General features: G+C 57.2%; 52 protein-coding genes and 3 tRNA genes (2 of these 55 running past the window's edge). 36 read left to right on the top strand and 19 right to left on the bottom strand.

Features of this window, described 5'->3' with window-relative positions:
- From panF to msrP, 7 genes are all read right to left on the bottom strand, one after another.
- Positions 1 to 132, bottom strand: the start of a protein-coding gene (gene panF, locus AC6I7A_RS17325; protein WP_058956525.1) for a sodium/pantothenate symporter. Its footprint begins 1,314 nt before the window's first position; only the first 132 of its 1,446 coding nucleotides appear in the window; it begins with the start codon at positions 130 to 132; its stop codon lies off the left edge, out of view.
- Positions 122 to 364 carry a YhdT family protein gene (locus AC6I7A_RS17320; RefSeq protein WP_009087527.1) on the bottom strand — a complete coding sequence of 81 codons (243 nt, stop codon included), beginning with the start codon at positions 362 to 364 and terminating at the stop codon, positions 122 to 124. The genes panF and AC6I7A_RS17320 overlap by 11 nt, the downstream gene beginning before the upstream one ends.
- Positions 365 to 437: 73 nt before the next feature.
- Entirely contained in the window at positions 438 to 1,787 is a 1,350-nt protein-coding gene (accC, locus tag AC6I7A_RS17315; RefSeq protein WP_009087525.1) for an acetyl-CoA carboxylase biotin carboxylase subunit, read from the bottom strand.
- A gap of 11 nt (positions 1,788 to 1,798) precedes the next feature.
- A complete protein-coding gene (gene accB, locus AC6I7A_RS17310; RefSeq protein ID WP_009087523.1) occupies positions 1,799 to 2,260 on the bottom strand; it encodes an acetyl-CoA carboxylase biotin carboxyl carrier protein in 462 nt (153 codons plus the stop codon).
- A gap of 25 nt (positions 2,261 to 2,285) precedes the next feature.
- Complete coding sequence (aroQ, locus tag AC6I7A_RS17305) at positions 2,286 to 2,738, bottom strand: type II 3-dehydroquinate dehydratase (RefSeq protein WP_009087521.1); 453 nt, start codon at positions 2,736 to 2,738, stop codon at positions 2,286 to 2,288.
- Positions 2,739 to 2,970: 232 nt separating this feature from the next.
- The gene (gene msrQ, locus AC6I7A_RS17300) at positions 2,971 to 3,573 is read right to left on the bottom strand and encodes a protein-methionine-sulfoxide reductase heme-binding subunit MsrQ (protein ID WP_046102638.1); all 603 of its coding nucleotides are present in this window, start codon (positions 3,571 to 3,573) and stop codon (positions 2,971 to 2,973) included.
- A gap of 3 nt (positions 3,574 to 3,576) precedes the next feature.
- On the bottom strand, positions 3,577 to 4,581 hold the full coding sequence (msrP, locus tag AC6I7A_RS17295) for a protein-methionine-sulfoxide reductase catalytic subunit MsrP (RefSeq protein WP_058956524.1): 1,005 nt from the start codon (positions 4,579 to 4,581) through the stop codon (positions 3,577 to 3,579).
- A gap of 284 nt (positions 4,582 to 4,865) precedes the next feature.
- Here msrP and csrD point away from each other — a divergent pair, with 284 nt between their 5' ends.
- The 8 genes from csrD (at position 4,866) to tldD (ending at position 17,375) form a co-directional block, all read left to right on the top strand.
- Positions 4,866 to 6,815 (top strand): RNase E specificity factor CsrD, encoded by a 1,950-nt coding sequence (gene csrD / locus AC6I7A_RS17290; RefSeq protein ID WP_058956523.1) that lies wholly within the window; start codon positions 4,866 to 4,868, stop codon positions 6,813 to 6,815.
- Between the two features lie 311 nt (positions 6,816 to 7,126).
- Complete coding sequence (mreB, locus tag AC6I7A_RS17285; protein WP_003855260.1) at positions 7,127 to 8,170, top strand: rod shape-determining protein MreB; 1,044 nt, start codon at positions 7,127 to 7,129, stop codon at positions 8,168 to 8,170.
- Between the two features lie 147 nt (positions 8,171 to 8,317).
- Entirely contained in the window at positions 8,318 to 9,340 is a 1,023-nt protein-coding gene (gene mreC, locus AC6I7A_RS17280; protein WP_009087515.1) for a rod shape-determining protein MreC, read from the top strand.
- Complete coding sequence (gene mreD / locus AC6I7A_RS17275; RefSeq protein WP_009087513.1) at positions 9,337 to 9,825, top strand: rod shape-determining protein MreD; 489 nt, start codon at positions 9,337 to 9,339, stop codon at positions 9,823 to 9,825. The genes mreC and mreD overlap by 4 nt, the downstream gene beginning before the upstream one ends.
- 8 nt (positions 9,826 to 9,833) lie before the next feature.
- On the top strand, positions 9,834 to 10,427 hold the full coding sequence (locus AC6I7A_RS17270) for a Maf family protein (protein WP_009087511.1): 594 nt from the start codon (positions 9,834 to 9,836) through the stop codon (positions 10,425 to 10,427).
- Complete coding sequence (rng, locus tag AC6I7A_RS17265; protein ID WP_009087509.1) at positions 10,417 to 11,886, top strand: ribonuclease G; 1,470 nt, start codon at positions 10,417 to 10,419, stop codon at positions 11,884 to 11,886. The genes AC6I7A_RS17270 and rng overlap by 11 nt, the downstream gene beginning before the upstream one ends.
- Positions 11,887 to 12,034: 148 nt before the next feature.
- The gene (gene yhdP / locus AC6I7A_RS17260; RefSeq protein WP_058956522.1) at positions 12,035 to 15,865 is read left to right on the top strand and encodes an AsmA2 domain-containing protein YhdP; all 3,831 of its coding nucleotides are present in this window, start codon (positions 12,035 to 12,037) and stop codon (positions 15,863 to 15,865) included.
- Between the two features lie 64 nt (positions 15,866 to 15,929).
- Positions 15,930 to 17,375: a metalloprotease TldD gene (gene tldD / locus AC6I7A_RS17255; protein ID WP_009087505.1), complete on the top strand. Its 1,446-nt coding sequence runs from the start codon at positions 15,930 to 15,932 to the stop codon at positions 17,373 to 17,375.
- Between the two features lie 33 nt (positions 17,376 to 17,408).
- On the opposite strand, the gene aaeR is transcribed toward tldD, so the two are convergent.
- Complete coding sequence (gene aaeR, locus AC6I7A_RS17250; RefSeq protein ID WP_009087503.1) at positions 17,409 to 18,326, bottom strand: HTH-type transcriptional activator AaeR; 918 nt, start codon at positions 18,324 to 18,326, stop codon at positions 17,409 to 17,411.
- Positions 18,327 to 18,558: 232 nt separating this feature from the next.
- Here aaeR and aaeX point away from each other — a divergent pair, with 232 nt between their 5' ends.
- The 5 genes from aaeX (at position 18,559) to AC6I7A_RS17225 (ending at position 23,554) form a co-directional block, all read left to right on the top strand.
- On the top strand, positions 18,559 to 18,762 hold the full coding sequence (aaeX, locus tag AC6I7A_RS17245; protein ID WP_003855277.1) for a p-hydroxybenzoic acid efflux pump operon protein AaeX: 204 nt from the start codon (positions 18,559 to 18,561) through the stop codon (positions 18,760 to 18,762).
- 7 nt (positions 18,763 to 18,769) lie between these two features.
- Positions 18,770 to 19,702 (top strand): p-hydroxybenzoic acid efflux pump subunit AaeA, encoded by a 933-nt coding sequence (gene aaeA / locus AC6I7A_RS17240; RefSeq protein WP_009087499.1) that lies wholly within the window; start codon positions 18,770 to 18,772, stop codon positions 19,700 to 19,702.
- Positions 19,703 to 19,711: 9 nt separating this feature from the next.
- Complete coding sequence (aaeB, locus tag AC6I7A_RS17235) at positions 19,712 to 21,664, top strand: p-hydroxybenzoic acid efflux pump subunit AaeB (protein ID WP_058956521.1); 1,953 nt, start codon at positions 19,712 to 19,714, stop codon at positions 21,662 to 21,664.
- A 113-nt stretch (positions 21,665 to 21,777) separates the two neighbouring features.
- Positions 21,778 to 23,229, top strand: a complete 1,452-nt coding sequence (locus AC6I7A_RS17230) for an NAD-dependent succinate-semialdehyde dehydrogenase (protein WP_058956520.1) — start codon at positions 21,778 to 21,780, stop codon at positions 23,227 to 23,229.
- Positions 23,230 to 23,284: 55 nt separating this feature from the next.
- Complete coding sequence (locus tag AC6I7A_RS17225) at positions 23,285 to 23,554, top strand: barstar family protein (protein ID WP_009087492.1); 270 nt, start codon at positions 23,285 to 23,287, stop codon at positions 23,552 to 23,554.
- Positions 23,555 to 23,607: 53 nt separating this feature from the next.
- On the opposite strand, the gene yhcN (AC6I7A_RS17220) is transcribed toward AC6I7A_RS17225, so the two are convergent.
- From yhcN (AC6I7A_RS17220) to argR, 4 genes are all read right to left on the bottom strand, one after another.
- Positions 23,608 to 23,871, bottom strand: coding sequence for a peroxide/acid stress response protein YhcN (yhcN, locus tag AC6I7A_RS17220; protein WP_009087490.1), 264 nt, complete (start codon positions 23,869 to 23,871; stop codon positions 23,608 to 23,610).
- Positions 23,872 to 23,962: 91 nt separating this feature from the next.
- Positions 23,963 to 24,226: a YdgH/BhsA/McbA-like domain containing protein gene (locus AC6I7A_RS17215; RefSeq protein WP_058956519.1), complete on the bottom strand. Its 264-nt coding sequence runs from the start codon at positions 24,224 to 24,226 to the stop codon at positions 23,963 to 23,965.
- 74 nt (positions 24,227 to 24,300) lie between these two features.
- Complete coding sequence (yhcN, locus tag AC6I7A_RS17210; protein ID WP_058956518.1) at positions 24,301 to 24,564, bottom strand: peroxide/acid stress response protein YhcN; 264 nt, start codon at positions 24,562 to 24,564, stop codon at positions 24,301 to 24,303.
- Between the two features lie 508 nt (positions 24,565 to 25,072).
- Positions 25,073 to 25,543: a transcriptional regulator ArgR gene (gene argR, locus AC6I7A_RS17205; protein ID WP_009087485.1), complete on the bottom strand. Its 471-nt coding sequence runs from the start codon at positions 25,541 to 25,543 to the stop codon at positions 25,073 to 25,075.
- Between the two features lie 428 nt (positions 25,544 to 25,971).
- Here argR and mdh point away from each other — a divergent pair, with 428 nt between their 5' ends.
- Positions 25,972 to 26,910, top strand: a complete 939-nt coding sequence (mdh, locus tag AC6I7A_RS17200; RefSeq protein WP_009087483.1) for a malate dehydrogenase — start codon at positions 25,972 to 25,974, stop codon at positions 26,908 to 26,910.
- A gap of 289 nt (positions 26,911 to 27,199) precedes the next feature.
- Here mdh and mscM read toward each other — a convergent pair whose 3' ends face one another.
- The 3 genes from mscM to rsgA all read right to left on the bottom strand — a co-directional run bounded on the left by mscM (position 27,200) and on the right by rsgA (position 32,666).
- The gene (gene mscM, locus AC6I7A_RS17195; RefSeq protein WP_046102617.1) at positions 27,200 to 30,532 is read right to left on the bottom strand and encodes a miniconductance mechanosensitive channel MscM; all 3,333 of its coding nucleotides are present in this window, start codon (positions 30,530 to 30,532) and stop codon (positions 27,200 to 27,202) included.
- 14 nt (positions 30,533 to 30,546) lie between these two features.
- Entirely contained in the window at positions 30,547 to 31,446 is a 900-nt protein-coding gene (gene asd / locus AC6I7A_RS17190) for an archaetidylserine decarboxylase (RefSeq protein ID WP_009087480.1), read from the bottom strand.
- Between the two features lie 170 nt (positions 31,447 to 31,616).
- Positions 31,617 to 32,666, bottom strand: a complete 1,050-nt coding sequence (rsgA, locus tag AC6I7A_RS17185; protein WP_009087478.1) for a small ribosomal subunit biogenesis GTPase RsgA — start codon at positions 32,664 to 32,666, stop codon at positions 31,617 to 31,619.
- A 101-nt stretch (positions 32,667 to 32,767) separates the two neighbouring features.
- Between rsgA and orn the strand changes: the two genes are divergently transcribed.
- The 4 genes from orn (at position 32,768) to AC6I7A_RS17165 (ending at position 33,747) form a co-directional block, all read left to right on the top strand.
- The gene (gene orn / locus AC6I7A_RS17180; RefSeq protein ID WP_009087476.1) at positions 32,768 to 33,316 is read left to right on the top strand and encodes an oligoribonuclease; all 549 of its coding nucleotides are present in this window, start codon (positions 32,768 to 32,770) and stop codon (positions 33,314 to 33,316) included.
- Between the two features lie 154 nt (positions 33,317 to 33,470).
- A tRNA-Gly gene (locus AC6I7A_RS17175) sits at positions 33,471 to 33,546 on the top strand.
- 24 nt (positions 33,547 to 33,570) lie between these two features.
- Positions 33,571 to 33,646, top strand: a tRNA-Gly gene (locus AC6I7A_RS17170).
- A 25-nt stretch (positions 33,647 to 33,671) separates the two neighbouring features.
- Positions 33,672 to 33,747 (top strand) — tRNA-Gly (locus AC6I7A_RS17165).
- 350 nt (positions 33,748 to 34,097) lie between these two features.
- On the opposite strand, the gene queG is transcribed toward AC6I7A_RS17165, so the two are convergent.
- A complete protein-coding gene (gene queG, locus AC6I7A_RS17160; RefSeq protein WP_046102615.1) occupies positions 34,098 to 35,237 on the bottom strand; it encodes a tRNA epoxyqueuosine(34) reductase QueG in 1,140 nt (379 codons plus the stop codon).
- Between queG and nnr the strand changes: the two genes are divergently transcribed.
- The 15 genes from nnr to AC6I7A_RS17085 all read left to right on the top strand — a co-directional run bounded on the left by nnr (position 35,236) and on the right by AC6I7A_RS17085 (position 53,267).
- Positions 35,236 to 36,756: a bifunctional ADP-dependent NAD(P)H-hydrate dehydratase/NAD(P)H-hydrate epimerase gene (gene nnr / locus AC6I7A_RS17155; protein ID WP_072215457.1), complete on the top strand. Its 1,521-nt coding sequence runs from the start codon at positions 35,236 to 35,238 to the stop codon at positions 36,754 to 36,756. The genes queG and nnr overlap by 2 nt on opposite strands.
- Complete coding sequence (tsaE, locus tag AC6I7A_RS17150) at positions 36,753 to 37,229, top strand: tRNA (adenosine(37)-N6)-threonylcarbamoyltransferase complex ATPase subunit type 1 TsaE (RefSeq protein ID WP_009087471.1); 477 nt, start codon at positions 36,753 to 36,755, stop codon at positions 37,227 to 37,229. The genes nnr and tsaE overlap by 4 nt, the downstream gene beginning before the upstream one ends.
- Positions 37,226 to 38,887 (top strand): N-acetylmuramoyl-L-alanine amidase AmiB, encoded by a 1,662-nt coding sequence (gene amiB, locus AC6I7A_RS17145; protein ID WP_058956517.1) that lies wholly within the window; start codon positions 37,226 to 37,228, stop codon positions 38,885 to 38,887. Before tsaE ends, amiB begins: the two co-directional genes overlap by 4 nt.
- Before the next feature lie 48 nt (positions 38,888 to 38,935).
- Positions 38,936 to 40,792: a DNA mismatch repair endonuclease MutL gene (mutL, locus tag AC6I7A_RS17140; RefSeq protein WP_058956516.1), complete on the top strand. Its 1,857-nt coding sequence runs from the start codon at positions 38,936 to 38,938 to the stop codon at positions 40,790 to 40,792.
- Positions 40,785 to 41,735, top strand: a complete 951-nt coding sequence (gene miaA / locus AC6I7A_RS17135; protein WP_046102612.1) for a tRNA (adenosine(37)-N6)-dimethylallyltransferase MiaA — start codon at positions 40,785 to 40,787, stop codon at positions 41,733 to 41,735. Before mutL ends, miaA begins: the two co-directional genes overlap by 8 nt.
- A 104-nt stretch (positions 41,736 to 41,839) precedes the next feature.
- Positions 41,840 to 42,151: an RNA chaperone Hfq gene (hfq, locus tag AC6I7A_RS17130; protein WP_009087468.1), complete on the top strand. Its 312-nt coding sequence runs from the start codon at positions 41,840 to 41,842 to the stop codon at positions 42,149 to 42,151.
- Positions 42,152 to 42,224: 73 nt separating this feature from the next.
- Positions 42,225 to 43,505, top strand: a complete 1,281-nt coding sequence (gene hflX / locus AC6I7A_RS17125; RefSeq protein ID WP_046102611.1) for a ribosome rescue GTPase HflX — start codon at positions 42,225 to 42,227, stop codon at positions 43,503 to 43,505.
- A gap of 92 nt (positions 43,506 to 43,597) precedes the next feature.
- Entirely contained in the window at positions 43,598 to 44,836 is a 1,239-nt protein-coding gene (gene hflK / locus AC6I7A_RS17120) for an FtsH protease activity modulator HflK (RefSeq protein WP_009087466.1), read from the top strand.
- Positions 44,837 to 44,839: 3 nt separating this feature from the next.
- Positions 44,840 to 45,844 (top strand): protease modulator HflC, encoded by a 1,005-nt coding sequence (hflC, locus tag AC6I7A_RS17115; protein WP_009087465.1) that lies wholly within the window; start codon positions 44,840 to 44,842, stop codon positions 45,842 to 45,844.
- Positions 45,845 to 45,900: 56 nt separating this feature from the next.
- Positions 45,901 to 46,101, top strand: a complete 201-nt coding sequence (locus AC6I7A_RS17110) for a DUF2065 domain-containing protein (RefSeq protein WP_009087464.1) — start codon at positions 45,901 to 45,903, stop codon at positions 46,099 to 46,101.
- Between the two features lie 166 nt (positions 46,102 to 46,267).
- Positions 46,268 to 47,566 (top strand): adenylosuccinate synthase, encoded by a 1,299-nt coding sequence (locus AC6I7A_RS17105; protein WP_009087463.1) that lies wholly within the window; start codon positions 46,268 to 46,270, stop codon positions 47,564 to 47,566.
- 218 nt (positions 47,567 to 47,784) lie between these two features.
- Positions 47,785 to 48,228: a nitric oxide-sensing transcriptional repressor NsrR gene (gene nsrR / locus AC6I7A_RS17100; protein WP_046102609.1), complete on the top strand. Its 444-nt coding sequence runs from the start codon at positions 47,785 to 47,787 to the stop codon at positions 48,226 to 48,228.
- Between the two features lie 16 nt (positions 48,229 to 48,244).
- Positions 48,245 to 50,737 (top strand): ribonuclease R, encoded by a 2,493-nt coding sequence (gene rnr / locus AC6I7A_RS17095; protein ID WP_046102608.1) that lies wholly within the window; start codon positions 48,245 to 48,247, stop codon positions 50,735 to 50,737.
- A 71-nt stretch (positions 50,738 to 50,808) separates the two neighbouring features.
- On the top strand, positions 50,809 to 51,543 hold the full coding sequence (gene rlmB, locus AC6I7A_RS17090; protein ID WP_009087460.1) for a 23S rRNA (guanosine(2251)-2'-O)-methyltransferase RlmB: 735 nt from the start codon (positions 50,809 to 50,811) through the stop codon (positions 51,541 to 51,543).
- A 95-nt stretch (positions 51,544 to 51,638) separates the two neighbouring features.
- Positions 51,639 to 53,267, top strand: coding sequence for an isovaleryl-CoA dehydrogenase (locus tag AC6I7A_RS17085; protein ID WP_058956515.1), 1,629 nt, complete (start codon positions 51,639 to 51,641; stop codon positions 53,265 to 53,267).
- On the opposite strand, the gene bsmA is transcribed toward AC6I7A_RS17085, so the two are convergent.
- Together bsmA and AC6I7A_RS17075 are read right to left on the bottom strand one after the other, a co-directional pair.
- Positions 53,241 to 53,567 (bottom strand): biofilm peroxide resistance protein BsmA, encoded by a 327-nt coding sequence (gene bsmA / locus AC6I7A_RS17080; protein ID WP_009087458.1) that lies wholly within the window; start codon positions 53,565 to 53,567, stop codon positions 53,241 to 53,243. The two genes, AC6I7A_RS17085 and bsmA, sit on opposite strands and share 27 nt — an antisense overlap.
- A 56-nt stretch (positions 53,568 to 53,623) precedes the next feature.
- Entirely contained in the window at positions 53,624 to 55,555 is a 1,932-nt protein-coding gene (locus AC6I7A_RS17075; RefSeq protein ID WP_058956514.1) for a methyl-accepting chemotaxis protein, read from the bottom strand.
- 158 nt (positions 55,556 to 55,713) lie between these two features.
- Between AC6I7A_RS17075 and yjfP the strand changes: the two genes are divergently transcribed.
- Complete coding sequence (gene yjfP, locus AC6I7A_RS17070) at positions 55,714 to 56,463, top strand: esterase (protein ID WP_058956513.1); 750 nt, start codon at positions 55,714 to 55,716, stop codon at positions 56,461 to 56,463.
- Positions 56,464 to 56,512: 49 nt separating this feature from the next.
- Here yjfP and AC6I7A_RS17065 read toward each other — a convergent pair whose 3' ends face one another.
- Positions 56,513 to 56,719 (bottom strand): hypothetical protein, encoded by a 207-nt coding sequence (locus AC6I7A_RS17065; protein ID WP_009087452.1) that lies wholly within the window; start codon positions 56,717 to 56,719, stop codon positions 56,513 to 56,515.
- A 404-nt stretch (positions 56,720 to 57,123) separates the two neighbouring features.
- On the opposite strand from AC6I7A_RS17065, the gene rpsF reads away from it, so the two are divergent.
- Both rpsF and priB read left to right on the top strand, forming a co-directional pair.
- Positions 57,124 to 57,519 carry a 30S ribosomal protein S6 gene (gene rpsF / locus AC6I7A_RS17060; RefSeq protein ID WP_009087450.1) on the top strand — a complete coding sequence of 132 codons (396 nt, stop codon included), beginning with the start codon at positions 57,124 to 57,126 and terminating at the stop codon, positions 57,517 to 57,519.
- Positions 57,520 to 57,525: 6 nt separating this feature from the next.
- A protein-coding gene (gene priB / locus AC6I7A_RS17055) for a primosomal replication protein N (protein ID WP_009087448.1) crosses the window boundary here: on the top strand, positions 57,526 to 57,671 show its 5' portion. 172 nt of this gene lie beyond the right edge of the window; 146 of the gene's 318 nt are visible here — the first part of the coding sequence; the start codon lies at positions 57,526 to 57,528; the stop codon falls past the right edge of the window.

Below are 57,671 nucleotides of genomic sequence, written 5' to 3'. Positions count from 1 at the left end.
GCCCATGGAGCGGCTGCCGAGGAAATATTCCGTCAGGAAACTGCCCTCACGCCGTTTGCGAACGGCAAATACCGACAGTGCGGCGATCAGCACCAGATAAATCAGCAGCGGCAGGATAATTTCACTGTTCATTTTTCTCCTCCAGCGGCATGTCGCGAAAAATCACCCGCACCATCAGCCAGCACAAAAAAATGAAGAACAGGGGGGCAAACAGGCAGGAGAGTTCAAACCAGCGCGGCAGACCGGTGATGCCGGTGTCATTACCACCCAGCCAGGCGGAAAGCCCCCAGACAGCGAGCCAGAGCAGGGTGAGATAGAGCGACCAGCGCGCCTCTTTATGTGCCTGTATAAAACGAGCATCCATGATTCAACCTTAACGCCCAGCGGCAAAAGAAAAAGGCCGGATTAACCGGCCTCTGACTGACTCAGCGTTGCAATTACTTCTCGTGCAAGCCGAGTTTTTTCTCCAGATAGTGGATGTTGGTTCCACCGTGCTGGAAATTCTCGTCGGACATGATTTTCATCTGCAGGTCGACGTTGGTCTTGATACCGTCGATGATCAGTTCCGCCAGGGCATTTTTCATGCGGGCAATCGCCACGTCACGCGTTTCGCCATAGGTGATCAGCTTGCCAATCATGGAGTCATAATAAGGCGGCACGGTGTAACCGGAGTAAATGTGCGACTCCCAGCGCACGCCAAAACCGCCTGGCGCGTGGAAGCGGGTGATTTTACCCGGACTTGGCAGGAAGGTTACCGGATCTTCGGCGTTGATACGGCACTCGACCGCGTGTCCGCGAATGATCACATCATCCTGTTTGATCGACAGTGGCTGACCAGCCGCAATGCGCAGCTGCTCTTTGATCAGATCGACACCGGTGATCATCTCGGTCACCGGATGTTCCACCTGAATACGGGTGTTCATCTCGATGAAGTAGAACTCACCGTTTTCATACAGGAACTCGAAGGTGCCTGCGCCGCGATAGCCAATTTCGATACAGGCTTTAGCACAGCGGTTGCCGATAAAGCTGCGCAGTTCCGGCGTAATGCCTGGCGCTGGCGCCTCTTCGACCACTTTCTGGTGACGACGCTGCATGGAGCAGTCACGTTCGCCCAGATAGATGGCGTTGCCCTGACCATCGGCCAGTACCTGAATCTCGATGTGGCGAGGATTCTCCAGATACTTCTCCATGTAAACCATGTCGTTGTTGAAAGCCGCTTTGGCTTCCGCTTTCGTCATGTTGATGGATTGTTCCAGATCTTTGTCGCTGCGCACAACGCGCATACCACGACCGCCGCCGCCGCCGGACGCTTTGATGATGACCGGATAACCGATGCGCTGAGCAAAGGCCCGGTTTTTTTCCATATCATCAGTCAGCGAACCGTCAGAGCCTGGGACGGTCGGGACGCCCGCTTTCTTCATCGCGTTGATCGCAGAAACCTTGTCACCCATCAGGCGAATGGTGTCCGCTTTCGGACCGATAAAGATAAAGCCAGAACGTTCAACCTGCTCGGCAAAATCGGCATTCTCAGAAAGGAAGCCGTAGCCTGGGTGAATCGCCACTGCGCCGGTGATCTCTGCAGCAGAGATCAGCGCCGGGATGTTGAGGTAACTTTTGACTGACTGCGCCGGGCCGATGCAGACGGTTTCGTCTGCCAGCAGCACGTGCTTCAGGTCACGGTCCGCGCTTGAGTGAACCGCAACAGTCTTGATGCCCAGTTCTTTACAGGCACGAAGAATGCGCAGCGCGATCTCACCGCGGTTAGCAATAACAATTTTATCCAGCATGATCTGCCCCGTTACTCGATGATAACCAGTGGCTCGTCAAATTCGACCGGCTGACCGCTTTCAACCAGAATGGCTTTCACCACGCCGGATTTGTCAGCTTCGATCTGGTTCATCATTTTCATGGCTTCGACGATGCACAGCGTATCGCCCGCGTTCACTTTCTGACCGACTTCCACAAAGGCTTTCGCGTCCGGGCTCGGCGTGCGGTAGAAGGTGCCTACCATCGGTGAACGCACGATGTGACCGCTGATCTCAGCCGGTGCGGCTTCGGCAACGGCTGCAACAGGGGCCACAGCGGTGGCCAGCGCAGGCTGTTGTACCGGTGCAGCGTAAGCCTGCTGCATAACCGGGTAACCTGCGTTTGCAGGTGCGCGGCTGATGCGAACGGACTCTTCACCTTCAGAGATTTCCAGCTCAGAAATGCCAGACTCTTCAACCAGTTCGATCAGTTTTTTAATTTTACGAATATCCATGAGTGGGGTTCCGTACTCAGTTTGATTAATTAGTTTGAGACAGGCGTTTTACTGCCGTTTGTAAAGCCCATGTGTAGCCGTCAGCGCCAAGCCCGCAAATCACGCCAGCAGAGACATCAGAAAGATAGGAGTGATGACGGAAGGGCTCGCGTGCATGCACATTGGAGAGATGAACCTCGATAAACGGTATTTCTACCGCTAACAGGGCATCACGCAGTGCGACACTGGTATGGGTAAACGCGGCAGGATTAATGATGATGTAATCCACATTGCCTTTGGCCTCATGAATGCGATCAATAAGCTGAAATTCAGCGTTGGTTTGCAGGTGGCTCAACTCCACATTCAGCTGGTCTGCCTGATGCGTTAAATCGTCAACGATCTGACGCAGCGTGGTATGACCATACTTCTCAGGTTCACGCGTTCCCAACAGGTTCAGGTTGGGTCCGTTTAAAAGCAGAATATGTAATTTATGCGCCATCTTGCTGCCATCTCCCGCAATCATTGAGGCATCGCGTAAAATACCTTGCGAATCTCCATTTGTCACCTTTCACGGTGAAAAAGAAGACCCGACGAGCAATAAAGCCGGGCATTATATCCGTTTCGTGTCATTTCGCAGCAAAATACTGGTCTTATCTGCGAAGATGATCGGATGTGGCCTGCGGGCCACATCTTTTATCAGAAAACAGCAGCGGAAAACAACGGGTGAGAGCCTAGCGGGGCCACCATTTGAGAAACTTTTTGTAACGCCAGGCTAACAGTATCGCAGCAAGCAGGGCGTAGATAAGTGGCTGGGGTGACAGGATTTTTACCGACCAGATATAGTGAACCGGCACCAGGATCGCGACAAGATAGACCGCGTTGTGCAGGGTTTGCCAGCGTTTTCCCAGCCTGCGCTGCGCGCGCTGAAACGAGGTCACCGCCAGGGCCAGCAGGATAAACCAGCTGATGATGCCCAGCGTGAGATAGGGACGGGAGATCAGCTCGCTGCCCAGCAGACGCAGATTGTCCGCACCCAGCTCCAGCAGGTAATAGCTCAGCAGATGAAGAGAGGCCCAGACAAATGTCCAGACGCCCAGCAGGCGGCGGGTGCGGATTAACAGCGGCTGTCTGCCGTAACGCGCCAGCGGTGAGACCAGCAGCGTTCCCAGCAGCAGTTTCAGCGCCATTCGTCCGGTAAAATGCTGAATATCTTTCGCCGGATCGGCACTCAGCCCGCCCTGCATCGCGGCAAAAATCAGATAAACCAGCGGCAGCAGGGCCGCCAGATGCAGGATCACCTTTAAACCGGTTATCTGTTTTAACGACAGGCGCACCACCTAGTAGTTCTCCCGTAAATCGAGACCGCGATAGAGCGAGGCGACCTGCTCGCCATAGCCATTAAACAGCAGGGTCGGCTGACGCTCGACCTTCAGGCTGCCGCCAGGGCCGATAAAACGCTCGGTGGCCTGCGACCAGCGCGGATGATTAACGTGAGGATTCACGTTGGCGTAAAAACCATACTCATCAGCGGCAATCTGGTTCCAGGTCGTCGGCGGCTGATTGCTGGTCAGCGTGATTTTTACGATCGATTTGATCCCTTTGAAGCCATATTTCCACGGCACCGTCAGGCGAATCGGTGCGCCATTCTGCGGGGGCAGCGCTTTGCCATAGACGCCAGTCGTCAGTATCGTCAGTGGATGCATCGCTTCATCCAGACGCAAACCTTCGACATAGGGATAGTTGAGACCACCGCCAATAAAGCGATCTTTCTGGCCTGGCATCTGCTCAGGATCGTAAAGCGTCTGAAAGGCGACGAAACGCGCTTTGCTGGTGGGTTCGGCCAGCGAAATCAGCTTGTTCAGTTCGAAGCCAATCCAGGGCACCACCATTGACCAGGCCTCCACGCAGCGCATGCGATAGATCCGCTGCTCCATGGCGAACCGTTTAAAGATGTCATCCATATCCAGGGTCACGGGCTTCGCCACTTCCCCATCGATGGTCAGCTTCCAGGGCTCGGTTTTCAGCGTGCCGGCATTGGCGGCCGGATCGGCCTTATCCAGACCAAACTCATAGAAGTTGTTATAGCCGGAGACCTTATCCGCCGGGGTCAGGGTCAGATCGGCCTGATACTGCGCCGGTTTAGTAAAGTCCAGCGGGCGGCCTGCCGGCGCTGGCGGGCGATCGTTTCCCTTGAACCAGTTGAGAATGTCGGCGTTTGCCACGCCAGGCACGCCGATGGCCGCGGCGCTCAGCCCCAGCGTTTTCAGCACCTGGCGGCGCTTCATATTAAAGATGCTTTCCGGCGTAACGTCGGCTTCAGTCAGGCAGGGTGTACGTTTCATGGGCCTTCTCCAGACAGATTCTTATCAACCAGCATGATGACTATCGCTGATGTCGGCCACTTTCGCTGCGAAAATGTGAAATTTCCTGGCTGGGCAGGGCGATGAGAATGCACTGAAAAGTGCCGGGGTTCACGTCAGCGAGACAATCCCGACGATATACTTCGGCTTCTGGCGTCCGGGCACTGCCGTCAGCGGTAAATTATGCTATTTTGCTCGCGTTTTCGTCAGGCTGACGGTACAAGGTTGGGTGATCCGGTTATCACCGCAGTAATACAGGCACAGGGATGCGATTAACCACAAAATTATCTGCGTTTATTACCTTTCTTAGCCTGCTGGCCATGTCACTGATGCTGGCTGGCTGCGCATTCAGTTTTTTCTGGTTCAGTCATCAGCGCGTGGAACATCGGGCACAGATTCTGGCGGTCCAGGTGGATCAGGCGATGCTCACCCAGACCCCGGATCAGCTGCATACCTGGCTCACGTCGATCATGCCAATCATGAATGCGGAGCAGATTTTACTGCACAACGGCAGACAGACGCTCCTGACGCTCTCCCGTCATGAAAACCCGATGCTGGAAGATGAACCCAACCGCTTTATCCAGTTCGAGGTGCCGCTGATGCATCAGACCGGCTTACAGCTGCGGGTTGTCACCCTCGATCCTGCCAAAACCTGGCTACGCTCCATCACCGGCACCTCGACGCTGGGCATTCTGTTTACCATTATACTGGTCATGAGTCTGATGCTGCTGATGATGCATCGCTGGCTCAGCCGTCAGTGGCGTGGCATGGAGCATCTCGAAGTGCGGGCCGAGGCGATTATCAACGGCGAACGCGGCGTCATGCCGAAGCGCGGCGTGGATGAGTGGCCGCCCAGGGCGAGCCGCGCGCTGGATCTGTTGCTGGTGGATGTGCAGGAAGCCGCCGAACAGCGTGTGCGTATCGACACGCTAATCCGCACCTTTGCCGCCCAGGATGGCCGGACCGGCCTCAACAACCGACTCTTTTTCGACAATCAGCTGGCGACGCTGCTGGAAGATCAGGAAGATGTGGGCACCCACGGCGTGGTGATGATGGTGCGGCTGCCCGATCTGGATACCCTGCAGGAGACGCTGGAGCCCGCGCTGGTCGACGAGTACCTCTTTAACTTCGTCAACATGCTCTCTACCTTTGTGCTGCGCTACCCAGGGGCGCTGCTGGCGCGCTATTTCCGCAGTGATTTTGCCGTGCTGCTGCCGCATCGCAGCCTTAAAGAGGCGAACAGCATTGCCGACCAGCTGATCAATGCGGTGGATTCACTGCCGCCGATGCGTCAGGTGAACCGTGATGATTTGATTCACATCGGCATCAGCGCGTGGCACAGCGGACAGACCGTGCCGCAGGTGATGGAGAATGCCGAAATGGCCACCCGCCGCGCGGCGTTACTGGGCGGCAACAACTGGACCAACGGTGCAGGCAATCCGCAGGACGCCGGGCGGGGGAGTGTACGCTGGCGTACCCTGCTGGAGAATACGCTCAGCCGGGGTGGCCCGCGACTCTATCACAAACCTGCCGTCAATATTGAAGGCAAGGTGCAGCACCGGGTGATGCTGACCCGCATCTTCGACGGCGACAAAGAGGTGCTGGCCGCCGAATATATGCCGCTGGTGCAGCAGCTGGGTATGGCGGATGCCTGGGATCGCCAGCTGATGACCCGCATTGCCGCCCTGTCTGAACTCTGGCCGGAAGAGACCCTGGTCATCCCGCTGACGATGTCCTCACTCCTGCAACGACCCTTTGTGCTCTGGCTGCAGAATATGCTGCTGCAGTGCCCGAAAGGACAAAGAAAACGATTTTTATTTGAACTTGCCGAGGCAGATGTCTGTCAACACATCAACCGCTTAACACCAGTATTCCGTGCGCTTAAGGCGTTTGGTTGTCGGGTGGCGGTGAATCAGGCCGGTTTAACCGTGGTGAGCAGCGCCTATATCCGGCAGCTGCCGCTGGAGCTGATCAAGCTCGATGCCGGCCTGGTGCGCAACATTGAGCGGCGCACTGAAAATCAGCTGTTTGTGCAGAGTCTGCTGGAAGTCTGTAAATCCACCGGCATTCAGGTGTTTGCCACCGGTGTTCGCACCCGATCGGAGTGGCAAACATTAGTGTCGCTGGGTATAGCAGGTGGGCAGGGTGACTTTTTTGCCCCTTCGCTTCCGGTTAACAGTAACGTGAAGAAGTATTCCCAACGTTACCGTATTTGATGAATTGCCGTCCTGATGACGGCAATTAGCGCTTTTTTGTCATGTTAAGTCTCGTCTGCACCCATAACCCGACTGCCGGAAATGTTAAATTTTATGTCGGGAATGGAAAGGCGAAAGGCGGAGAAAAGCAGGAGTGATGGCGTCTGGTCGCCATTCTGCCGATTTCTGTTACGGGTTCAGATGACTTAAACGCAATCAGGCCTCTTTTTTCACCGAAGCAGAACGTTTTTGCGCCTTGTGGCAGCTTCGTGTGGTTGGTAAAGTAAGCGGATTTTATTTTCCGCCCCCAGCTTGCAGGATTATCCCTTAGTATGTTTAAAAAATTTCGTGGCATGTTTTCCAATGACTTGTCCATTGACCTGGGTACCGCGAATACCCTGATTTACGTAAAAGGACAGGGCATCGTGCTGAACGAGCCTTCCGTGGTCGCTATTCGCCAGGATCGTGCCGGTTCGCCGAAAAGTGTCGCGGCCGTAGGTCATGACGCCAAACAGATGCTCGGCCGTACGCCAGGCAATATCGCCGCTATTCGCCCAATGAAAGATGGCGTTATCGCTGACTTTTTCGTTACCGAAAAGATGCTGCAGCACTTCATCAAGCAGGTTCACAGCAACAGCTTTATGCGTCCCAGCCCACGCGTGCTGGTCTGCGTTCCCGTCGGTGCCACCCAGGTAGAACGTCGTGCGATTCGTGAATCCGCTCAGGGCGCAGGCGCGCGTGAAGTCTTCCTGATTGAAGAGCCTATGGCTGCCGCAATCGGTGCAGGCCTGCCTGTTTCCGAAGCGACCGGTTCAATGGTAGTCGATATTGGTGGCGGTACCACCGAAGTGGCGGTGATCTCACTGAACGGCGTGGTTTACTCCTCCTCTGTCCGTATTGGTGGCGATCGCTTCGATGAAGCTATTATTAATTATGTGCGTCGTAACTACGGTTCACTGATTGGTGAAGCGACGGCAGAACGTATTAAGCATGAGATCGGTTCAGCTTATCCGGGCGATGAAGTCCGCGAAATTGAAGTGCGTGGCCGTAACCTGGCAGAAGGTGTACCGCGCGGCTTCACGCTGAACTCCAACGAAATTCTTGAAGCGCTGCAGGAGCCGTTAACCGGTATCGTTAGCGCGGTGATGGTTGCCCTTGAACAGTGTCCGCCTGAGCTGGCCTCGGATATCTCCGAGCGCGGCATGGTGCTGACCGGTGGTGGCGCGTTACTGCGCAACCTGGATCGCCTGCTGATGGAAGAGACGGGCATTCCGGTCGTGGTTGCTGAAGATCCACTGACCTGTGTGGCTCGCGGTGGCGGCAAGGCGCTGGAAATGATCGACATGCACGGCGGCGATTTGTTCAGCGAAGAATAATTGCCTCAACCGGTTAAGAACGCAACGATCATGCAGGGGAGTAGCATGTGAACCGGCGAAATCTGGCCGGTACAGTGCGTTCAGCCCAGGGAAGCGCGGTGGTCAGCCGCCGCTTCCTTACCCGTTGTCGAGGATCACGCAGATTATATGAAGCCGATTTTTAGCAGGGGGCCTTCCCTGCAGTTGCGTCTTTTCCTGGCGGTTGTCGTGGCGATTGCCATCATTATTGCCGACAGTCGTGTGGGGTCTTTTACCCAAATACGCAACTATCTGGATACGTCGGTCAGTCCGTTTTACTTCCTGGCGAATGGGCCACGTCAGCTGCTGGACGGCGTCTCAGAGTCGCTGGCATCCCGTCAGCAACTGGAGCAGGAAAACAAAGCGTTACGTCGTGAGCTCTTCCTGAAAAACAGTAACCTGCTAATGCTGGGGCAATATAAGCAGGAAAACGCACGCCTGCGTGAACTGCTGGGTTCACCGCTGCGTCAGGATGAGCAAAAGATGGTGACGCAGGTGATCTCTACCGGCACCGACCCTTACACCGACCAGGTGGTGATCGACAAAGGCAGCGTAAACGGTGTCTACGAAGGTCAGCCGGTCATCAGTGATAAGGGCGTGGTGGGGCAGGTCATCGCAGTCGGGCAGTTGACCAGCCGCGTTCTGCTGATCTGTGATGCGTCCCATGCGCTGCCGATTCAGGTGCTGCGGAATGATATCCGTGTGATCGCCGCCGGTAACGGCTGCACTGAAGATCTTCAGCTTGAGCATCTGCCGGGCAACACGGACATTCGCGTCGGTGATGTGCTGGTCACCTCCGGCATCGGGGGACGTTTCCCTGAAGGTTATCCGGTGGGTGTGGTCTCCTCTGTTAAAGTGGATACCCAGCGCGCTTACACGGTGATTCAGGCGCATCCGACTGCCGGTCTGCAGCGTCTGCGCTACCTGCTGTTGCTGTGGGGAGCGGATCGCAATGGCGATATGCCGTTACCGCAGGATGAAGTGCATCGCGTCGCGAACGAGCGTCTGATGCAGATGATGCCGCAGGTGTTACCGCCTGCCGGGGAGATGGGGCCGCCTGCGCCTTCTGCACAGATGGGCCCGCCGGCCCCTTCCGGTAGCAGCAGCGGACAGAGCAGCAGCACCACGCGTTCACGCGGGGGCCAGCCTTGAGTCGATATCGCAGCCAGGGACGTTGGGTCATCTGGCTCTCTTTCCTGGTTGCGCTGATCCTGCAGATCATGCCGTGGCCGGATGAGATCTACATGTTCCGCCCCTCATGGCTGCTGCTGATTCTGATCTACTGGGTGCTGGCACTGCCGCACCGGGTCAATGTCGGCACCGGATTCATGCTCGGTGCCATCATGGATCTGATCGCCGGGTCCACACTCGGCGTGCGTGCCCTGGCGCTCAGCATCATCGCCTACCTTATCGCCTTTAAGTTCCAGTTATTCCGCAACTTAGCGTTGTGGCAGCAAGCGTTAATGGTTATGGTGCTGTCACTGGCGATGGATGTCATCGTCTTCTGGGCTGAATTCCTGGTAATCAACGTTTCATTCCGACCTGAAATTTTCTGGAGCAGTGTTGTCGACGGTATTCTCTGGCCCTGGCTATTCTTGTTAATGAGAAAAATTCGTCGTCAGTTCGCTGTTCAATAAGGAAATTTATGGTAACCCTTTATCTTGCTTCCGGTTCACCGCGTCGGCGTGAGCTGTTAACTCAGCTTGGGCTGACCTTCGAGCGCCTTGTGACGGACGTTGAAGAGCAGCGTCAGCCGGACGAAGCGGCAGAGGCCTATGTGCGCCGTCTGGCCAATGACAAAGCACAGGCTGGCGTCAGACTGGCCGCGCAGGATCTGCCGGTGCTGGGCGCCGATACCATCGTGGTGCTGAATGGCAGCGTGCTGGAGAAGCCGCGCGATGCTGAGGATGCCCGCGAGATGCTGCGCAAACTTTCCGGACAGTCGCACCAGGTGATGACGGCGGTGGCGCTGGCCGATCGTCAGCAGGCGCTGGACTGCGTGGTGACGACGGATGTGACCTTCCGCACCTTAACCGCCACCGACATCGACGACTATATTGCGACCGGCGAACCGATGGATAAAGCGGGAGCCTACGGAATCCAGGGCAGGGGCGGAAATTTTGTCCGCAAAATTAATGGAAGCTACCACGCGGTGGTCGGATTACCTTTGGTTGAGACAGCGGAGTTACTCAGCCATTTCCAGTCACTGCGTGCCGTAAGGGGTCACCATGACGGCTGAATTACTGGTTAACGTCACGCCTTCTGAAACGCGGGTTGCCTATATCGACGGCGGCATCCTTCAGGAGATTCACATTGAACGTGAGGCGCGGCGCGGCATTGTGGGCAATATTTACAAGGGACGGGTAAGCCGTGTACTGCCCGGCATGCAGGCCGCCTTTGTCGATATCGGCCTGGAAAAAGCCGCCTTTCTGCACGCCTCAGACATCATGCCGCACACCGAGTGTGTCGCGGGTGACGAAAAGAAAAATTTTGTTGTTCGCGACATCGCCGAGCTGGTGCGCCAGGGTCAGGATCTGGTGGTGCAGGTGGTTAAAGATCCGCTGGGTACCAAAGGGGCCCGGCTGACCACCGACATCACGCTGCCGTCGCGTTATCTGGTCTTTATGCCGGGGGCATCGCATGTGGGTGTCTCTCAGCGCATTGAGAGTGAAAAAGAGCGCGAGCGGCTCAAAGCGGTGGTGGCAGACTACTGTGACGACCTGGGCGGCTTTATCATCCGTACCGCCGCAGAGGGGATCGGAGAAGAGGAGCTGGCGCAGGACGCCGCGTTTCTCAAGCGACTCTGGACCAAAGTCAGCGAACGTAAAAAGCGTAACCAGACCCGCTGCCTGCTCTACGGTGAGCTGGCGCTGGCGCAGCGTATTCTGCGTGATTTTGCCGGGGCCGCGCTGGATCGCATCCGGGTCGACTCCCGTCTGACCTGTGAAATGCTGGTGGAGTTTACTGCGGAATATATTCCGGAGATGGCGGGTAAGCTGGAGCTCTACAATGGCAAACAGCCTATCTTTGACCTGTTTGATGTCGAAAATGAAATTCAGCGCTCGCTGGATCGTAAGGTTGAACTGAAGTCGGGTGGCTATCTGATCATCGATCAGACCGAAGCGATGACCACCATCGACATCAACACCGGTGCCTTCGTCGGCCACCGCAATCTGGATGAGACGATTTTTAACACCAATGTGGAAGCGACGCAGGCGATTGCCCGCCAGCTGCGACTGCGTAATCTGGGTGGCATCATCATCATCGACTTCATTGATATGAATAATGAAGATCATCGGCGCCGGGTGCTGCATTCGCTGGAGAGCGCACTCAGCAAGGATCGGGTGAAAACCGGGATTAATGGTTTCTCGGCGCTGGGGCTGGTAGAGATGACGCGCAAGCGAACCCGCGAAAGCATCGAGCATATCCTCTGTCAGGATTGCCCGGTCTGTAAGGGACGCGGCACGCTGAAAACGGTTGAGACGGTCTGCTATGAGATTATGCGTGAGATTGTCCGCGTTCATCACGCCTACGATTCCGATCGCTTCCTGGTCTATGTTTCGCCGACGGTAGGGGAGGCGCTGAAAAGCGATGAGTCTCATGCCCTGGCGGAGGTCGAAATCTTTGTCGGCAAGCAGGTTAAAGTGCATGTCGAAGCGCTCTACACTCAGGAGCAGTTCGACGTTGTCATGATGTAACGCCGGCCCGCGCACTGGTTTCTCCGGCTGCCGGGCTGAAAAAACGCCCTTGTTTGGGATAAAATGCGTGTTTTACCGCTTTTGTCTGAAGACGGTCGGGTACGAGAGCCAACTATCCGTCGTTTGCGGAACACAAGGAGAGGCGTGAGTGAGGCAGTTGCCGAGGATTTTGTTACTGCTGGTCGCGGCAATCATCGTGATTGTCGCGCTGCTGGTCAGCGGATTGCGTCTGGTGATGCCGCATCTCGACAGCTATCGCAGCAACCTTCTGCAATTTATCTCCGATCGCAGCGGCGTTCCGGTCAGCGCCAGTCAGCTGCAGGGCAAATGGGAAAATTTCGGTCCCACCCTGCAGGTTCGCGATCTCAGCGTCGATCTCCACGAGAACGGCAAACTCACCATTTCACGCATCAATCTTGCCCTCGACGTCTGGCAATCCCTGCTGCACTGGCGCTGGCAGTTCCGCGACCTCACTTTCTGGCAGCTGCATCTCGACACCAATCGTCCCTTACTCGACAACGATAAAGAGAAAAACAGCTTCCGTCCGGCGCAAATCAACGAACTTTTCCTGCGGCAGTTTGACCACTTTGACCTGCGCGACAGCACCATCGGTTTCCGCACGCCGTCCGGTCAGCATGCCGAGCTGGCCATTCCGCGCCTGACCTGGCTGAATGAGAAAACCCGCCACCGGGCAGAAGGGGAAGTGAGCCTGTCGAGCTTTACCGGCCAGCACGGTGTGGTTCAGGTGCGGCTCGATCTCAACGACAGCAACGGTTTACTGAATGACGGGCGTATCTGGATGCAGGCCGACGATGTCGATGTGCGTCCGTGGCTGGGTCGCTGGATGCGCGACAATACCCGGCTCGACAGCGCCCGCTTCAGTCTGGCGGCGTGGGTGAACCTGCGCGATGGCGACATCTATGCCGGCGATCTGCTGTTGCGTCAGGGCGGTGCCAGCTGGCAGGGCGAAAGCGGACCACACCGGATTGAGGTTGACGGGCTGACCGCGCATCTGTCGCGCTTCCGGAATGGCTGGGTGGTCAATGTGCCGCAGACCCGCCTCAGCACCGACGGCCAGACCTGGCCCGCCGGTCACTTCTCCCTGCTCTGGCGTCCTGAGGATAAGCAGATGTCGGGCACTGACGGCCAGCCTGAGGTCCGGGTGCGCGCCACACAGCTGGTGCTGCGTCATCTTGCCCCTGTTATTCCCCTTTTCGCACCGCTCTCTCCGGCGCTGTTTGAAAACTGGCAGAAGTTACAGCCACAGGGCACCGTTGAGGGACTGGCGCTGGATATCCCGTTAGAACAGCCAGAAAAGACCCGCCTGCAGGTGAAATGGCACGATTTCAGCTGGCAGCAGTGGAAGCTGCTGCCGGGCATCAGTCGGTTGAGCGGGGAGGCTCGCGGCAGTCTGAGCAACGGTCAGGTCAGTGTGGCGATGGGAACCGCCACCGTCCCCTATGGTGACATGTTCCAGGCACCGCTGGAGATTAAACGGGTCACCGGGGCGCTGCGCTGGCTGCGCGATGAACATGGCCTGACGCTGGCGGGTGAGGATCTGGATCTGCAGGCGCGCTCACTCCGGGCGCGGGGCGACTTCAGTTATCAGCAGAACCGTGGCGCGGAGCCGCGTCTTGATATTCTGGCCGGTATCCGGGTCACTGATGCAGGCGATGCCTGGCGCTATTTCCCGGTGCCGCTGATGGGCAGGGGACTCACGCACTATCTGAGCGGGGCCGTGAAGGGGGGCAAAGTCGACAACGCCACGCTGCTGTTTGCCGGTAACCCGGCGCTGTTCCCGTTTAAACACAACGATGGCATGTTCCAGGTCTGGGTGCCGCTGCGCCAGGCGACCTACGCGTTTCAGCCCAAATGGCCGGCGATCAGCAATCTGGATATCGACCTCAACTTCCTGAATGACGGACTGTGGATGCATGCCCCGGTCGCCCGGCTGGGTGACGTCGAAGCGCGCAACGTCAGCGCGGTCATCCCTGACTATCTGAAAGAGAAGCTGATCATCGATGGGGATATCCATGGCGAAGGCCCGCAGGTCGCGGACTATTTTCAGCAGACTCCGCTGAAGTCGTCGCTGGGTGCCGCACTGGAGCAGCTGCAAATCACGGGCGGCGTAGGGGGTCATCTGAATCTCGATATTCCGCTGGACGGTAAGCAGGTGCACGCGCGCGGCAATGTCGATCTGCATAACAACTCGCTGTATATCAAACCGTTAAAAACGACTATCGCTAACCTCTCTGGCCGCTTCCGTTACGATAACGGCAATCTGGCCAGTGAAGATTTGCAGGCGAACTGGTTTGGTCAGCCCCTGGGCGTCCGGTTCAGCACCACCGAGAACCCGGATGATTTTGGCGTTAACGTCAAACTGCAGGGCGACTGGCAACCGGCCAGAATCAGCCCGATTCCGGCCGCCGTCAGTAAGCAGCTGGGCGGACATCTGCCCTGGCAGGGGAACGTCGATATCACGCTATCCCATCATGGCGGAGCGCGCTATGAAGTTGCCCTGAACGGCAATGCAAAAGAAGTGAGTAGTCGCTTACCTGCACCGCTCGACAAGAAAGCCGGTGAGACGATGCCGGTTACCATTGAGGCCAGCGGCGACCTGAACCACTTCGATCTCAGCGGCAGCGTCAGCGCAAACCACCGTTTTAACAGCCGCTGGCTGCTGGAGCCGACGCTGCGCGTGGATCGCGGCATCTGGCTGAATGATGCCCAGAAGAAACCCGAGCTGCCCGACCAGGCCGGAATGGTGCTGAATCTGCCTGCGCTGGATGGCGAAGCCTGGGTCGGGATGCTGGCAGCCGGAGGCGCGACGGGCGGCAGGTCGTCAGGTGGCGGCAGCGATTTCCAGACCGGCGGCGTGACGCTGCCCGGCAATATCACGCTGCGCAGTCCGGCGGTCACGCTGGCGGGGCAGCAGTGGCATGAGGTTGAGGCGACGCTGGCACAGCGTTCAGCCGGCAGTGGCAACGTCAGCGTCAGGGCGCAGGAGCTGCGTGGTGAGCTGTCAATGGCACCACAATCCCCGTGGCAGGTGAATCTGGATTACCTTTATTACAATCCGCAGTGGAACAGCGAGACGGCCAGAGGCAGCAAAGCGAGCACTCAGCAGGCCAGTAATATTAATTTCAGTCAGTGGCCGGCTCTGCAACTGCGCTGTAAGGAGTGCTGGGTACTGGGGCAGAAATATGGTCAGGTCTCTGCGATGCTGCAACCCAAAGGGGATACGTTAGCGCTTACTAACGGCAAGGTGGATACCGGCAGCTCACAGCTGAAAATCAGCGGGGAGTGGGTGAATCGCCCGAACGACCCGCGTACCTCGCTAAAGGGCACGCTGAAAGGTCCTAATATCAATAATGCGACCAACTGGTTTGGCGTAAATACGCCGCTGCGTGATGCGCCATTCGACATTGCCTACGACCTGCACTGGCGGTCGGCGCCGTGGCAGCCCTCCGCAGAGACGCTGAGTGGCACCCTCAAAACACACTTTGGCAAAGGCCAGATTGCGGATGTGGACACCGGCACGGCTGGTAAGATCCTGCGACTGGTAAGCTTTGATGCACTGCTGCGCAAGCTGCGCTTCGATTTCAGCGACACCTTTACCAACGCGTTCTATTTCGATTCGATTAATGGCACGGCCTGGATCGAGAACGGCGTGATGCGCACCGATAATCTGCTGGTGGATGGGCTGGAAGCTGACATCGCTATGCAGGGCAATCTCGACCTGGTGAAGCGTCAGATCGATATGGAAGCGGTGGTGGCGCCGGAGATCTCCGCCTCGGTGGGTGTCGCGACCGCCTTCGCGATTAACCCGGTGGTGGGCGCGGCGGTTTTCGCCGCCAGTAAGGTGCTGGCTCCCTTGTGGAACAGGATATCGTTGCTGCGTTATCACATCAGCGGGCCGCTGGATAAACCGGAAATCAATGAAGTGCTGCGTAAACCGCGTGAAACAGACAACAAGTGAATTTGACGCCGTACCGGAATTACCGCAGGCTATGATTATCTGAGCACATAATGAGTGAGAAACGATGACTCTGAACCTGGTAAGTGAGCAGTTACTGACTGCTAACGGCATTAATCAGCAGGACCTATTTTCCCTGTTAGGGCAGCTTTCAGAACGTCGTCTGGATTATGCCGATCTCTATTTTCAGTCCAGCTTCCACGAATCCTGGGTGCTGGAAGACAAAATCATTAAAGATGGCTCTTACCATATCGACCAGGGCGTGGGCGTTCGCGCGGTCAGCGGTGAAAAAACCGGCTTCGCCTATGCAGACCAGATTACACTGAATGCGCTGCGTCTCTCCTCTGACGCCGCTCGCAGCATTGTCCGTGAACAGGGCAACGGCAAGGCACATACGCTATCTGCCGTCATGAACCGTTCGCTTTACCCGGCGGTCGATCCGCTAAACAGCCTGACGCGTGAAGAGAAAATTGCGCTGCTGCATCGCGTTGACCAGGTGGCCCGTGCGGCGGACCCGCGCGTGCAGGAGGTCAATGCCAGTCTGACCGGCGTTTACGAGCAGGTGCTGGTGGCTGCGACGGATGGCACGCTGGCGGCGGATGTCCGTCCGCTGGTGCGTCTCTCTGTCAGCGTCCAGGTGGAAGATCAGGGTAAGCGTGAGCGCGGCGCCAGCGGCGGCGGTGCACGCACCGGTTATGCGTTTTTCCTGGCCGATGAGAATGGCGAAGTGCGTGCGGACGCCTGGGCGCGTGAAGCCGTTCGCATGGCGCTGGTTAATCTCTCTGCCGTGGCGGCCCCGGCGGGCGCATTGCCGGTGGTGCTGGGCGCGGGCTGGCCTGGCGTGCTGCTGCATGAAGCGGTGGGTCACGGTCTGGAAGGCGACTTCAATCGCCGTGGCACCTCCGTATTCAGCGGTAAAATCGGTCAGCAGGTCGCGTCAGAACTCTGCACCGTGGTGGATGACGGCACCCTTGAAGGGCTGCGGGGTTCACTGGCGGTCGATGACGAAGGCGTGCCGGGTCAGTACAACATGCTGATTGAGAATGGCGTGCTGAAAGGCTACATGCAGGACAAGCTGAATGCACGACTGATGGGCGTCAGCCCGACCGGTAACGGTCGCCGCGAATCCTATGCGCATCTGCCCATGCCGCGTATGACCAATACCTATATGCTGGCCGGCAAATCAACGCCGCAGGACATCATCGAAAGCGTTGAATATGGCATCTATGCGCCCAACTTTGGTGGCGGCCAGGTGGATATCACCTCCGGCAAGTTTGTCTTCTCCACCTCAGAGGCCTATCTGATTGAGAAGGGCAAGATCACCAAACCGGTTAAAGGTGCAACCCTGATCGGCTCCGGTATTGAAGCGATGCAGCAGATCTCGATGGTCGGTAATGACCTGGCGCTGGATAAAGGCGTGGGCGTCTGCGGTAAAGAGGGGCAGAGCCTGCCGGTCGGTGTCGGTCAGCCAACGCTGAAGCTGGACAAACTTACCATCGGCGGCACCGCCTGATGTGACCCCGACAACCCGCCCGCTGGCGGGTTGTCAGCTTTTGCGGTGCAGCTGATACTGTTCCGCAACCTGCTCAAAATAGCCAGTCAGATAGTCGATACAGACCTGTACCTTGAGCGGCAACTTATCCTTCTCGGTATAGAGCGCATAGACCGGTCGCGGATCGGACTGATATTGCGGAAAGAGAATATCGACCTCACCTGCGGTGATCTCATCAATCACCCACATCATCGGCACATAGGCGATGCCGTTACCGGACTTCAGCCAGCGTAGCAGCGTCAGCGAATCATTGGTGACAAACCGTCCCTGCGGGGCCAGCCGGGTGACGATGCCTTCTGGCGCAATCAGCTCGAAGTTGTTGTCGGGCCGAACGCTGTATTCCAGCCAGGAAAAGTTATCGATATCCCCCGGTTTCTCCGGCGTGCCATGCTGCGCCAGATAGCTCCTGGCGGCGCACACCACCATCGGCATTGCACCAAGGCGACGTGAAAACAGGCTGGAATCTTTTAAGGCCCCAACCCGAATCACCAGGTCCAGACCGTCCGCGATCAGGTCCGGAGCGGGGACGCCGGTCACCAGGTTTACGCTCAGCCCCGGATAGTCGCGCAGCATATCGCTGGTCATGCCCGCTAACACGTTCTGTGCCATGGTCGAGGAGCTGCCGATACGCAGCACCCCAATGGGCGTGTTGTTAAACGCATAAAGCTGTTCATGCACCTGCGTCGCTTCCGCCAGCATACGGCGGCAGCCCTGATAGTAGATTTTGCCCGCTTCGGTGAGCCCGATACTGCGGGTACTGCGATTCAGCAGCTTAACCTGTAACGTATCTTCCAGCTTCGCGACGATCTGGCTGATTGAGGAGACACTCAGATGAAGCTGACGCGCCGCAGCGGTAAACGAACCAAGTTCGACCACTTTGGCGAAGACAGACATGCCCTTCAGTCGTTCCATTATTTACTCTGGCTTAAAAGTGATTTAGATCACATTCTGTAGAAAACTTATAGTCAGGCGCGTTATTATAAGCGCGCCGGGGTATCTCCCGGTGACTCTTCATTGCCTGATGCCCTGTGATGATACGCTATTATTAAGCCAGCTGCGGTTTGTATCGCGCTGTCAGCTGGGTTTGCTGTGACAGCTGAAAAGGCAAAGGAGACTCCCGGCAAGGTTGAACTAAGGATTTCTGATGAGTGTGCTTCCGGTATTTGTCATGTTTGGGCTCTCGTTTCCGCCCGTATTCATCGAACTTATTATCTCACTGATGCTGTTCTGGTTAGTGAAACGTGTGCTGACGCCGAGCGGTATTTACGACCTTGTCTGGCATCCGGCACTTTTTAATACAGCGCTTTACTGCTGTGTGTTTTACCTTGTCTCCCGTTTATTAGTCTGAGGTTTAAGTGAAAGCACTCATAAGAAAAATCGCGCGTTACGCGATTACACTCCTGCTGGTTATCATTGCTGTGGTTATCATCTTCCGTGCCTGGGTGTTCTATACCGAATCCCCCTGGACGCGTGATGCGCGCTTCGCGGCAGACGTAGTGGCGATCTCACCTGACGTGACCGGCCTGATCACCGACGTTCCGGTGCACGACAACCAGCTGGTGAAGAAGGGCGACACGCTGTTTGTGGTTGACCGCCCACGCTATCAAAAGGCGCTCGAGCAGGCTCAGGCAGACGTGGAATATTACCAGGCGCTGGTGAGTGAGAAACGGCGCGAAGCCGGCCGCCGTAACCAGCTCGGCACTTCGGCGATGTCGCGCGAGGCGATTGAGCAGTCCAACAACGATCTGCAGACCAGCGAACATCAGCTGGCGAAATCGGTGGCGACACGCGATCTGGCGAAGATCGATCTGGAGCGCACCACCGTGAAAGCGCCCTCCGATGGCTGGGTCACCAACCTGAATGTCTATCAGGGTGAGTTCATTACCCGCGGCTCTGTGGCGGTCGCCCTGGTGCAGCAGCACTCCTACTATGTGCTGGCCTATCTGGAAGAGACCAAGCTGCATGGCGTAGAGAAGGGCTTCCGTGCGGAAGTGACGCCACTTGGCAGCAACATTGTGCTGCGGGGTACCGTAGACAGTGTGGCAGCCGGTGTCACCAACAGCAGCAGCTCGGTCGACAGTAAAGGCATGGCAACGGTCGATTCCAACCTGGAGTGGGTCCGTCTGGCGCAGCGTGTTCCGGTGCGCATCCGTCTGGATCAGCAGCCCGGCAACCGCTTCCCGGCCGGGACAACGGCGACCGTGGTCATTACCGGTCAGGCCGATCGTCAGCCTGAGCAGGTTTCACCGATGGTCCGCCTTTTTAATCGCCTGCGTGAGTTTGGTTAAGAGGGCGATATGATTGAGTTCCTGCGGTTCCCGGTAAAGCTGACCTTTGCGCTGGTGTTAGCGCTGATGGTCGGCTTTCACTTCAACCTCGAAACGCCGCGCTGGGCGGTGATGACTGCCGGTATTGTGGCGGGCGGCACCGCGTTTGCAGCGGGGGGCGATCCCTATTCGGGGGCGCTTCGCTATCGTGGCGTTTTGCGTATTATCGGGACCTTTATCGGCTGTATCGCCGCGCTGACCATCATGATTGCCACCGTTCGTGCGCCGGTTGTGATGCTGCTGCTGTGCTGCATCTGGGCAGGGCTCTGCGTCTGGCTCTCTTCGCTGATCAAAGTTGAAAACTCTTACGCACTGGGACTGGCGGGCTACACCGCGCTGATTATCGTGGTGACCGCTGATGCCAGCGGTGGTCTGACCCTGGTGCCGCAATATGCGGTCGAGCGCTGCAGTGAAATCGTGCTCGGCATTCTGTGTGCCATTCTGGCCGACATGATCTTCTCACCACGCTCGATCAAAAAAGTGATCGACGCGGAGGTCGACTCGCTGCTGGTGGCGCACTATCAGCTGCTGCAGCTCTGCGTTGCCCACGGTGACAAAGAGGAGGTCGATAAAGCCTGGAGCGCGCTGGTCCGGCGCACCACCGCCCTTAACAGCATGCGCAGCCAGCTGATGATGGAGTCTTCACGCTGGAAGAACAGTAACCGCCGGCTGCAGATGCTTAATACCCTGTCGCTGACCCTGATTACGCAGGCAGCCGAAACCTTTCTGATCCAGAATTCGCGTCCGGACTACATCCCCCCTCAGTATCGCCTGATGATTGAGAAGCCTGCCACAACGGTTGACGAGGTGCACAAGCGGATGAAGGTGATGCGACGGGTGATGGGGGCCAGAGATAAAACGGCCCCGGTGACGCTGAGCAGCTGGGTGGGTGCCGCGACGGAATATCTGCTGCTGATGAAAGGCATCCGAAGTAACAGCCGTATCACGTCGCTGGAGGAGGAGATCCTGCAGCGCGAGGTGGTGATTCAGGCGCGCTCCGCCGAAACACACCATGCGATGATCAACGGTATCCGCACCTTTGTGGCGACCGCGCTGGGCTCGCTGTTCTGGCTCTACACCGGCTGGACGTCGGGCAGCGGCTGTATGGTCATGCTGGCGGTTATCACTGCGCTGGCGATGCGTATGCCTAATCCACTGATGATGGCAAAAGATTTTCTCTACGGCATGACGGTTGCGGTGCCGCTGGGCGCGCTCTACTTTATGTATGTGCTCCCCTCGACCCAGCAGAGCGCACTGCTGCTCTGCATCGCCATCGGCCTGCTGGGCTTTATCGGTGGCATCTTCATTCAGCGGCGTCAGCTCGGCACGCTGGGGGCGCTGATCGGCACGCTTAACGTGCTGGTTCTCGATAATCCGATGCAGTTCCACATCAATGTCTTTCTCGACAATGTGCTCGGCCAGGTCATCGGCTGCTTTGTGGCGATGATGGTTATTCTGCTGATTCGAGATAAATCGAAGGCCCGTACCGGCCGTAAGCTGCTGAACCGCTTTATGTACGCGGCGGTTTCGGCCATGACGACTAATCAGGCGCGTCGGCGTGAAAACCATCTGCCGGCCCTCTATCAGCAACTGTTTCTGCTGCTGAACCTGTTTCCGGGTGATATCAATAAATATCGTATTGCCCTGACGCTGATTATCGGTCATCAGCGGCTGCGTGACGCAGACATTCCGATTAACGCGGATCTCTCTGCTTATCACCGGCAGCTGCGCTATACCGCTGACCGGGTCATCTCTGCCAGCAGCGATGACAAGCGACGCTACTATTTTGAACGCCTGTTGAAAGAGCTGGACCTCTATCAGGAGAAACTGGTCCATTACGAGGCGCCTGTCAGCGTTACGGAACCGGTAAAACGCCTGGCCTTGATGCTGGATAAGTACCAGAACACGCTCATCCAAATCTGAATCTGGCCGCTGCGATCGGCAGCGGCCTGCGCAATCCCCGCCCGTCACAAAACCTGTCGCTTTTGCCAACTATACTCTTCAGACGGAAGCGTAAAACTGACAGGAGCGAATCAATGACATCACTGCAACAGAGCGAGCTGTTTCAGACCGGCTATCTGGCAGACGGCCAGTGGCACCCGGCGGCATCCACCTTTGACGTAACCAATCCGGCAACCGGCGAGGTCATTGCGCAGGTCGCAAAAGCGGGCAAGGCTGAAACGGAACAGGCGATCGCCGCAGCAGAACGCGCCTTTCCCGCCTGGCGTGCGCAGACGGCAAAAGCCCGTGCTGAGATTCTCACTCGCTGGTACCAGCTCATCATTGAGAACAAACGCTGGCTGGCCGAACTGATGACGACGGAACAGGGCAAGCCGCTGAAAGAGGCGGAGGGCGAAGTGGAGTATGCCGCCAGTTTTATCCAGTGGTTTGCCGAACAGGCGAAGCGAGCCAATGGCGAGATCATTCCGCCCGCCAAAGCGGGTTCCCGCATCCTGGCCACCCGTGAACCGATTGGCGTTGTGGCCGCCATCACACCGTGGAACTTCCCTATGGCGATGCTGACCCGCAAGCTGGGGCCCGCACTGGCCGCGGGCTGTACCGGCATCATCAAACCCGCCAACAATACGCCACTCTCCGCCTTTGCCCTGCTGGCCCTGGCGAAACAGGCTGGCGTCCCGGATGGCGTGCTGAACGCCGTAGCGGGTGACACCCATGCCATCAGCGACGCCATTATGGCCAGCAAAGCGGTGCGGAAGATTTCGTTCACCGGTTCAACCCAGGTGGGCAAGCTGCTGATGCGCAATGCGGCCGAAACCATGAAGAAAGTTTCTATGGAGCTGGGCGGTAACGCGCCTTACATCGTCTTTGACGATGCCGACATCGATGCCGCCGTACAGGGTGCTATTGCGAACAAATTCCGCAATGCGGGTCAGGTGTGCGTCAGTGTGAACCGTTTCTACATCCACAACAGTGTTTACGATCGTTTCACCACGCAGCTGGCCGCAGAGGTGAACAGGCTTAAGGTGGGTAATGGTCTGGATGAGGGCGTGATTGTCGGGCCATTGATTGAAGCGTCGGCGGTGGAGAAAGTGGAGCAGCACGTCAATGACGCGCTGGCAAAAGGTGGCAAACTGCTGGCAGGCGGCGAGCGCCATGCGCTGGGCGGCAACTTCTGGCAGCCAACCGTGATCGCCGAAGCACACGAAGGGATGCAGCTCGCGCAGGAAGAGACCTTTGGCCCGGTTGCCGCCTGCTTCCGCTTCGATGATGAAGATGAGGTGATCCGCCGCGCCAATGATACGCCATTTGGCCTGGCCGCCTACTTCTACACGCAGAATCTGCAGCGGGTGTTCCGCGTTTCAGCGGCGCTGGAAAGTGGCATGATCGGCATTAACGAATGTGCCGTTTCAACCGAGCTGGCACCCTTTGGCGGCGTCAAAGAGTCGGGTCTGGGCCGTGAAGGTTCGGTACTCGGCATGGAAGAGTATCTGGAGGTCAAAGCGCTGCATCTGGGCGGTTTGGGCTAGCAGAAGGGCACGGGCGGCGAAGGTCGCCCGCAGACGGAGCATGGGAGCCGTCAGCATGAAAACCGAGCGTTTTGATTTTAATGAGATTGTCGACCAGGCCCATTTTTTCCGCCAGTTCAGCGAGCGATTTGCGCTGGATGAGCGTCGCATCTGCGATCTGGATGGGTTATGGGATGTGGTGACGGGGGATCTGCTCCCGATGCCGCTGGAGATTGAGTTCATCAATCTGGGCAGAGGACAGCGACGGCGTTATGGGGCCCTGATTTTACTCTTTGATGAAGCTGAAGAGGAGCTGGAAGGTCAGCTTCACTTTAACGTCAGATGAAAAAAGGCCCCGGCGAGCGGGGCCAAAGGGTTCGTCATGATAGTGACGAGGAATTACTTATAAAGCTGTGCGGTGATGTGGTAGTTGTCACCGGTGCGCGCCTCAATCACTTTATAGGCGCTGGCACCCTGTTCATCGGCTTTCTGAGACAGTTCAGCGCGATAATCCATCGGTGCACCCGCGGTACCACTGATGGTTACGGTGCCCGCAGGCTGCAGGTTCTGCGTCTGATCGCCGGTTACCAGCTGCGCGGCGGAAGCGCCGAAAGCCATAACGGAAAGCAGACTGACTGTAGCGATGGTTGTTTTGATGTTCATGTTCGTTTCCTCATTACATTCAACAACCTGCGGTTAATCATTGGTGCGGGTCGTCGATATTTTCAACGCCATAAGGCGTCATCACGGTGAATTATTTATACAACTCAGCGGTCACATGCCAGGTGTTGTCCTGGTTGTTTTCGATGATGCGATAGTGGCTTGCGCCCTGCGCATCCGCTTTCTCCGACAGGACCTGACGGATATGCGTCTGGTCGCCGTTACGGCCCGCAATGCTGATGGTCTGGTTCATTGACTGCAAACCCTGCGCCTGTTCATTGGAAACCAGGCTGGCGGCACTGGCACCTGCTGAAAACAGGGCGATGCTCAGTGCAGCGATGGCAAGTTTGATTTTCATTTTCTGCTCTCCTGAAATTCTGCTTACGCTCTCCGGCACGCGGCTTATCGCGTCAGACGGAGTGAGGCGACGCCTTAGTTATAGAGCGCGGCGGTCGCGTGGTAATTGCCGTTGTTGTAAGCCTCGATGACGCGATAGGCTTTTGCGCCCTGCTGATCGGCTTTGTCGCTCAGTTTCTGTCGGATATCCATCGGTGAGCCTGCTACGCCGCTGACACTGATGGTGCCGACAGCCTGCAGATCCTGTGCCTGAGAGGCGCTGATAGATTCTGCTGCCACAGCACCGAATGACAGGGCAGAGAGTACGCTAAGAGCAGCGATGGTAGTTTTTACGTTCATGAAATTTTCCTCGTCGTCTGTTTTTATCTTTTTAGTTAGTGTGATTTGCATCACGAAAAGAAGTATAGGACTAATAACGTCAGAAATTAATACCGCGCTAATAATGTTTTTTTGTGATTCTTTATCCTTATGGCTAATTTTAATAACCGGACGTTATAAAAACAGGGTGAAAAATGAGCTTTGCGCGTTTTTTAGCAGCAGAAACAAGGGGATAAATGACTTTAACGTTTCGTGCGAAAGAAGATGGTATATCGGGCTGGTGTTTGATCTGGATCCGGGCAATGCGGCCGGGTTAGTGATGTAAAGCAGTGTAAAATAGCGCAAAAGGTGAAGCAGACGACACTATCTGACCATCAGCCTGCTGCCTGAAAACGGGGGCAAGCCTCGCAGAACGGCAGTCACGAGAGGAGCGCGTAACGGGAAGAGGAGAAGCGCAAACCGCAGAGAAAGCGCGGGCAGAGAGATGAACTGACGACCAGGCGCAGGATGGCCGGCCGCCAGTCCGCGATCAGAGTTCCTGTTCAAACAGGTTTAGGATCGCGCTGTGCAGTTGCTTGACCGTGAAATCACGCGCACGGGTAATAAAGATGGTGTCATCCCCGGCAATGGTGCCAAGAATTCCTTCCGACTTTCCTAATGAATCCAGCAGGCGTGCAATCAGCTGTGCTGCGCCCGGACTGGTGTGAATGACCACCAGCGCATCGTTGTAGTCGATATCCAGCACCAGGTTTTTTAACGGGCTGGTGGTCGTCGGCACACCTAACTCTGCAGGCAGGCAATAGACCATTTCCATTTTGGCATTACGGGTGCGCACTGCGCCAAACTTGGTCAGCATCCGCGAGACTTTGGACTGGTTGATATTTTCAAAGCCCTCATCCTGAAGCGCCTGAACAATTTCGCCCTGGGAACTGAATTTTTCTTCTTTTAATAAGGCCTTGAAAGCCTTGATCAGATCGTCTTGTTTCGATGGGTTTCGCATAGGTTACCAATAAATAGAAAGAATAACCGCGCATCCGCCCGCGGCAGAGTGGTGATTATGCATTTAAATGCATTTTTATGCAATCGGTCGATTGATGAGCAGGGTTCGGGCGGCTAGCGGGCGGCGATAATAGCAAATAAATCCCTTCAGACCAAAACCCCTGTCACAGCCCCGAAAGGCGAAGGTTGCAAAGTTGTTATACTATTGGTGGTGTAGTAACAGAAAACGAACATAGCCGTTCTCTGTCTGACGACGGCACGGTTGTCGGTCATTCAGGCGACATGATAAGTAACTTTTGAATCCGGCGATTAAGTGTGAAAACACGTAGAATTAACAGCGGATTATCATTATCGCCTGAGCAGTTGATTAAGGTCTGACACAGATAGAATTTCGGCCCATCTCTGCCCCACCTTAATAAGGAGTCAAGAATGAAAGTTGCCGTTCTCGGTGCCGCTGGCGGCATAGGCCAGGCGCTCGCACTTCTGCTCAAAACCCAGCTTCCGGCAGGTTCAGCACTCTCACTGTATGACATCGCCCCGGTGACACCGGGTGTTGCCGTTGATCTCAGCCATATTCCCACTGCCGTCACTATTGAAGGGTTCAGCGGAGAAGACGCGACGCCAGCCCTGAAAGGTGCCGACGTGGTCCTGATTTCAGCAGGTGTCGCACGCAAACCCGGTATGGATCGTGCGGACCTGTTTAATGTTAACGCCGGTATCGTCCGTAACCTGATAGAACAGGTGGCGGCAACCGCGCCAAAAGCCCTGATCGGGGTGATCACTAACCCCGTCAACACCACCGTTGCTATCGCGGCGGAAGTGCTGAAAAAGCATGGCGTCTACGATAAGAACCGTCTGTTTGGCGTCACCACGCTGGATATCATTCGCGCCAATACTTTTGTCGCGGCGCTGAAAGGCAAGCAGCCTGACCAGGTTGAAGTACCGGTGATTGGCGGCCACTCTGGCGTGACCATTCTGCCGCTGCTCTCTCAGGTCAAAGGGGTGAGCTTCAGCGATCAGGAGGTGGCGGATCTGACCAAACGTATTCAGAACGCCGGCACCGAGGTCGTGGAAGCCAAAGCCGGTGGCGGTTCGGCCACGCTGTCGATGGGGCAGGCAGCTGCGCGTTTCGGGCTGTCACTGGTACGCGCGCTGAATGGCGAAGCGAACGTGGTGGAGTGTGCCTATGTGGAAGGCGAGGGCGAACATGCGCGCTTCTTCTCACAGCCGCTGCTGCTGGGTAAAAACGGGATTGCTGAACGCAAGCCGATCGGCACACTCAGTGCGTATGAGCAGCAGGCGCTGTCAGGCATGCTGGAAACCCTGAAGAAAGATATCGAACAGGGAGAGGCGTTCGTTAAGCAGTAGCAGACGTCGCTGACTGAAAACGCCCGGCTTTCGTCGGGCGTTTTGTTTGTGACAAATTCGGGTTCATCTGGCTGTGAGAGTGTGCCTGCGCGGGGAACACGGTCAGATCGGAAAGACGCAAAAGCCGTCATCCATGACACGCTCGGCCCGCACCATCCCTGGTGCGGGACGCTTTCCTCTTCTGACCGTGTTCCCCTCGCTTCAGGTTTATTCGTCGCGGTTAAATTCACCCTGCGCACACTTTATCAGCTTAACTTCACATTTCCCCGACCCTGCCAGGCATGCTCTCTTACAGGCCACCCGATTTATAGGCACGGGCCGCCGGTGTCCCGTTACTGGCAGGCAGCTTCTTACCCAGGGTCTCCATGCGCATCTGGAAAGGCGGGAACGGCATCTCAATACCGTGCTGCTCAAATCCGCGCAGGATGAGCTGATGCAGCTCGTGACGCAGGGGCATACGATGTCCCATCTCAGCGGCATGCACCCGGAGTTCAAACAGCTGAATCCCCTGCTGCAAATCGACCAGGAAGGCTTCCGGCTGCGGTGTATCCAGCACATAACTGCAGCGTTCCGCCGCCTGCGTCAGGATGGTGGTGACCTGTTCGCTGCTCACTTTGGCCGGGGCCGGGATGGTAAGCACCACACGCGTAACGGAATCGGAGAGCGACCAGTTAATAAACTGTTCGGTGATAAAGGCCTTATTCGGCACGATAATCTCTTTGCGGTCCCAGTCGGTAATGGTGGTGGCACGGGTGTTGATCCGCGTAATGCTGCCGGTCAGGTCGCGAATCGTCACGGTGTCGCCAATACGAATCGGTTTTTCAAACAGAATGATCAGGCCTGAGATAAAGTTGGCAAAAATCTCCTGCAAACCAAACCCCAGTCCCACACCTAATGCGGCAACCAGCCACTGCAGCTTCGACCACTCGATGCCGATCATGGAGAAACCAATCAGTCCGCCAATCAGCAGCAGCAGATATTTAGTCAGTGTGGTGATGGCGTAGCCGGTGCCCGGCGTCAGATTAAGATGCTGTAACAGCGCCAGCTCAAGCAGAGCTGGCATGTTGCGCACCAGCTGAGTCGTGATGATAAACACCAGAATAGCAATCAGCACCGACCCCAGGGTAATCGGCTGAATCGACTCCACGCCCTGCACGGAGGTACTGACATCCCACAGCTGGATATTCTCCAGGAAGCCGAAGGCCGAGTGAATTTCCGACCACAGGACAATCACCGAGACCAGGGCGATCAATGTCAGAAGGGAGCGCACCAGCCGCAGCGACTGCGCACTGATCGCATCCAGGTCGATCACCGGCTCCTCGACTTCAATCGCGTCGGTGTTCTGGGTGCCTTGCTCTTTCTCTTCTTCACTGCGCGCCCGGTTCGCCAGCATATCGGCACGGCGCTGACGGGCGCGATCAAAGCCCAGACGCCGCCGCTGAATCAGCATCCAGCGGCGGATGATGTGATAGATGACCAGCAGCAGGAACCAGATAGCGACTGAGGTTTCCAGACGGGCCAGCAGCGCCTGCGCGGTCGCCAGATACCCTACGGCAGAGGCGAGGGCTGCCATCAGCGGCATGGCGATCATCATGTTCCAGAGCATCCGGTTCACTATGTTATCGCCGTTTCCCTCTTTATCGAGATAGAGCGGGATGCCGGAACGCTTCAGGCTGACGGTGACGATGCTGATGGCCCCGCAGATTAGGATGAAACAGAGGCGGCCCAGCGATGCTGAGAACTTCCGGTCTTCAAGATTACCAAACGCGATAAGCAACATGATCAGCGGCACAATCAGCCCGATACTCAGCGAGTAGTAGCGCATGGCGCGCGCGACCCGGTTCTGCGGCCAGCGGAAATGGACGATGAATAGTCCGTTGGGGCGGGCAAAGGCGGCGCTGATCATGAATGCCCACAGCAGCGGCAGCGTGGCGGTAATGCCATCACCAATCGCCACTGCGATAGGGTAGGGCCAGGCGTTCTGCAGGCCATACCCCAGCGTACCCCACAACACCGGCAGCGGCAGCGCCACCAGAATCGACCAGAACACGGTGCGGATGGTCAGACGAAAGCGATCCTGTGTCACTTTGCCGACTTTGCTGGCAGAACGATCCAGAAAAGCATTGAAGTGGCGGCGCGAACTGATACTGAAGCCAACCAGCAGCAGCGCACCAATAATTGGCAGCACCGTGTTGCGACTGGTAAACATCATTGCTATCGCTTTCCCAAGCTGACCCAGCGTATCCAGCGACAGCAGTCGGGAAAGATCTCTCGCCAGGTCCAGCGGATAGCTCAGCCCAATCGGGCTGACGTCGGCGGTCCAGAAGAGATAGCGGTGCGTCGCATCTTTGACTTCACTGAGCGCATCCTGAAGCTGAGTATTGCCGACCTTCAGCTTGGTGATCTCCAGAATCAGCGTGTCACAGCCGGAGATCAGCGAATTGAGCAGTTCACGCTGGGTGCGGAGTTGCGCATCGAGGATACGCTTCTGCTCGGCGGTAAAGGGCTGACCATTGGCCTGATGCCCCTTACGCAGGGTTTCCTGCTGCGCCATCAGATCTTCGTAGTAGAGACGCTGCACGCGAAGTTGCGCCATCTCGCTGTCAATCTGCTGGGACTTTGGCATCTCGGGCAGTCGCGCAACCTGTGCCCGCAGCGCTTCACCCAGCAGGTTAGAGGCACCCAGCCACTGCGACTGCTCACGCAGCGTCGAGAGAGCCTGACGAACCTGAATGATCTGGTTAGTGGCGAGACGCTGTTGCGACGCGACCAGATCCATCCGCTGCGCCTGCTGATTCAGAGCGACAGAGAGTTCACGGTTAACCCGGAACTGATCGCTGATGTCCTGCGGCAAATCACCGCTGTTTTCTGCCAGCTGCTCGGTGCGGGCCAGCGCAACTTCGGCTTCGCGTTGCCGCTGGTCATTGAGTTGATTGCGCAGCGCCTGCAGGTAGTTATCCAGCTGCGTTGCTTTACGCTGATGGGCTTCCGCCCGCATCCGCGCCAGTTCCTGACGGTTATTGGCAGAGAGTTGTGCCAGGTCAAGCTCATCGACGAGTGCTTTATTCGCCGCATTTTCCGCCTGGCGAGCCGCCAGCTGAAGCTGCCCCTGCGGTGAGCTGCTGTTGCTGGCACTCTGCAGACGACGCTCACTCTCCGTCATCGCCCGGCGGGCATCCGTCTGCTGCTGCGGCAGTTGCGACAGCGAATCACTGATTTCCCGCGCCCGATCCTGCTCCTGGCGCGCCTGCCGCCCCTCTTCCAGAAGCTGACTGCTGACCTGCAGGATCTCCTGATCCAGTTCGGCGCTGCTCATATTACTGCGCACTGTTTTTCCGCTGTCGCTGAGCGTGGCGATCTGCTGACGCAACTCCCGCGCCAGACGCGGAAAATCATCAATGACCTGCTGATACTGCGCTGCGCGCTCCAGGGAGTCATCACGTTCAGAGAGGAAATTCAGGGCGGCTTCAATCGACTGGATCTGCTCTGCCTGCGCGGGCGAGCTTTTGGCCGATTTTATCTCTTCCAGCTGCTGTTTGAGCTGGCTGGCGTCAGGAAGGCTGGCCGCAAAGGCCGGGCTGCTGAGCCAGAGGCTCAGCAGCAGAAGGAGAATCGAACGCACGGAGGACACTCAATTTAGTCGACGATGACGTCGGAGAGGTCTGTCGCGACCGGCAGCGCCAGGGCCAGCGGTTGTCCCAGACGGGTTTTACTTTCCGCTTCCAGGCTTTCAGCCAGTTTAACGCGGCCCGGTGCGAACAGGTTGATGACGGTAGAGCCGAGTTTGAAGCGACCCATCTCCTGACCTTTCAGCAGGACCACGGCGCCTTCATCATCCGCTGCCGGATAGTGCCAGCGCTTAATTACGCCTTCACGCGGTGGCGTAATCGTGCCTGCCCAGACGGTTTCGATACTGCCAACAATGGTGGCGCCCACCAGGATCTGCACCATCGGCCCGATATCGGTTTCAAAGTAGCAGATGACGCGTTCGTTACGGGCGAACAGATTCGGGATGTTACGCGCGGTCAGCGGATTGACCGAGTAGAGATCGCCAGGCACATAGATCATCTCACGCAGGATACCGTTGCACGGCATATGAACGCGGTGATAATCACGCGGGGCCAGATAGGTCGTGACGAATTCGCCCTCCACAAACCGGGCCGCCATTCGCTCATCACCCGCCAGCAGTGCTTCAAGCGAGTAGTGATGACCTTTGGCCTGGAAAATCTGGTCACCGTCGATGTGGCCGAGCTGGCTGATAGCGCCATCTGCGGGCAGGGCGATCAGGCTGGCGTCAGCATCCACCGGACGCGCATCCTCTTTCAGCGGACGCACGAAAAAGTCATTAAACGTCCGATAGCTGGCGGTGTCGGGCTTTCGTGCTTCCGCCATGTCGACTTTGTAAAACCAGACAAAGATGTCAATGACCAGTTTGGTCAACCAACCACCGCGGCGACTGGCGCCCCAACCGGCGAGTTCAGTCAGCCATTTCTTCGGGAGAATATGATTCAAGCCGAGTTTTAAACGATCAAACACCTTAGCCTCCTGGCTATTTTATGACGTTGAAAAAAAGGAAGCGGATTGTAGCAGTGCCCCGTTCTGATGGCGACTATACCTGATTCCGCGCATGCTGCACGGTCTGGGTCGCCTAATCGAAGGCACCTCGCAAAATCTTCTGGTCAGACCGGATCACGCGGTTATACCGGTTAACTCTCACCGTCAGGGAAATTTTTACGCGTTTTTACCTGCGCCATGCTCTCCAGGATACGGTGGTAGTTGTCGAAACGGGAGCGATGAATTTTACCGGCTTCCACCGCTTCGCGAATCGCACAGCCCGGGTCGCTGCCATGTTTGCAGTCGCGGAATTTGCATGCACCCAGGAAGGCGCGAAATTCGACAAATCCGCGGGTAATCTGTTCCGGCTCCAGGTGCCATAAGCCGAACTCGCGCACGCCGGGTGAGTCGATAACATCCCCGCCGTGCGGGAAGTGATAGAGCCGTGAGGCGGTGGTGGTGTGCTGACCTAAGCCGGAGCCGTCTGACACCTCGTTGGTCAGAATCGCGAGCTGCTCTTCTTTGTCGAAGCCGAGCAGGGCGTTCAGCAGGCTCGACTTGCCGACGCCGGACTGACCGGCAAAGATACTGACGCGATCGGTTAAGGCGGCTTCGAGATCGTCCAGGCCATTTTTCGCCCGGCTGGAGACCATCACTACGCGATAGCCAATCGCACGGTAGATATCCATCTGCTCATCGACCACGGCGCGTGCGCGCTCATCCAGCAGATCGGTTTTGTTGAGGACCAGTAGCGGCTCGATCTCCAGGGTCTCGCTGGCCACCAGATAGCGATCGATGATGTTAAGCGACAGCTCCGGCAGGATCGCAGAGACAATAATGATCTGATCGATGTTGGCCGCCATCGGCTTCACACCGTCATAAAAATCGGGACGGGTCAGCACGCTGGTGCGTTCATGCACCGCTTCCACAATCCCTTTGCCGCCGCTGGTTGCCGGACGCCACAGCACCCGATCGCCGGTCACCAGCGAACGGATCGTGCGGCGGATATTGCAGCGGTGGGCAACGCCTGCGCTATCCTCAACGTCAGCGTGCATGCCGAAACGGCTGACAACAACCCCATCTGCGGCTTCCCCAAACAGGTTGTCGTCCGCTTCCGGGCGCTCTTTACGCTGATTGAGACGGCGATCGTGGTTAGCGCTTACGCGGCGTTGTTGGCCCTTCGACAGTTTATTTTTACTCACTCACCCTCACAGCATTAGCCAGATTTCGCCCGGCTGGGCAAAACGTCTATGATACACCTTATTCATCGTGAATGACGACTATAGCAACCGCAGGAAACAGCATGGCTACTGGAAATGAACAGAACCTGATCTGGATTGATCTTGAGATGACCGGGCTTGATCCGGCTCACGACCGTATTATTGAGATTGCGACCCTGGTGACTGATGCCAACCTGAACATTCTGGCGGAAGGGCCGGTTATCGCGGTTCATCAGTCTGACGCGCAGCTGGCGCTGATGGATGAGTGGAATGTCCGCACCCATACCAACAGCGGTCTGGTTGAGCGGGTGAAGGCGAGCACGATTGACGATCGCGCGGCGGAGCTGGCTACCCTGGAATTTCTGAAGCAGTGGGTGCCGGCGAACACCTCGCCTATCTGCGGCAACAGCATCGGGCAGGATCGGCGCTTCCTGTTTAAGTACATGCCTGAGCTGGAGGCGTACTTCCACTATCGCTATCTGGATGTCAGCACCCTGAAAGAGCTGGCCCGCCGCTGGAAACCCTCTATCCTGCCAGGCTTCAAAAAAGGCGGCACACACCAGGCGCTGGATGATATCCGCGAGTCAGTGGCGGAGCTCGCTTACTACCGCGAACACTTTTTGCAGCTTTAATCCGCGAAGGGTGCGCATGAAATCGCCAGGTTGCCGATTTAATCGGCAAACGCGCTGAAAACGAAAAATTCTGCTTTCAGACGCTTGCAGCAGCAACGATTTCTCGTATAATGCGCACCCCGTACCGGTGAAGAATTTAGTGTCGGTACAAGGCGCGGGAATAGCTCAGTTGGTAGAGCACGACCTTGCCAAGGTCGGGGTCGCGAGTTCGAGTCTCGTTTCCCGCTCCAGTTTTAATCAGCAGTACCCTCTTTGCGGGAATAGCTCAGTTGGTAGAGCACGACCTTGCCAAGGTCGGGGTCGCGAGTTCGAGTCTCGTTTCCCGCTCCAGTTTTGTTTAGCAGTGCCCTTCTATGCGGGAATAGCTCAGTTGGTAGAGCACGACCTTGCCAAGGTCGGGGTCGCGAGTTCGAGTCTCGTTTCCCGCTCCAGATTTAACATCAACCTCATTGTGATCAGTTATCCGACGGTTTATCGTCGTCTGATTTTGATTGTCAGCCTAAGGTTATCCACAGCACGGCACCCCATCGTCTGCGCCTTTTACGGCGATCTGTAAAATGTTTCTGAACAGAGTTATCCACAGCTTTATCTTTAAAACGAAGCGGTAGACTCATTATTAAATAAACACAACTTTTTCTTAAGTTGTTGATATTTATGATTATGAGGATATTTCAATTTGTTATTCCAGCGTGAAACGCCCGTTATTGCAGTTGAATGACAACAGCTTTTTATTTTTATTCACAGCGTGTGGAAAACGATAAACTGCCGGCTGGCTGGTTAATCACGCATCACGGGGTAAACCTTTTTCAACGGCACGCACCAGACGTTTCTGCTGAGCAGGCTGCACGTCCACGACGAGTTGCTGGCGTTTCTGCTGCTGACAGGCGACCGCCCACAGAATATGTTCATCCAGCAGTTCACTCTCTCCGAGCCGCTGTTCCAGTACTGGCACAATATCCGCTGACCAGGGCGCATTACCCAGCGCCACCGCAATATTACGCAGCCAGCGCAAATGACCAATCCGTCGAATTGCCGAGCCTTCGGTGATACGCAAAAATTTCGCCTCATCCCACTGAAACAGATCGATAAGCTCCGGTGCATGCAGGGCCGCGCGGGGAGAGAAGTCACTTTCATCGCTGAGTTGCCCGTAACGATTCCACGGACAGATCAACTGGCAGTCATCACAGCCATAAATCCGGTTGCCCATCAGCGGGCGAAACGCTTCCGGGATCGCTCCTTCCAGCTCGATAGTGAGATAGGAAATACAGCGGCGGGCATCCACGACGTAAGGCTCAACGATAGCGCTGGTCGGGCAGATGGTCATGCAGGCGACACAGCGGCCACACTGCTCCTGCTGCGGCGTATCAATCGGCAGGGGTATATCGATCAGCAGCTCGCCAAGGAAAAACCACGAGCCAGCTTCACGATTCAGAATCAGCGAATGTTTGCCGGTCCAGCCCAGTCCTGCTTTAGCTGCCAGCGGTCGCTCAAGCAGCGGGGCCGAGTCCACAAAGGGCCGGAAGTTAAGCTCGCTGCAATGCTGCTGGATCATTTCTCCGAGCTTTTTCAGGCGATTGCGCAATACTTTGTGGTAATCGCGGCCTAATGCATAACGGCTGACATAGCCCAGTCGGGGATTTTTCAGCGTGCTGGCAAAGGCGGCTTTGGCCGGAAGGTAGTTCATGCGAACGCTGATGACGCGCAGCGTGCCGGGAAGCAGTTCATGCGGACGCGCCCGCATCATGCCATGTCGCGCCATCCACTCCATCTCGCCATGATACTGCTTCTCCAGCCACGCCTGCAGGCGCGGCTCTTCCGCACTGAGATCGGTATCGGTGATGCCGACCTGCTGAAAGCCGAGATCTAATCCCCACTGTTTAATCTGTTGTGCGAACTGATGAAGATCGAGAGGGTATGACATGAGTGACCAGGATTCTAAGAGAAACGACCGCAGTTTACCATATTCTGTCTGGCCTGCGCAGGCGGTGGCGCAGCTTGAGCAGCAGGGAGCCGATGCCCTTGGCATTACCCTCTATGAACTGATGCTGCGCGCCGGGCAGGCCGCCTATGAGCATCTGAACCGGCACTGGCCTGACGCCCGCCACTGGCTGATTTTGTGCGGCCACGGTAACAATGGCGGGGATGGCTATGTGCTGGCCCGACTGGGACAGGCCGCGGGTAAAACCATCACGCTGCTGGCGTGTGACAGTGAAAAAGCGTTACCGGAAGAGGCGCAGCGCGCCCGGGACGCCTGGCTGGATGCGGGCGGCGAGATCCATGCGGCTGGTGCGGCCTGGCCAGAGCAGGTGGATGTGATTGTCGATGCGCTGCTGGGCACCGGCACACAGCGCGCGCCTGCGGAACCCTATGCCACGCTGATTCAGCAGGCAAACGCCCACGCGGCACCGATCCTCGCCATCGACATGCCGTCCGGCTTATCCGCGCGAAACGGCACGACGCCCGGTGAGGTGATTAACGCCACGCATACCCTGAGCGTCGTGGCGCTGAAGCCAGGCCAGCTTACCGGCAAAGCCCGCGACGTTATCGGCACGCTCTATTATGCCGACCTTGGCCTGACGACGTTTCTCGCGGGAGAAACTGCGCCGATGGCGCGTTATGATGCCAGTGCACTGACCCGCTGGCTCAAGCCGCGCAAACCCACCTCGCATAAAGGCAACCATGGCCGTCTGCTGGTCGTCGGAGGCGATGCCGGAACGGCCGGGGCAGTGCGCATGACGGCTGAGGCCGCGTTGCGCACCGGCAGTGGGTTGGTGCGAGTACTCACTCACAAAGATAACATTATCCCGATCCTGACAGCCCGCCCCGAAGTGATGGTCGATGAACTGGCCGATGAACGCCTGAAAGAGGCGCTGGAGTGGGCCGATGTCATCGCGGTCGGGCCTGGTTTAGGACAGCGCGAGTGGGGTAAGCAGGCGCTGAAAGCAGTGGCAGGCAGTGAAAAGCCGATGCTTTGGGACGCAGATGCACTCAACCTGCTGGCAATCAGTGCGGAGAAACGTCAGAATCGCATCATTACGCCGCATCCTGGCGAAGCGGCACGTTTGCTGAATATCGAGACCAGTGAAATTGAGAGTGACCGCTTACATGCAGCGCAGAGACTGGCGCAGCAATATGGTGGCGTAGTGGTACTGAAAGGTGCCGGTACGATTATTGCCAGCGAGCAGGGCGAAATGGCCTTTGCTGATGTGGGCAATGCCGGTATGGCCTCCGGCGGTATGGGCGACCTGTTGAGTGGCATCATTGCCTCGCTGATGGGTCAGCAACTGCCGCTGTTCGGGGCGGCCTGCGCTGGCTGTGTGGCGCATGGTGCCGCAGCCGATGCGGTGGCGGCACAACGCGGCACGCGCGGTATGCTGGCAACAGATTTACTGGATCTACTGTGGCAGTTTGTTAATCCTGAGATGAATAAAGAAGCATGAAGACCTGTGTTATCTCTTTGCCCGATGAGGCGGCTACGCTCAGTTTGGGCGCTCAGCTGGCGCGCGCCTGTGGAAGCGCGGCAGTGATTTATCTCTATGGCGATCTGGGGGCGGGTAAAACCACCTTCAGCCGCGGCTTTCTTCAGGCGCTTGGCCATCAGGGCAACGTTAAAAGCCCCACTTACACGCTGGTGGAGCCTTATGCGCTGGGTGATCGCACCCTTTATCATTTTGACCTCTACCGCCTGGCCGATCCCGAAGAGCTGGAGTTCATGGGGATCCGCGACTATTTCAGCGGCGAGGCAATCTGTCTGGTCGAATGGCCGCAGCAGGGCGCAGGTTTTCTGCCGTCGCCCGATGTCACACTGACGCTGCGCTATGTGGGTGAGGCGCGGGAAGCGGAGCTGACGGCACAATCCGCAGCCGGACAGCAATGGATTGAACACGTTGACCAGGGCAGGGATCAGGCATGATGTCACGGATGAAAATCGCGCTGGTGACACTGCTGCTGCTGGTCTGTACGCCGCTGTTTGCCGCCACGTTGTCCGATATTAAAGTGGCTAACGGCGACAGCCAGGCCACCATTACCCTGAACTTTGCCGGACAGCCTGTTTACGGCTTCTTCCCGCTGCGCAATCCCGATCGTGTGGTGCTTGATGTGCGCCAGAGCGGCGTGGTTCAGGGGCTGCCGCTGAACTTTAGCGGGGAAAATATCGTAAAGCGGATTCGGACCAGTACCCCGAAAGATAAACAGAGCGTGCGGCTGGTGTTTGAGCTGACGCAGGCGGGGAAAACCCGTGCGGTTACCCAGCGCAATGGCAACAGCTACAGCGTGGTCTTCACGATTACCGGTAAAGCGCCGGCGGTGACGCGCAGTGCACCCGCTCCGGTGACAGCCCCGTCGCGAGCGCCCGTCCAGAGTGCCGCTGCCAATCCGTTTAACGCCAATCCGGTTACCTCAGTGAGCAGTTCTGCCAGCACGGTACGCCCTGGCGCGACGGTCAGCCACAACGACACGGTGATTGTGGCGATTGACGCCGGGCATGGCGGTCAGGATCCGGGCGCCATCGGACAGCGCGGGCTGCAGGAGAAGAACGTCACTATCGCGATTGCGCGTAAACTGCGGGTGCTGCTGAACAACGATCCGATGTTTAAAGGCGTTCTGACCCGCGATGGTGACTATTTTATCTCGGTGATGGGCCGTTCTGACGTGGCGCGTAAAGCCAATGCGAACGTGCTGGTGTCAATCCATGCGGATGCGGCACCGAGCCACGCAGCCACCGGTGCATCGGTCTGGGTCTTATCCAACCGCCGTGCCAATAACGAGATGGCTAACTGGCTGGAGCAGAAAGAGAAACAGTCTGAGCTGCTGGGCGGCGCAGGCGACCTGCTGGCTAACAGCCAGGCGGATCCCTACCTCAGCCAGGCGGTGCTGGACCTGCAGTTTGGTCACTCGCAGCGCGTCGGGTATGACATCGCGCAGAAAGTGTTGCAGCAGCTGCGCGGCGTCACCTCGCTGCATAAACGGCTGCCTGAACATGCCAGCCTGGGCGTGCTGCGTTCACCTGACATTCCTTCTCTGCTGGTGGAAACCGGCTTCATCAGTAATTCCTCGGAGGAGCGACTGCTTGGCAGTAGCGCACACCAGGATAAGATTGCGCAGTCGATCTACAAAGGTCTGCGCACTTATTTCCTGGCGCACCCGCTGCAATCCATCCCAAAGGAGGAAAACCGGCCGCTGGGCTCGTCGCCGGCGGTTAGCGTCGCCAGCAACCCGGCGACCGGGGTGACGCAATATACCGGGGCAACGCAGCGTCATACGGTGACGCGCGGTGAGACGCTTTCCGGTATTGCCGCGAAGTATGGCGTCAGTATGGCGACGCTGCGTGAGCTGAATACGCTGAAGCGGGATGTGGTCTGGGTCGGACAGCGGCTGAAGGTGCCCGCCACTGCCACGGCCAGCCGCACGACCCGCGCCCGGGGTGTTGTGCGGCACAAAGTGGTCGTCGGGGATTCCCTGACCGGTATCGCCGCACACTATGGCGTCAGTCCAAAAGCGATAATGCAGACCAATAATCTGAAGTCGACCAACGTAATGTTGGGGCAGAACCTGAAAATCCCTGCATCCTGATTGTTCGCCCGGCTACGCGCCGGGCTGTCAGCCAAAAGGATATCCACCATGCCGATACAAATTTTACCGCCTCAGCTGGCAAACCAGATTGCGGCGGGGGAAGTGGTTGAGCGTCCTGCATCGGTTGTAAAAGAGCTGGTGGAAAACAGCCTTGATGCTGGCGCAACGCGCATTGACGTTGATATTGAAAAAGGGGGCGCAAAGCTTATCCGCATCCGTGACAACGGCTGCGGCATCGTGAAAAGCGAACTCTCAATGGCGCTCGCCCGGCACGCCACCAGTAAAATTGCCTCGCTGGATGACCTGGAGGCGATCATGAGTCTGGGGTTCCGGGGCGAAGCGCTGGCCAGTATCAGTTCGGTCTCCCGCCTGACCTTAACCTCGCGTACTGCCGATCAGACCGAAGCCTGGCAGGCTTATGCCGAAGGGCGTGAGATGGCGGTGACGGTCAAGCCGGCTGCGCACCCCTGCGGCACCACGCTGGAAGTGCTGGACCTGTTTTATAACACCCCCGCGCGGCGCAGATTCATGCGCACCGAGAAAACCGAATTTGGTCACATTGACGAGGTGATTCGTCGTATTGCGCTGGCGCGGTTTGATGTCGCCTTTTCGCTCAGCCACAACGGCAAAATGATGCGTCAGTATCGGGCCGTCAGCGAGGAGAGTCAGCGCGAACGGCGGCTGGCCGCCATCTGCGGCACCACCTTTATGCAGCATGCGCTGCGCATCGACTGGCAACATGACGATCTTTCGCTGCGCGGCTGGGTCGCCGATCCCGCCGGGTCGCGTCAGGTCAGCGAGCTGCAATATTGCTACGTCAATGGCCGCATGATGCGTGACAGGCTGATCAACCACGCTATCCGCCAGGCTTTTCAGGACCAGCTGCAGGATGAGCAGCAACCCGCTTACGTGCTCTATCTGGAGATCGATCCGCATCAGGTGGATGTCAACGTCCATCCGGCCAAACACGAAGTACGGTTTCATCAGTCACGTCTGGTGCATGACTTTATTTATCAGGGCGTGGTCAGCGCGCTTCAGGCGGTTGCCGCACCAGCATTGCCCGCGCTGAAAGCAGAAGAACCGGCCCCACGCTGGCAGCCGGAGAATCGTCAGGCCGCCGGGGGCAACCATTTTGCCCAGCCTGCGACCTCCGCCAGTGAGAAGCGACCGGCCGCGCCCGCCCGTGAGCCAGCCCCCGCATGGCAAAACAAAGAGAACGTCTATCGTCAGCGTGAAGGCGCGGTTTATCAGCAGCTGCTGAAAACGCCTGCCGCCAGTGCGGCGGCGCCTGAAGCCCGCGAACCGGCTGCGCGGCGTCAGCCGGAGAAAGCCACGCCGCTGGCGGCCCATGCGCAGAGTTTTGGCCGGGTGCTGACCGTCCTGCAGAACCACTATGCGCTGCTGGAACAGGACCAGAAACTGTTCCTGATGGCGCTGCCTGTCGCGGCGCGCTGGCTGAAGCAGGCGCAGCTCGAACCGGGCGAAGAGGGGCTTAAACCACAGCCCCTTCTGATTCCGGTGCGCCTGAAAATGGCGCGGGAGGAGTGTCAGGCCGCCAAAGAAAACAGCAGTCTGCTCAGTCAGATGGGTATCGATCTGCAGCCTGACGGTGACCACGTGACCCTGCGTGCGGTGCCTTTACCGTTACGAACACAAAATTTACAAATCTTGATTCCTGAACTGTTAGGCTATCTCGCCCGGCAGCAGGAGAACTCTGCGACGCAGCTGGCCCAGTGGCTGGCACGGCGTCAGGATGCAGCGTCCTCCGACTGGAATCACTCACAGGCGATCAACCTGCTGGCAGAGCTCGAACGGCTCTGCCCACAGCTACTGAAATCGCCACCTTCAGGCTTGTTACAGCCCTTAGAGATTGAGAGCGCGATTAACGCGTTGAAGCATGAGTGAACTGAACCAGGCTGGCCGGCCAAAGGCGATTTTTTTGATGGGACCCACTGCATCGGGTAAAACCGCATTAGCCATTGAACTGCGCAGGCAGTTACCGGTGGAACTAATCAGCGTCGATTCTGCCTTAATCTATCGTCAGATGGATATTGGTACGGCAAAACCGTCGGCTGAGGAGTTAGCAGTGGCCCCCCATCGTCTGCTCGACATCCGCGATCCCGCAGAAGCCTATTCGGCTGCGGAGTTCCGGCGCGATGCTTTAGCAGAAATGGCGGATATCGTTCAGGCTGGACGAATTCCGTTGCTTGTTGGTGGAACCATGCTCTACTTCAAGGCGTTACTTGAAGGATTGTCGCCGTTGCCCTCGGCCGATCCTGACGTTCGTCAGCAGATAGAGCAAACGGCGCGTGAAAAAGGCTGGGAAGCTTTGCACCGCCAGCTGTGTGAGATCGACCCGGTTGCTGGTAGTCGTATTCATCCGAATGATCCGCAGAGACTTTCGCGAGCACTGGAAGTTTTTTTTATTTCGGGTAAAACTTTAACGGAACTGACAAAAACCTCCGGTGAAGCGTTACCCTACGACGTGCATCAGTTTGCCATCGCCCCCGCGAGCCGTGAACTGCTGCACCAGCGCATCGCGTTACGTTTTGAGCAGATGTTGGCGTCAGGATTTGAAGCGGAGGCTCGGGCCCTGTTTGCACGAGGTGATTTGCATACGGACATGCCTTCCATTCGTTGTGTTGGCTATCGTCAGATGTGGTCTTATTTATCAGGCGAAATCGATTACAGCGAGATGGTTTATCGGGGAATTTGCGCAACCCGGCAGCTCGCTAAGAGACAGATGACCTGGTTACGTGGCTGGGAAAACGTTCACTGGCTTGACAGTGACGAGCCCCGGCTGGCGCGTGATACGGTGTTACAGGTTCTTAGTGCGAAGCATGGGTGATTGTGTACAATTGATGAGTTATCGTGCGCAAATTTTTACGCAGTTTTTTTCAGAACCATAGGTTCTACGAGCAACAAACAACAAGCATATAAGGAAAAGATAGAATGGCTAAGGGGCAATCATTACAAGACCCGTTTTTGAACGCACTGCGTCGTGAACGTGTTCCGGTTTCGATTTATCTGGTTAACGGTATTAAGCTGCAGGGTCAGATTGAGTCATTTGATCAGTTCGTCATTTTGTTGAAAAACACGGTAAGTCAGATGGTTTATAAACACGCCATTTCTACCGTTGTTCCTTCACGCCCGGTTTCTCACCATAGCAATAATACCGGTGGCGGCAGCAATAATTACCATCATGGTGGCAGCAACACATCTGCACAGCCACAGCCACAACAAGACGGTGATAACGCAGAGTAACGCGTTGCCGTACAGCCAGGATCGGAGAACAGTGGTTTTCCGTCCTGGTCTTTTATTTTAGCGAGGTTATAGCTTGTTTGACCGTTATGATGCCGGTGAGCAGGCCGTACTGGTACACATCTGGTTCTCCCAAGACAAAGAAGTAGAAGATCTGCAGGAGTTCGAAACCCTGGTCTCTTCTGCTGGCGTTGAGGCGCTGCAAGTGGTAACTGGCAGCCGTAAAGCGCCACACCCCAAGTATTTTGTCGGTGAAGGAAAAGCCGTTGAAATTGCCGATGCGGTAAAAACAACAGGAGCATCGGTCGTCTTATTCGATCATGCCCTTACGCCCGCTCAGGAAAGAAACCTCGAGCGCCTGTGCGAATGCCGGGTCATTGATCGCACCGGTTTAATTCTGGATATCTTTGCCCAACGGGCACGCACCCACGAAGGTAAATTGCAGGTCGAGCTGGCACAGCTTCGCCATCTCGCCACACGTCTGGTGCGCGGCTGGACCCACCTTGAACGCCAGAAGGGCGGGATTGGTTTGCGGGGTCCGGGTGAAACCCAGTTAGAAACAGACCGCCGTCTGTTACGCGGACGCATCAGCCAGATTCTGTCTCGCCTTGAGCGGGTTGAAAAGCAGCGCGAACAGGGGCGTCAGTCACGTGCCAAAGCGGATGTGCCGACCGTTTCGCTGGTGGGGTATACCAACGCCGGCAAATCGACCCTCTTTAATGCCATGACCTCGGCCAACGTCTTTGCCGCAGACCAGCTGTTTGCGACGCTCGACCCTACGCTGCGCCGTCTGAATGTGGCTGATGTCGGGGAAGTCGTGCTGGCGGACACGGTCGGGTTTATTCGCCATCTTCCTCACGACCTGGTTGCCGCGTTTAAAGCCACGCTGCAGGAGACACGCCAGGCGACGCTGCTGCTGCACGTGGTTGATGGCGCCGATCTTCGCGTCACCGATAATATGGCCGCCGTCGATGCCGTCCTCGAAGAGATTGAGGCGGATGAGATCCCGACGTTACTGGTTATGAATAAAATCGATATGCTCGACGGATTTGAGCCGCGTATCGATCGCAACGAAGAGAATCTGCCGATTCGTGTCTGGCTCTCTGCCCAGACCGGTGCAGGCCTTCCGTTGCTCTGGCAGGCGCTCTCTGAGCGGCTGTCCGGGGAGATTGCTCAGCATGCATTACGTCTGCCACCGGAAGCGGGGCGACTTCGCAGTCGCTTCTATCAGTTGCAGGCGATTGAGAAAGAGTGGAATGAAGAAGACGGCAGTGTAGGATTGCAGATACGTATGCCCATTATTGAATGGATGCGTTTATGTAAGCAGGAACCGTCGCTGACCAGTTACATTGTTTGATATTGCCAAAACGCATTTACCTTAACATTCGACGATTGTCGCATCCGAAAAATGAAGGGTAAAAACCGTAATTACAATAAATGGAGTAGAACATGGCGTGGAATCAGCCCGGAAATAACGGACAGGACCGCGACCCGTGGGGAAGCAGCAATAATCAAGGCGGCAACTCTGGGGGGAATAAGGGAGGACGGGAATCCGGGCCTCCTGATCTGGATGATATCTTCCGTAAACTGAGCAAGAAGCTTGGCGGACTGGGCGGTGGCAAACAGAGCGATAACGGTCAGCGCGGCTCCGGCAGCGGTGGCAAACTGGCTGGCATCGTCGCGGTAGCGGCGGTCGTCATCTGGGCTGCAAGCGGTTTCTACACCATCAAAGAAGCGGAACGGGGCGTGGTCACGCGTTTCGGTAAGTTCAGTCACCTGGTCGAACCGGGTCTGAACTGGAAGCCGACCTTCATCGATCAGGTTCGTGCGGTCAACGTCGAGTCGGTGCGTGAACTGGCGGCGTCTGGCGTCATGCTGACCTCCGACGAAAACGTGGTGCGCGTAGAGATGAACGTGCAGTACCGCGTGACCGATCCGGAACGCTATCTTTATGCGGTCACCAGCGCCGACGACAGCCTGCGTCAGGCGACTGATAGCGCGCTGCGTGGCGTAATTGGTCGTTCCACCATGGATCGCATCCTCACCGAAGGCCGTACCGTGGTGCGTAGCGATACCCAGCGTGAAATTGACGAGACGATTCGCCCGTACAACATGGGCATCGCGGTACTGGACGTCAACTTCCAGGCGGCCCGTCCGCCAGAAGAGGTGAAATCTGCGTTTGATGACGCTATTGCCGCACGTGAAAACCGCGAGCAGTACGTCCGTGAAGCGGAAGCTTACGCTAACGAAGTTCAGCCTCGTGCGAATGGCCAGGCGCAACGTATTCTGGAAGAGGCGCGCGCTTACAAAGAGCGAACCGTTCTGGAAGCGCAGGGTGAAGTGGCGCGTTTCGCCAAGATTCTGCCGGAGTATAAAGCGGCGCCAGAGATCACCAAGGAGCGTCTCTATATTGAGACCATGGAACGCGTACTGAGCCATACCCGCAAAGTTCTGGTTAACGATCGCGGTAATAATCTGATGATGCTGCCGCTGGACCAGCTGATGCGTGGCGGTCAGGCTGCATCCGGCCAGCACGGTCAGAAGGGCGGAACCAGCTCGTCACTGCCTGCGCTCTCCGATCGCAATGCCAGCCGCAATGACACGTCGTCATACAGTCCGGACAACATCATGGATCAGCGCCGGGCGAATGCTCAGCGCAGCGACAGCCAGCGCGAAGGGAGAGAGTAATCGATGCGTAAGCCAATAATATTTTTAATTATCGTCGTGCTGGTGGCGCTCTATGCGTCGCTGTTTGTGGTGCAGGAAGGCGAGCGCGGCATCGTGCTGCGCTTCGGTAAAGTTCTGCGCGACGGCGAAAACAAGCCGCAGGTGTTTGAGCCGGGTCTGCATTTCAAGATCCCATTCCTGGAAACGGTTAAGACGCTGGATGCACGTATCCAGACCATGGACAATCAGGCCGATCGCTTCGTCACCAAAGAGAAGAAAGATCTGATCGTGGACTCCTACATCAAGTGGCGTATCAGCGACTTCAGTCGTTACTACCTGGCCACCGGTGGCGGGGATGTTTCTCAGGCGGAAGTGCTGCTGAAACGTAAATTCAGTGACCGCCTGCGTTCTGAAATGGGCCGTCTGGATGTGAAAGATATCGTTACGGATTCCCGCGGTCGCCTGACCACGGACGTGCGTGACGCGCTGAACACCGGTTCTGTCGGCAGCGATGATGAAGTGGCGACGCCAGCGGCGGATGACGCGATTGCCAGCGCAGCGGCCCGTGTTGAGCGTGAAACCAACAGCAATGAGCCCGCTCCGAATCCGAACAGTATGGCCGCGTTAGGTATTCAGGTCGTTGATGTGCGCATCAAGCAGATCAACCTGCCGACCGAAGTGTCTGATGCGATCTTCAACCGTATGCGCGCTGAGCGTGAAGCGGTTGCACGCAGCCAGCGTTCACAGGGTCAGGAAGAGGCGGAAAAACTGCGCGCCCAGGCGGACTATCAGGTCACGCGTACACTGGCCGAAGCGCAGCGTGAAGCACTGATCACCCGCGGTGATGGTGATGCGGAAACGGCCCGGTTGTTTGCCGATGCGTTCAGCAAAGATCCTGACTTCTACGCCTTTATTCGTAGCCTGCGCGCTTACGAAAACAGCTTCAGCGAAAATCAGGACGTGATGGTGTTAAGCCCGGATAGCGACTTCTTCCGATATATGAAGGCGCCCTCTAACGCGACACGCTAAGAACTGATATAACCTACAGGCCGACAATGTTGTCGGCCTTTTTTTTGGGTATCAGAATGAAAACAAGCATCTGGATGGCACTGGCGCTGGTGTTAGTGCTCGAAGGGTTGGGGCCGATGTTTATGCCACGCCTCTGGCGACGCATGATCCTGTCGATGACCCGCTTACCGGATCGTCTGCTGCACCGTTTCGGTGGTGGACTGGTGGTGGCAGGCATGGTCATCTACTGCATGCTGAGTCTGCACGGCAACGTCTGAAACCGTGGCTGAAACCGGCTAAATTGTGCCTTTTTGCGCCAGAATCCCCAACATGTTGTAGTGATCAAAACTCAGGCAAAAAAGCGCGCAATCGTATGCTAAAAGTGCTGAAAACAGCGGGATCAGATGGTAGAATCCTTTTTTAAGCAATCGGTGATTTTGAGAAATGGGTAAGAACGTCGTCGTACTGGGCACCCAATGGGGTGACGAAGGTAAAGGTAAGATTGTAGACCTTCTGACTGAACGCGCGAATTACGTTGTGCGTTATCAAGGCGGCCACAATGCGGGCCACACGCTTGTCATCAACGGTGAAAAAACCGTCCTCCACCTGATCCCTTCTGGCATTCTGCGCGATAACGTGACCAGCATCATTGGTAACGGTGTTGTGCTCTCTCCTGAAGCCTTAATGAAGGAGATGAAAGGTCTGGAAGCGCGCGGGATTCCGGTACGTGAACGTCTGCTGATTTCTGAAGCCTGTCCGCTGATCCTGCAATATCATGTTGCGATGGACATGGCGCGTGAACGTGCGCGCGGTGCCAAAGCGATTGGTACCACCGGCCGTGGCATCGGACCGGCTTATGAAGATAAAGTGGCGCGTCGCGCACTGCGCGTCAGCGACCTGTTCAACAAAGAAACCTTTGCTGCCAAGCTGAAGGAAGTGGTCGATTTCTACAACTTCCAGCTGGTGGAGTACTACAAAGAGCCCGCCGTCGATTTCGACAAAGTGCTGAGCGATGTGATGGAAGTCGCTGACATCCTGACCGGCATGGTGGTTGACGTCTCTGAACTGCTGGACAGCGCGCGTAAGCGTGGCGATCTGATCATGTTTGAAGGCGCGCAGGGTACCCTGCTGGATATCGACCACGGGACCTATCCTTACGTGACCTCGTCCAACACCACCGCAGGTGGCGTGGCGACCGGTTCAGGTATCGGTCCGCGTTATGTCGACTACGTGCTGGGTATTGTGAAAGCGTACTCCACCCGCGTAGGTGCAGGCCCGTTCCCGACCGAGCTGTTCGATGAAACCGGTGAGTTCCTGTGTGCACAGGGCAACGAGTTTGGTGCGACCACCGGACGTCGTCGTCGTACCGGCTGGCTGGATGCGGTGGCCGTTCGCCGTGCAGTTCAGATCAACTCCCTGTCAGGTTTCTGCATGACCAAGCTGGACGTGCTGGATGGCCTGAAAGAGGTGAAAATCTGTGTCGCTTACCGTATGCCGGATGGCCGCGAAGTGACCTCTACGCCGCTGGCAGCAGAGAACTGGGAAGGCATTGAGCCGATCTACGAAACGCTGCCAGGCTGGAGCGAGACAACGTTTGGCGTTAAGACGCTGGAAGGTTTACCTCAGGCGGCGCGTGATTACATCAAGCGCGTTGAAGAGGTAACGGGTGTGCCGATTGATATTATTTCAACCGGTCCCGATCGCAGTGAAACAATGATTCTGCGCGATCCGTTCGACGCATAATGATTGAGGCCGGACGCTGTCCGGCCCTTGTTTTTCCACTCTCTGATGCCACTTATCTTCCCTTCGCTTGTCAAACCCGGTGCTGACTGAAAAAAACGCACGGCCAATCACACTCTGGTTTATCATCGTAGTTAATCGAATGGCGATCCGATTTAATCCCGACACCCATTGTAAGGCGAACAATGTCATGCCACGCCTGAAGGTTCACTGAGGTTACTGTGCAGCTCACGAGTTTTACTGATTATGGCTTACGGGCCCTGATTTATCTGGCCTCGTTACCCGAAGGCCAGCAGACCAATATTACTGCGGTAACCGACACGTACGGTTTGTCGCGTAACCATATGGTCAAAATCATTAATCAGCTGAGCCGGGCGGGCTATGTCGCTGCAACACGGGGTAAAAATGGCGGTATTCGTCTGGGTATGCCGCCGCGTCAGATTGTGATTGGTGAAGTGGTCCGCAGGATGGAGCCGCTACAATTAGTCGATTGCCCCTCCTGCTCCATTTCGCCCGCCTGCCGTCTTAAACAGGCGCTGCATGATGCAGTACAGCGATTTTTGCAGGAGCTGGATAACTATACGCTGGCCGATTTGGTCGAAGGCAATACGCCACTTTATGAAATCATACTGTCCAAATCGCCGGCGGATATAAATATTAAATGACATCGGAGGAACCGTTATGTCAAAAGATCCTTTTCAGGATAGAGAAGCTGAAAAATACGAAAACCCTATTCCAAGCCGTGAATTTATCCTGGCTTTATTAGAAAAACGTGAAAAACCGGCCAGCCGTGAAGAGCTGGCTGAAGAGATGAATCTGCACGATGAAGAGCAGCTTGAGGCGCTGCGTCGCCGCCTTCGCGCCATGGAGCGTGATGGTCAGCTGGTCTTCACCCGCCGTCAGTGTTATGCCCTGCCAGAACGCCTCGATCTCCTGCGCGGTAAAGTTATCGGCCATCGTGATGGCTACGGCTTCCTGCGGGCGGAAGGTCAGAAAGATGACCTCTATCTTTCCGCTGAACAGATGAAATTCTGCATGCACGGTGACGTGATCCTGGCGCAGCCGCTGGGTGCCGATCGCAAAGGCCGTCGCGAAGCGCGCGTGGTCCGGGTGCAGGAACCCCGCAACAATCAGATCGTTGGCCGCTACTTTACCGATGCCGGTGCCGGCTTCGTGGTGCCGGATGACAGTCGCCTGAGTTTCGATATTCTCATCCCGCCAGAAGAGACGATGCAGGCCCGTATGGGTTCCGTGGTGGTGGTAGAGCTGGTACAGCGCCCGAACCGCCGCAGCAAAGCGATCGGTAAAGTGATTGAAATCCTCGGCGAAGATATGGGCACCAGCCTGGCCGTGGATATGGCGCTGCGCACCCATGAAATTCCGCACACCTGGCCGCCGCAGGTAGAAGCCCAGATCAGCCAGCTGAAAGAAGAGGTGCCGGAAGAGGCGAAAAAAGGCCGCGTCGATCTGCGCAAACTGCCGCTGGTCACCATTGATGGTGAAGATGCCCGTGACTTCGATGATGCCGTCTACTGTGAGAAAAAGCGCGGGGGTGGCTGGCGTCTGTGGGTCGCGATTGCCGATGTGAGCTACTACGTTCGTCCGGGCACGCCACTGGATGATGAGGCGCATCAGCGCGGCACCTCGGTCTACTTCCCGTCACAGGTGGTGCCGATGCTGCCGGAAGTGCTGTCGAATGGCCTCTGTTCGCTTAACCCGCAGGTGGATCGCCTGTGTATGGTGTGCGAGATGACCATTTCGACCAAGGGTAAACTGACCGGCTTCAAACATTATGAAGCCGTGATGAACTCCCATGCGCGTCTGACCTATAACAAGGTCTGGAATATCCTGCAGGGCGACAAAGAGCTGCGTCAGCAATACGCGCCGCTGGTTAAAGATCTTGAAGAGCTGCATAACCTCTATCAGGCGCTGGATGCTGCACGCGAAGAGCGCGGCGGTATCTCGTTTGAGACGGAAGAGGCGAAGTTTATTTTCAACGCCGAGCGCCGTATTGAGCGGGTGGAACGCGTCTCCCGTAATGACGCCCACAAGCTGATCGAAGAGTGTATGATCCTGGCGAACATCGCCTCGGCACGCTTTGTGGAGAAAAATCAGGAACCGGCGCTGTTCCGCGACCACGATCGTCCAACCGACGAGAGCATCAAGAGCTTCCGTACCGTGCTCAATGAGCTGGGACTGAGCCTGCCAGGCGGCAACAAACCGCAGCCTGTTGACTATGCGGCGCTGCTGAAGCAGGTGGCCGATCGTCCGGATGCGGAAATGCTGCAGACCATGCTGCTGCGTTCCATGAAACAGGCGGTGTACGATCCGGAGAACCGCGGCCACTTCGGTCTGGCCCTCTCCTCCTATGCTCACTTTACCTCGCCGATCCGTCGCTACCCGGATCTGACGCTGCACCGCGCCATCAAATATCTGCTGGCAAAAGAGCAGGATGAAGGCAAAGGGCTGGTTCAGCGCGCCATTAAGTACCTGATGCCGAAAGATCGCAGCGTCGCCAAAGATCTGACGACCGCGACCGGTGGCTATCACTATGACATGCCGCAGATGCTGCAACTGGGCCTGCACTGCTCCCTGACCGAGCGCCGCGCAGATGAAGCGACGCGCGACGTGGCGGACTGGCTTAAGTGTGACTTCATGCAGGATCAGGTCGGTAACGTGTTCAACGGCGTCATCTCCAGCGTCACCGGATTTGGCTTCTTTGTGCGCTTAAACGATCTCTTCATTGATGGTCTGGTGCATGTCTCCTCACTCGACAATGACTACTACCGTTTTGACCCGGTGGGTCAGCGTCTGATTGGTGAATCGGGCGGGCGCACCTATCGCCTGGGTGACACCGTGGAAGTGCGGGTGGAAGCCGTGCATATGGACGAGCGTAAAATCGACTTTGCCCTGATCTCCAGTCAGCGGCAGGTGCGTGGCGAAGGAAAAACCGCGCGCGACCGCGCAAAACGTGACGATAAAGCGCCAGCGAAGCGCCGTCGTGATGCGAGCCGTAAGTCTAACTTCGAGCCGGACGCCGCCTTCCGGGGAGGCAAAGGCAAATCTGCCGGGGCAAATAGCGAGAAAAAAAGTAAAAACGTCTCGGAAAAAACCCGTAAAATCGCCGCCGCCACAAAGGCGAAGCGCGCCAGAAGAAAGACTGAGTCTGACTGAGGCGCGTCACCGCCTTTTCTCTCCGGAGAAAGGGCGGTTATTCTTTTCATTTCCAACCACTGAGCAGATTGATGAGCGAAATTATTTTTGGTATCCATGCCGTGCAGGCGCTGCTGGAACGTGCTCCACAACGTTTTCAGGAAGTCTTTATCCTCAAAGGCCGCGACGATCGTCGCCTGCAACCCGTGGTCGCCGCGCTGGAAGCTCAGGGGATCGTTATTCAGCTGGCGGAGCGTAAATGGCTCGACAGTCAGGTCGAAGGCGGGGTGCATCAGGGCATCGTGGCACGGGTAAAACCCGGCCGTCAGTATCAGGAGGGTGATCTGCCGGATCTGCTGCAGAGCCTGGACAAACCGTTCCTGCTGGTGCTGGATGGCGTCACCGACCCGCACAATCTGGGCGCCTGTCTGCGCAGCGCGGATGCGGCCGGTGTGCACGCGATTATCGTGCCGAAAGATCGTTCTGCCCCTCTGAACGCCACCGCCAAAAAAGTGGCCAGCGGCGCGGCGGAAAATGTGCCGTTGATCCGCGTCACCAACCTGGCGCGTACGCTGCGTCTGCTGCAGGAGTACAACATCTGGGTTGTCGGCACCGCAGGTGAAGCTGACCATACCGTCTTCCAGAGCAAAATGACTGGCCCGATGGCGCTGGTGATGGGCGCAGAGGGTGAGGGCATGCGTCGCCTGACCCGTGAACATTGCGATGAGCTGATCAGCATTCCGATGGCCGGCAGCGTTTCGTCGCTCAACGTCTCGGTGGCCACCGGCGTCTGCCTGTTTGAAGCGGTGCGCCAGCGCAACGCCTGATCCCCGATGTGATCCTCGCCACAAATTAGTTTCTGTACCAGGCATAACCCCGCGTCCTTCGCATACTTACGGAGTGACATCCGCGAGGAGTGGTTATGACCTGGACAACACACACCGTTTTTAATCAGCCCCATCCTCTCAGCAACAGTAATCTGTTTCTTTCCGATACGCCGCTAAGCGAAGCCCTTTCCCGTGAGGGGGCCGGGTGGGATCGGGAATGGCTGACCTCCGTTGGCTCACAGCTCGGCGGGGCCGAGTCGCTGGAGCTTGGCCGGCTTGCCAATACTGAACCCCCTGAGCTGCAGCGCTATGACGCCCGTGGCGTGCGACTGGATGAGGTCCGTTTTCACCCCGCCTGGCACCTGCTGATGCAGGGCGTCTGCGCCAGCCGCCTGCACAACCTCAGCTGGCAGCCTGCGGTTCGGGAACAGGCGAGCGTGGCGCGCGCCGCGCGCTTTATCCTGCATGCACAGGTTGAAGCGGGCACGCTCTGCCCGATGACCATGACACATGCTGCCATTCCGCTGCTGCAGACCTGTCTGCCCGCCGCATTTGAGGGCTGGCTCGATCCGCTGCTCAGCGACCGCTACGATACCCATGCGCAGCCTGGCGACCAGAAACGCGGCCTGCTGATCGGCATGGGAATGACAGAGAAGCAGGGGGGCAGCGATCTGCTTACCAGCACCACCTTTGCAGAACCGCTTGAGGCGCGCGGCCCCGGCGAAGCCTGGCGGCTGACCGGCCATAAATGGTTCTTCTCCGTGCCGCAGAGTGATGCGCATCTGGTACTGGCGCAGACGCCCGCCGGATTAAGCTGCTTCTTCCTGCCGCGACTGCTGCCCGACGGCACCCGCAATGCCATTCAGCTTGAACGGCTTAAAGAGAAGCTGGGCAATCGCTCGAACGCCAGTTGCGAAGTGGAGTTTCGCGAGGCGACGGGCTGGCTGCTGGGAGAAGAGGGTGAAGGGGTGCGGCTGATCCTGAAGATGGCCGGGATGACGCGCTTCGACTGTGCACTCGGCAGTCACGGGCAGATGCGGCGGGCCTTCTCGGTGGCACTCTGGCATGCTCACCAGCGTCAGGTGCAGGGGAAAAACCTCGTGGATCTGCCGCTGATGCGGCAGGTGCTGGCTCAGCAGGCGCTGCAGCTGGAGGGGCAGACTGCGCTGCTGATGCGCCTGGCGCGCGCCTGGTCCCAGCCGGCGAAACCGCATGAGGTCACCTTTGCCCGCTTATTTACCCCGGCCGCTAAGTATCAGATCTGCAAAGCGGGCGCGCCGTTTGTAGCGGAGTCGATGGAGGTGCTGGGCGGGATTGGCTACTGCGAAGCGAGTGAGCTGCCGCGTCTCTATCGTGACATGCCGGTCAACAGTATCTGGGAGGGGTCGGGCAACGTAATGTGTCTGGACGTCCTGCGCGTGCTCGCCCGCCAGGCTGAGGTGACTGAGATGCTGAATCAGGAGTTTGAGGCGGTAAAAGGAAGTAACCGGCATTTTGATGCGCGCTGGCGTCAGCTGCGGCTGAGACTCAGCCACATCCCTGAAGAGCAGGCGCGCGAGGTCACCCGCACGCTGCTGCTGCTGGCGACGGGCGCTCAGCTGCTGAAATATGCCGAGCCGCCGCTGGCCGATGCCTGGTGCCAGCAGTGGCTCGACCCGCGCGGTTCACGCCCGCTGGAAGCCGCAGTGACCGATCGTTTACTGGCCCGCGCCTGTGGCCGGTGACGCACCATAAAGAATCGCACTGGCGTACCACAAGCCAGGCATCACCGTTTCACTCAGCGCCACGATCTGATAGTAAACCGCTCCGGCCTGATTGGCCCGGGCGGCCACCGCCCGCTGGGCGTCATCCGGCGAGCCATGCACATTCACGGTGATATTACCCAGCTTCGGTAAGCCGCCACTCTGCGACCGTGAAATCTCCTGTGCCTGCTGCGTTGGGGCAGGCGGCGCTTCTGGCGTTGTCTGAAGGGCGGAACAGCCTGCCAGAAGCAGGCTCAGGATCAGTAAGTAAGCGGAACGCATAGCAAAACCCTTTTTCAGGACGAGACAGTAAGTGTATGTCATCGTCCTGAAGGCGGTCAGGCTTTAAGGCTGAATACGCTGACCAGTTGGGTGAGATGATGACCTTTATCACTCAGCGTCTGCGCACTGTTTTCCGCCTGCGCCACCAGCTCGCTGTTCTGATGGGTCGCCTGACTGATCTGATTCATCGCCAGATTAACCTGACCAATGCCCGCCGCCTGCTGCTGCGCCGCCACGTTGATCTCGCCCATCAGCGCCTGCACCTGCTCGATGTGCGTCACGATGTCACTCATCGCATCACGCGTCTGTTCAGAGAGCTGATGTCCCTCTGCCACGTTGCCGATGGAGGTGGCAATCAGCCCATCGATCTCTTTGGCCGCCTGCGCCGAACGCTGTGCCAGTGCCCGCACTTCTGCCGCGACCACGGCAAAACCGCGGCCCTGTTCACCGGCTCGCGCCGCTTCAACGGCAGCATTCAGCGCCAGGATGTTGGTCTGGAAGGCAATCGACTCAATCACATGGGTAATGTCCGCAATGCTTTGTGACGACACTTTAATCGCTGACATGGTGTTCACCGAGCGCTCCACCGTCTGGCTGCCGTGGCTGACGATTCCGCTGGCTTCCGCCACCAGGGACATCGCCTGACGCAGGCTGTCGGCGGTGTGTTCCACCGTTGCGCCAAACTGCTCCATGCTGGCGGAGGTCTGCTCGACGCTGCTGGCCTGACGTCCAATCTGCTCGCTGATGTTATGGCTGCTGACGGCGATGGTATCCGTACCGTCACTGATCTCCTGTGCGGCAACGCGCACCTGGCTGACGATTTTTTCCAGACCGTTTCCAATGCCGTTAATTGCCACGATCAGCTGGCCCACCTCATCAGAGCGGGTGGTCTTCAGGTTTACCTGCAGATTACCGGCGGCATACTGCTCCGCCAGATGGATCACCTGCTGCAGCGGATGGGTAATGGCCCTGCGGCTGTACCAGACAAACCCCAGCGCAAAGATCACCACCAGAATCAGTCCGGTCATCAGGAACAGGTTACGGCTGTGGGTAATCGGAGCCAGCAGGCTGGCACGGTTAACTTCGCCGGTGATCACCCAGTTCCAGCCCGGCAGCTGCTGCCAGGCCAGGATTTTCTGCTCACCGTCAATTTCCACCTGCTGCATGCCCTGTGGCTGCGTCAATAGCGGCTGCAGGATAGCGCTATCCCAGCCGGGCTGTTTTCCTTCGTTGTGCTGGTCAAACAGATAGTTGCCCTGCGTCTTACCGGGCGTGCCGTTGAGCACAAAGAAATGACCGCTGTCACCCAGCCGGCGAGCCAGGATTTTTTCGCGCATCAGCGCATACTGCTTGTCAATGCCGACGCCGACGAAGAGGATGGCAACGACCCTGCCACTCTCATCCTTTACCGGCTGGTACTGCGTGATATAGCGGTGGCCGAACAGCGTGGCCAGGCCCTGATATGTCCTGCCTTCGTGAACGCTTTTCCAGGCGGCGCCGGTGCGATCAAGCTGAGTACCGATAGCCCGACTGCCATCCTCCTTTTTCAGCGAGGTGGAGATGCGGATAAAATCATCGCCATCGCGCACAAAAATCGTCGCCACCGCCGCGGTGCGGTCAGTGAAATCGTCGACGGCGACCTGATCGAGGTTCAGCGTTTTTAATCCGGCGCGCAGCACGGGCGTTGAAAATGCGCCCACCTGAATTCTGGCGCTGTCATCAAGGCTGAAACGCCTGGGTAAAAAGCTGATAAACAGATTGGTATAGTGGCTCACCTCTTCGGTGAGGGTGGCGTTGAACATGGAGGCCATTTCATTAATGCCCTGCACCTGATTGTGCATGTCATCGATGGCGAGATTTTCCAGCTGGCGTGAGGCGTTGTGGCTTTGAGTCAGGGTGAGTACCAGCAACAGCAGCGCAACGCTGAGAGACGTCAGTACAGACAGCTTAACTCCAAGACTCAGGCCGCTGAGAGAGAGACGCTTCATAAATTACCTTTGAACAAGTTATGGGGGTACACCATCAACGGCAGGGAGGGGGAAAAGTTTAGGGCGAAATCCGGCCGCTAAGCGCAGCGGCACGTTTCGTTAAATCATCCACAGCACGTACACTGAAGCGGCACGCTTTCACCCCATCAGGAGAGACGATGATCGAACTCACGACAGAAACGCTGGCTGGTATTGAATGCCTGCACGCCACGCCTGCCGGACAGCGCCAGGCACCGCTGCCCACGGTGCTGTTTTATCACGGCTTTACCTCGTCGAAAGAGGTCTACGCCTACTTTGCGGTGGCGCTGGCGCAGGCAGGTTTTCGCGCGGTGATGCCCGATGCGGCGCGACACGGCGCGCGCTATGACGGTGATGCCGGGACACGCCTGGACCGCTTCTGGGAGATCGTGAAGCAGAACATTGATGAGCTGCCGCAGCTGGAAGCGGCGCTGCGAGATGAAAATCTGATCGCCGGTTCGCGTTTTGCGGTGGCGGGGGCCTCAATGGGCGGCATGACCGCCCTGGGGGCCATGGCGCGCTACCCACAGATTCACAGCGTCGCCTGCATGATGGGATCGGGCTATTTTATGCAGCTCAGTCACTCACTGTTTCCGCCGCGGCTCCCCGATTCGCCCGACCGTCAGGCGAAATTTGCTGCCCGTATGGCGCCTCTGGCGGAGTATGACCCCTGCAACCGGCTTACGGCACTGGCAGACCGGCCGCTGCTGCTGTGGCATGGCGAGGCGGATGAGGTGGTGCCCTGGGCGGAAACCGAGCGGCTGGAGAGGGCCCTGCGTGACAATGGCCTGGATCAGCATCTGACGTCGCTGTCGGAAAAGGGGATTGGGCATAAGATCACCCCCTCCGCCCTGACGGCGCTGGTCAGCTTCTTTCGTCATCAGCTGTAAACGATGAACGGGCGGAGCAGGATGCCGCCGCCCGTGACGCGACCGGTACTTACCAGCGCGCAGCCGATTTCTCAGCAGGACTGACAGGCGCGCTGACCGGGTTTCGTTCCGGCCTGTCCAGCCGGTTAACGTAGACATAACCGGATGCCGCTTCGCTGCTGTGACTTCTTATCTGCTGCGCACAGTCAGCATGGCTGGCAAGGGCGGGTGGAGACAGGAAGAGACCCAGGAAAGTGGCGATGACGAACGTTTTCATGCCCGACTCCTCACTTCAGGGAAGACACTCTGTGTGACGCCAGCGACCCTGTCGTGACGTCTGCTTTAATTTTAGCCACTGCCCCTGCGAACGCCAGATCGTCCCGCTGAACCTCTCTGTCAGCGTTTTTGAACGATCCCGCATTAACCCGCTGTTTTTACACTGTTCCCTTCCTGACCCACCGACTCTGCGTCCCCAGCCGCATTTTATTGAAATGTGCGCTTGAGTTTAGCCACGGTCGCCAGTATGATTACGCGTCAATTTTTCAGCCGCATTCTCAGGCTGTGTCCCACAAAGGCTCGTTACGGCGAACGGTTGTGGGACACAGCCTATAACGTTCCTTGCTTCCATGGGCCGCGGCTGACCCCGACAGGAGGCTGAATAATCCGTAAGGAGCAATTTCGATGCGTCATTACGAAATCGTATTTATGGTTCATCCTGACCAGAGCGAACAGGTTCCTGGCATGATCGAGCGTTACACTGGTGCTATCACTGGTGCACAGGGCACGATTCACCGTCTGGAAGACTGGGGCCGCCGTCAGCTGGCTTACCCGATCAACAAACTGCACAAAGCTCACTACGTTCTGATGAACGTTGAAGCGCCGCAGGAAGCGATCGATGAGCTGGAAACGAACTTCCGCTTCAACGACGCCGTTATCCGTAGCATGGTTATGCGCGTTAAACACGCGGTAACTGAAGCATCACCGATGGTTAAAGCGAAAGATGAGCGTCGTGATCGTCGCGAAGATTTTGCTAACGAATCCGCTGATGAGTCAGATGCTGGGGATTCTGAAGAGTAATCCATCGTGACGGTTAATCGACTGCGCTTGTCCGGCACTGTGTGCAGGACGCCGGTTCGAAAAATTAGCCCGTCAGGAATTCCTCACTGTCAGTTTGTGCTAGAGCACCGCTCAGTGCAGGAGGAGGCCGGGTTTCACCGGCAAGCCTGGTG

The sequence above is a fragment of the Type-F symbiont of Plautia stali genome (assembly GCF_059731105.1).
Note: the sequence above shows the minus strand (reverse complement) of the source record. Positions and strands in the feature narration are given on the sequence as shown.

Excerpts from the sequence above, each read along its gene's own strand:
- bsmA (WP_009087458.1), bottom strand. The coding sequence starts at position 53,567 with ATGCGTTCCGCTTACTTACTGATCCTGAGCCTGCTTCTGGCAGGCTGT.
- hflK (WP_009087466.1), top strand. The coding sequence starts at position 43,598 with ATGGCGTGGAATCAGCCCGGAAATAACGGACAGGACCGCGACCCGTGG.
- aaeX (WP_003855277.1), top strand. The coding sequence starts at position 18,559 with ATGAGTGTGCTTCCGGTATTTGTCATGTTTGGGCTCTCGTTTCCGCCC.
- mreC (WP_009087515.1), top strand. The coding sequence starts at position 8,318 with ATGAAGCCGATTTTTAGCAGGGGGCCTTCCCTGCAGTTGCGTCTTTTC.
- accC (WP_009087525.1), bottom strand. The coding sequence starts at position 1,787 with ATGCTGGATAAAATTGTTATTGCTAACCGCGGTGAGATCGCGCTGCGC.
- mutL (WP_058956516.1), top strand. The coding sequence starts at position 38,936 with ATGCCGATACAAATTTTACCGCCTCAGCTGGCAAACCAGATTGCGGCG.
- AC6I7A_RS17085 (WP_058956515.1), top strand. The coding sequence starts at position 51,639 with ATGACCTGGACAACACACACCGTTTTTAATCAGCCCCATCCTCTCAGC.
- nnr (WP_072215457.1), top strand. The coding sequence starts at position 35,236 with ATGAGTGACCAGGATTCTAAGAGAAACGACCGCAGTTTACCATATTCT.
- yjfP (WP_058956513.1), top strand. The coding sequence starts at position 55,714 with ATGATCGAACTCACGACAGAAACGCTGGCTGGTATTGAATGCCTGCAC.
- rlmB (WP_009087460.1), top strand. The coding sequence starts at position 50,809 with ATGAGCGAAATTATTTTTGGTATCCATGCCGTGCAGGCGCTGCTGGAA.
- AC6I7A_RS17270 (WP_009087511.1), top strand. The coding sequence starts at position 9,834 with ATGGTAACCCTTTATCTTGCTTCCGGTTCACCGCGTCGGCGTGAGCTG.
- AC6I7A_RS17065 (WP_009087452.1), bottom strand. The coding sequence starts at position 56,719 with ATGAAAACGTTCGTCATCGCCACTTTCCTGGGTCTCTTCCTGTCTCCA.
- orn (WP_009087476.1), top strand. The coding sequence starts at position 32,768 with ATGGCTACTGGAAATGAACAGAACCTGATCTGGATTGATCTTGAGATG.
- argR (WP_009087485.1), bottom strand. The coding sequence starts at position 25,543 with ATGCGAAACCCATCGAAACAAGACGATCTGATCAAGGCTTTCAAGGCC.
- AC6I7A_RS17105 (WP_009087463.1), top strand. The coding sequence starts at position 46,268 with ATGGGTAAGAACGTCGTCGTACTGGGCACCCAATGGGGTGACGAAGGT.
- msrP (WP_058956524.1), bottom strand. The coding sequence starts at position 4,581 with ATGAAACGTACACCCTGCCTGACTGAAGCCGACGTTACGCCGGAAAGC.
- AC6I7A_RS17225 (WP_009087492.1), top strand. The coding sequence starts at position 23,285 with ATGAAAACCGAGCGTTTTGATTTTAATGAGATTGTCGACCAGGCCCAT.
- yhcN (WP_058956518.1), bottom strand. The coding sequence starts at position 24,564 with ATGAACGTAAAAACTACCATCGCTGCTCTTAGCGTACTCTCTGCCCTG.
- rng (WP_009087509.1), top strand. The coding sequence starts at position 10,417 with ATGACGGCTGAATTACTGGTTAACGTCACGCCTTCTGAAACGCGGGTT.
- amiB (WP_058956517.1), top strand. The coding sequence starts at position 37,226 with ATGATGTCACGGATGAAAATCGCGCTGGTGACACTGCTGCTGCTGGTC.
- mreB (WP_003855260.1), top strand. The coding sequence starts at position 7,127 with ATGTTTAAAAAATTTCGTGGCATGTTTTCCAATGACTTGTCCATTGAC.
- rnr (WP_046102608.1), top strand. The coding sequence starts at position 48,245 with ATGTCAAAAGATCCTTTTCAGGATAGAGAAGCTGAAAAATACGAAAAC.
- mdh (WP_009087483.1), top strand. The coding sequence starts at position 25,972 with ATGAAAGTTGCCGTTCTCGGTGCCGCTGGCGGCATAGGCCAGGCGCTC.
- csrD (WP_058956523.1), top strand. The coding sequence starts at position 4,866 with ATGCGATTAACCACAAAATTATCTGCGTTTATTACCTTTCTTAGCCTG.
- yhcN (WP_009087490.1), bottom strand. The coding sequence starts at position 23,871 with ATGAACATCAAAACAACCATCGCTACAGTCAGTCTGCTTTCCGTTATG.
- AC6I7A_RS17110 (WP_009087464.1), top strand. The coding sequence starts at position 45,901 with ATGAAAACAAGCATCTGGATGGCACTGGCGCTGGTGTTAGTGCTCGAA.
- AC6I7A_RS17075 (WP_058956514.1), bottom strand. The coding sequence starts at position 55,555 with ATGAAGCGTCTCTCTCTCAGCGGCCTGAGTCTTGGAGTTAAGCTGTCT.
- tsaE (WP_009087471.1), top strand. The coding sequence starts at position 36,753 with ATGAAGACCTGTGTTATCTCTTTGCCCGATGAGGCGGCTACGCTCAGT.
- rpsF (WP_009087450.1), top strand. The coding sequence starts at position 57,124 with ATGCGTCATTACGAAATCGTATTTATGGTTCATCCTGACCAGAGCGAA.
- AC6I7A_RS17230 (WP_058956520.1), top strand. The coding sequence starts at position 21,778 with ATGACATCACTGCAACAGAGCGAGCTGTTTCAGACCGGCTATCTGGCA.
- tldD (WP_009087505.1), top strand. The coding sequence starts at position 15,930 with ATGACTCTGAACCTGGTAAGTGAGCAGTTACTGACTGCTAACGGCATT.
- queG (WP_046102615.1), bottom strand. The coding sequence starts at position 35,237 with ATGTCATACCCTCTCGATCTTCATCAGTTCGCACAACAGATTAAACAG.
- aaeR (WP_009087503.1), bottom strand. The coding sequence starts at position 18,326 with ATGGAACGACTGAAGGGCATGTCTGTCTTCGCCAAAGTGGTCGAACTT.
- AC6I7A_RS17320 (WP_009087527.1), bottom strand. The coding sequence starts at position 364 with ATGGATGCTCGTTTTATACAGGCACATAAAGAGGCGCGCTGGTCGCTC.
- miaA (WP_046102612.1), top strand. The coding sequence starts at position 40,785 with ATGAGTGAACTGAACCAGGCTGGCCGGCCAAAGGCGATTTTTTTGATG.
- hflC (WP_009087465.1), top strand. The coding sequence starts at position 44,840 with ATGCGTAAGCCAATAATATTTTTAATTATCGTCGTGCTGGTGGCGCTC.
- aaeB (WP_058956521.1), top strand. The coding sequence starts at position 19,712 with ATGATTGAGTTCCTGCGGTTCCCGGTAAAGCTGACCTTTGCGCTGGTG.
- AC6I7A_RS17215 (WP_058956519.1), bottom strand. The coding sequence starts at position 24,226 with ATGAAAATCAAACTTGCCATCGCTGCACTGAGCATCGCCCTGTTTTCA.
- hfq (WP_009087468.1), top strand. The coding sequence starts at position 41,840 with ATGGCTAAGGGGCAATCATTACAAGACCCGTTTTTGAACGCACTGCGT.
- accB (WP_009087523.1), bottom strand. The coding sequence starts at position 2,260 with ATGGATATTCGTAAAATTAAAAAACTGATCGAACTGGTTGAAGAGTCT.
- aroQ (WP_009087521.1), bottom strand. The coding sequence starts at position 2,738 with ATGGCGCATAAATTACATATTCTGCTTTTAAACGGACCCAACCTGAAC.